Origin of the sequence: Aquimarina sp. AD10 (genome assembly GCF_003443715.1) — a bacterium.
GTDB lineage: Bacteria > Bacteroidota > Bacteroidia > Flavobacteriales > Flavobacteriaceae > Aquimarina > Aquimarina aggregata.
Map to the genome: position 1 here is coordinate 2,420,829 of NZ_CP031965.1, position 57,671 is coordinate 2,478,499.

At 34.5% G+C, this 57,671-nt stretch carries 37 protein-coding genes and 6 tRNA genes (2 of these 43 cut by a window edge); 14 read left to right on the forward strand and 29 right to left on the reverse strand.

Annotated features, from left to right (window positions below):
* From D1816_RS09970 to D1816_RS09980, 3 genes are all read left to right on the forward strand, one after another.
* Nucleotides 1-1,780, forward strand: the 3' portion of a protein-coding gene (locus tag D1816_RS09970; RefSeq protein WP_118502614.1) for an outer membrane beta-barrel family protein. The gene continues 542 nt to the left of window position 1, outside the view; 1,780 of the gene's 2,322 nt are visible here — the last part of the coding sequence; the start codon falls outside the window, past its left edge; it ends in the stop codon at nucleotides 1,778-1,780.
* A 143-nt stretch (nucleotides 1,781-1,923) separates the two neighbouring features.
* Nucleotides 1,924-3,582: a serine hydrolase gene (locus tag D1816_RS09975; RefSeq protein WP_118502616.1), complete on the forward strand. Its 1,659-nt coding sequence runs from the start codon at nucleotides 1,924-1,926 to the stop codon at nucleotides 3,580-3,582.
* Nucleotides 3,583-3,734: 152 nt separating this feature from the next.
* Nucleotides 3,735-4,577 carry a DUF6503 family protein gene (locus tag D1816_RS09980; RefSeq protein WP_118502618.1) on the forward strand — a complete coding sequence of 281 codons (843 nt, stop codon included), beginning with the start codon at nucleotides 3,735-3,737 and terminating at the stop codon, nucleotides 4,575-4,577.
* 76 nt (nucleotides 4,578-4,653) lie between these two features.
* On the opposite strand, the gene D1816_RS09985 is transcribed toward D1816_RS09980, so the two are convergent.
* Nucleotides 4,654-5,700, reverse strand: coding sequence for a M12 family metallopeptidase (locus D1816_RS09985; protein ID WP_233565227.1), 1,047 nt, complete (start codon nucleotides 5,698-5,700; stop codon nucleotides 4,654-4,656).
* A gap of 249 nt (nucleotides 5,701-5,949) precedes the next feature.
* Here D1816_RS09985 and D1816_RS09990 point away from each other — a divergent pair, with 249 nt between their 5' ends.
* The 3 genes from D1816_RS09990 to D1816_RS10000 are packed head-to-tail and all read left to right on the forward strand — an operon-like array spanning nucleotide 5,950 to nucleotide 7,384.
* On the forward strand, nucleotides 5,950-6,411 hold the full coding sequence (locus tag D1816_RS09990; RefSeq protein ID WP_066319059.1) for a hypothetical protein: 462 nt from the start codon (nucleotides 5,950-5,952) through the stop codon (nucleotides 6,409-6,411).
* On the forward strand, nucleotides 6,411-6,758 hold the full coding sequence (locus tag D1816_RS09995; RefSeq protein ID WP_066319056.1) for a MauE/DoxX family redox-associated membrane protein: 348 nt from the start codon (nucleotides 6,411-6,413) through the stop codon (nucleotides 6,756-6,758). The genes D1816_RS09990 and D1816_RS09995 overlap by 1 nt, the downstream gene beginning before the upstream one ends.
* 14 nt (nucleotides 6,759-6,772) lie before the next feature.
* Entirely contained in the window at nucleotides 6,773-7,384 is a 612-nt protein-coding gene (locus D1816_RS10000) for an alpha-ketoglutarate-dependent dioxygenase AlkB (protein WP_118502620.1), read from the forward strand.
* 84 nt (nucleotides 7,385-7,468) lie between these two features.
* On the opposite strand, the gene D1816_RS10005 is transcribed toward D1816_RS10000, so the two are convergent.
* Nucleotides 7,469-7,885, reverse strand: coding sequence for a MauE/DoxX family redox-associated membrane protein (locus D1816_RS10005; RefSeq protein ID WP_066319053.1), 417 nt, complete (start codon nucleotides 7,883-7,885; stop codon nucleotides 7,469-7,471).
* Between the two features lie 217 nt (nucleotides 7,886-8,102).
* Here D1816_RS10005 and D1816_RS10010 point away from each other — a divergent pair, with 217 nt between their 5' ends.
* Entirely contained in the window at nucleotides 8,103-8,966 is an 864-nt protein-coding gene (locus D1816_RS10010; RefSeq protein WP_066319051.1) for an AraC family transcriptional regulator, read from the forward strand.
* Nucleotides 8,967-8,969: 3 nt separating this feature from the next.
* Here the strand turns inward: D1816_RS10010 and D1816_RS10015 are convergent, their stop codons facing one another.
* Nucleotides 8,970-9,752 (reverse strand): S1/P1 nuclease, encoded by a 783-nt coding sequence (locus D1816_RS10015; protein WP_118502624.1) that lies wholly within the window; start codon nucleotides 9,750-9,752, stop codon nucleotides 8,970-8,972.
* Nucleotides 9,753-9,959: 207 nt separating this feature from the next.
* On the opposite strand from D1816_RS10015, the gene D1816_RS10020 reads away from it, so the two are divergent.
* The 6 genes from D1816_RS10020 to D1816_RS10050 all read left to right on the forward strand — a co-directional run bounded on the left by D1816_RS10020 (nucleotide 9,960) and on the right by D1816_RS10050 (nucleotide 18,609).
* The gene (locus D1816_RS10020; RefSeq protein ID WP_066319049.1) at nucleotides 9,960-10,892 is read left to right on the forward strand and encodes an alpha/beta hydrolase; all 933 of its coding nucleotides are present in this window, start codon (nucleotides 9,960-9,962) and stop codon (nucleotides 10,890-10,892) included.
* Between the two features lie 42 nt (nucleotides 10,893-10,934).
* Nucleotides 10,935-11,741, forward strand: coding sequence for a Cof-type HAD-IIB family hydrolase (locus tag D1816_RS10025; RefSeq protein WP_118502627.1), 807 nt, complete (start codon nucleotides 10,935-10,937; stop codon nucleotides 11,739-11,741).
* Between the two features lie 8 nt (nucleotides 11,742-11,749).
* Nucleotides 11,750-13,642, forward strand: coding sequence for a peptidase M61 (locus D1816_RS10035; protein WP_147405024.1), 1,893 nt, complete (start codon nucleotides 11,750-11,752; stop codon nucleotides 13,640-13,642).
* Nucleotides 13,643-13,755: 113 nt separating this feature from the next.
* Complete coding sequence (locus tag D1816_RS10040; protein ID WP_066319043.1) at nucleotides 13,756-15,060, forward strand: DUF819 domain-containing protein; 1,305 nt, start codon at nucleotides 13,756-13,758, stop codon at nucleotides 15,058-15,060.
* A 59-nt stretch (nucleotides 15,061-15,119) separates the two neighbouring features.
* Nucleotides 15,120-15,863: a DUF4369 domain-containing protein gene (locus D1816_RS10045; protein WP_118502633.1), complete on the forward strand. Its 744-nt coding sequence runs from the start codon at nucleotides 15,120-15,122 to the stop codon at nucleotides 15,861-15,863.
* Between the two features lie 37 nt (nucleotides 15,864-15,900).
* A complete protein-coding gene (locus D1816_RS10050) occupies nucleotides 15,901-18,609 on the forward strand; it encodes a DEAD/DEAH box helicase family protein (RefSeq protein WP_118502635.1) in 2,709 nt (902 codons plus the stop codon).
* Nucleotides 18,610-18,647: 38 nt separating this feature from the next.
* Here the strand turns inward: D1816_RS10050 and D1816_RS10055 are convergent.
* From D1816_RS10055 to D1816_RS10090, 8 genes are all read right to left on the reverse strand, one after another.
* Nucleotides 18,648-18,721 (reverse strand) — tRNA-Thr (locus D1816_RS10055).
* A 57-nt stretch (nucleotides 18,722-18,778) separates the two neighbouring features.
* The gene (locus tag D1816_RS10060) at nucleotides 18,779-19,045 is read right to left on the reverse strand and encodes a hypothetical protein (RefSeq protein WP_066319040.1); all 267 of its coding nucleotides are present in this window, start codon (nucleotides 19,043-19,045) and stop codon (nucleotides 18,779-18,781) included.
* Between the two features lie 51 nt (nucleotides 19,046-19,096).
* The gene (locus tag D1816_RS10065; protein ID WP_066319037.1) at nucleotides 19,097-19,555 is read right to left on the reverse strand and encodes a peroxiredoxin; all 459 of its coding nucleotides are present in this window, start codon (nucleotides 19,553-19,555) and stop codon (nucleotides 19,097-19,099) included.
* Nucleotides 19,555-19,965 (reverse strand): 6-carboxytetrahydropterin synthase, encoded by a 411-nt coding sequence (locus D1816_RS10070; RefSeq protein WP_066319035.1) that lies wholly within the window; start codon nucleotides 19,963-19,965, stop codon nucleotides 19,555-19,557. The genes D1816_RS10065 and D1816_RS10070 overlap by 1 nt, the downstream gene beginning before the upstream one ends.
* Nucleotides 19,962-20,480 (reverse strand): isopentenyl-diphosphate Delta-isomerase, encoded by a 519-nt coding sequence (idi, locus tag D1816_RS10075; RefSeq protein WP_066319032.1) that lies wholly within the window; start codon nucleotides 20,478-20,480, stop codon nucleotides 19,962-19,964. Before idi ends, D1816_RS10070 begins: the two co-directional genes overlap by 4 nt.
* Before the next feature lie 164 nt (nucleotides 20,481-20,644).
* A complete protein-coding gene (locus tag D1816_RS10080) occupies nucleotides 20,645-22,609 on the reverse strand; it encodes an OmpA family protein (protein WP_118502637.1) in 1,965 nt (654 codons plus the stop codon).
* Between the two features lie 38 nt (nucleotides 22,610-22,647).
* Entirely contained in the window at nucleotides 22,648-23,604 is a 957-nt protein-coding gene (locus D1816_RS10085) for a type IX secretion system membrane protein PorP/SprF (RefSeq protein ID WP_082832587.1), read from the reverse strand.
* A gap of 52 nt (nucleotides 23,605-23,656) precedes the next feature.
* The gene (locus D1816_RS10090) at nucleotides 23,657-40,291 is read right to left on the reverse strand and encodes a gliding motility-associated C-terminal domain-containing protein (RefSeq protein ID WP_118502639.1); all 16,635 of its coding nucleotides are present in this window, start codon (nucleotides 40,289-40,291) and stop codon (nucleotides 23,657-23,659) included.
* A gap of 582 nt (nucleotides 40,292-40,873) precedes the next feature.
* Between D1816_RS10090 and D1816_RS10095 the strand changes: the two genes are divergently transcribed.
* Nucleotides 40,874-42,460 (forward strand): peptide chain release factor 3, encoded by a 1,587-nt coding sequence (locus D1816_RS10095; RefSeq protein ID WP_118502641.1) that lies wholly within the window; start codon nucleotides 40,874-40,876, stop codon nucleotides 42,458-42,460.
* A gap of 194 nt (nucleotides 42,461-42,654) precedes the next feature.
* Here the strand turns inward: D1816_RS10095 and D1816_RS10100 are convergent, their stop codons facing one another.
* The 18 genes from D1816_RS10100 to D1816_RS10185 form a co-directional block, all read right to left on the reverse strand.
* Nucleotides 42,655-42,975: a DUF962 domain-containing protein gene (locus D1816_RS10100; RefSeq protein WP_118502643.1), complete on the reverse strand. Its 321-nt coding sequence runs from the start codon at nucleotides 42,973-42,975 to the stop codon at nucleotides 42,655-42,657.
* A 159-nt stretch (nucleotides 42,976-43,134) separates the two neighbouring features.
* Nucleotides 43,135-43,449: a DUF3467 domain-containing protein gene (locus D1816_RS10105; RefSeq protein WP_118502645.1), complete on the reverse strand. Its 315-nt coding sequence runs from the start codon at nucleotides 43,447-43,449 to the stop codon at nucleotides 43,135-43,137.
* 145 nt (nucleotides 43,450-43,594) lie between these two features.
* The gene (gene rpoC / locus D1816_RS10110; RefSeq protein ID WP_066312441.1) at nucleotides 43,595-47,896 is read right to left on the reverse strand and encodes a DNA-directed RNA polymerase subunit beta'; all 4,302 of its coding nucleotides are present in this window, start codon (nucleotides 47,894-47,896) and stop codon (nucleotides 43,595-43,597) included.
* A gap of 104 nt (nucleotides 47,897-48,000) precedes the next feature.
* Nucleotides 48,001-51,810 carry a DNA-directed RNA polymerase subunit beta gene (rpoB, locus tag D1816_RS10115; RefSeq protein ID WP_066312443.1) on the reverse strand — a complete coding sequence of 1,270 codons (3,810 nt, stop codon included), beginning with the start codon at nucleotides 51,808-51,810 and terminating at the stop codon, nucleotides 48,001-48,003.
* A 241-nt stretch (nucleotides 51,811-52,051) separates the two neighbouring features.
* Nucleotides 52,052-52,429: a 50S ribosomal protein L7/L12 gene (gene rplL, locus D1816_RS10120; protein ID WP_066312445.1), complete on the reverse strand. Its 378-nt coding sequence runs from the start codon at nucleotides 52,427-52,429 to the stop codon at nucleotides 52,052-52,054.
* A gap of 69 nt (nucleotides 52,430-52,498) precedes the next feature.
* Nucleotides 52,499-53,020, reverse strand: coding sequence for a 50S ribosomal protein L10 (gene rplJ, locus D1816_RS10125; protein WP_066312448.1), 522 nt, complete (start codon nucleotides 53,018-53,020; stop codon nucleotides 52,499-52,501).
* Nucleotides 53,021-53,035: 15 nt separating this feature from the next.
* On the reverse strand, nucleotides 53,036-53,731 hold the full coding sequence (rplA, locus tag D1816_RS10130) for a 50S ribosomal protein L1 (RefSeq protein WP_066312454.1): 696 nt from the start codon (nucleotides 53,729-53,731) through the stop codon (nucleotides 53,036-53,038).
* An 18-nt stretch (nucleotides 53,732-53,749) separates the two neighbouring features.
* Nucleotides 53,750-54,187, reverse strand: coding sequence for a 50S ribosomal protein L11 (gene rplK, locus D1816_RS10135; protein ID WP_066312455.1), 438 nt, complete (start codon nucleotides 54,185-54,187; stop codon nucleotides 53,750-53,752).
* 76 nt (nucleotides 54,188-54,263) lie between these two features.
* Nucleotides 54,264-54,818, reverse strand: a complete 555-nt coding sequence (gene nusG / locus D1816_RS10140; protein WP_066312456.1) for a transcription termination/antitermination protein NusG — start codon at nucleotides 54,816-54,818, stop codon at nucleotides 54,264-54,266.
* A 9-nt stretch (nucleotides 54,819-54,827) separates the two neighbouring features.
* Complete coding sequence (secE, locus tag D1816_RS10145) at nucleotides 54,828-55,025, reverse strand: preprotein translocase subunit SecE (protein ID WP_066312461.1); 198 nt, start codon at nucleotides 55,023-55,025, stop codon at nucleotides 54,828-54,830.
* Between the two features lie 101 nt (nucleotides 55,026-55,126).
* Nucleotides 55,127-55,199: transfer RNA gene (locus D1816_RS10150), tRNA-Trp, on the reverse strand.
* Between the two features lie 62 nt (nucleotides 55,200-55,261).
* Entirely contained in the window at nucleotides 55,262-56,449 is a 1,188-nt protein-coding gene (gene tuf, locus D1816_RS10155; RefSeq protein ID WP_118502647.1) for an elongation factor Tu, read from the reverse strand.
* A gap of 58 nt (nucleotides 56,450-56,507) precedes the next feature.
* Nucleotides 56,508-56,579: transfer RNA gene (locus D1816_RS10160), tRNA-Thr, on the reverse strand.
* 126 nt (nucleotides 56,580-56,705) lie between these two features.
* Nucleotides 56,706-56,778, reverse strand: a tRNA-Gly gene (locus tag D1816_RS10165).
* A 135-nt stretch (nucleotides 56,779-56,913) separates the two neighbouring features.
* Nucleotides 56,914-56,995: transfer RNA gene (locus tag D1816_RS10170), tRNA-Tyr, on the reverse strand.
* A 124-nt stretch (nucleotides 56,996-57,119) separates the two neighbouring features.
* Nucleotides 57,120-57,193, reverse strand: a tRNA-Thr gene (locus tag D1816_RS10175).
* 101 nt (nucleotides 57,194-57,294) lie between these two features.
* Nucleotides 57,295-57,597, reverse strand: a complete 303-nt coding sequence (gene hpf, locus D1816_RS10180; RefSeq protein ID WP_066312466.1) for a ribosome hibernation-promoting factor, HPF/YfiA family — start codon at nucleotides 57,595-57,597, stop codon at nucleotides 57,295-57,297.
* 70 nt (nucleotides 57,598-57,667) lie between these two features.
* Nucleotides 57,668-57,671: the 3' end of a tyrosine-type recombinase/integrase gene (locus D1816_RS10185; protein WP_118502649.1), read on the reverse strand. The gene runs 887 nt beyond the window's last position; only the last 4 of its 891 coding nucleotides appear in the window; its start codon lies beyond the right edge, outside the window; it ends in the stop codon at nucleotides 57,668-57,670.

Consider the following 57,671-nt stretch of genomic DNA (forward strand, 5'->3'; position numbering starts at 1 on the left):
ATTAAAGGCATTAGCTGTTGATGATATTAAGGATATTGAAATTATAGATAACCCTTCTGCTAAATACGAAGCAGAAGGTAGAAGTTTAATACTTATTACACGAAAACGAGATATTTTAGACGGTTATAAAGTTCAACTTTCTGAGACGGCTTCTTTTAAAAGAAGGTTCGATAATTATGCAGGTCTAAACAGTACTTTTAAGAAAAAACAATTAGAATTGAGAGCTAACTTTAACTACAATCAAATTGGTTTTTGGGAGGCTGTAGATTCAAAACTTGACATCCCAGATGAAAATATTAAATCACAAATCAGTGTAAATTCGATTGGTCCTAGACCTCAGTTTGTTATGGGTAGCGGAGTATTCTATTCTTTAAATAAAAATGATTATATATCTGGGCAAGTAAATTTTAGAACTCAAACTGATCGGTTTCCCATTTTAGCGAGTACATTTTTACAACAAGATCTACAAGAGGATTTTATCTTAACCGAAACTAAAAATGATGAAGAAAGAAGCTTTTTTAGTAGTAATATCAACTTAAACAAAAAAATCACCAATACGAGTAATTTGTTTTTTGGAATTCAATATTCAAGTTATGTAAGGCACCTAAAGAGTAACATTTTTAATAACTTAAATCAAATGGGATTTGTAGCATCTCAAAATCGAGATCAAAAATATCAAATAGAAGCCTTAGCCACCAGAATAGATCTTGAAAAAGAATTTGATAAAAATGTCAAATTAGAAATCGGCGGAAGTATATCCCATGCAAATGCATTGGCAACATCTGATTTTAATTTTTTACGTCCCATAAGCAAAAGGACATCAAAATATGACTATCAAGAAGATATTTATGCATCTTACGCTGAGTTATCTGCTAAAAAAAATAAATATAATTTTTCTTTAGGAATAAGATCCGAAACTAATGTTGTTAAAGGAAGTTTCAGAAAAGAGTCTAATCCATTGATTGATCGCAAAAAAACACGTTTATTTCCAAAAGTCAAATTTACCATCCCCATAGACAGTACTAAAAGTTTACATCTAAATTATAATACGACAATCAGTCGGCCAAGTTTTCTTAATGCAAGTTCTATAAGTACTTTTATTAGTCCTTTTTCTGAATTTTCACGAAATGTAAATTTAAAACCCACTATAACCACAGAAATATCTGCAAATATCCAACTAAAAAAACATTCGCTTTACCTAAACTATTATACCGAAAAAGATCCCATATTTTATGCTGTGCGCTATACTCCTTCAGAAAACAGAACCATATCCTCTCCTCAAAACTTTAGCGAGGAATCTGGTTATCAGATCAGATATACAAATACCACAACCTATAAACTGTGGAGCACAACAAATTCTCTTTCTGTACTTAATAGTAAAATTAAAGACGATCTTGCTATACTTAACAAAGTAAAACCATATCTATATTATTACTCGAACAACGAATTTAAACTGCCTCATGAAACAACTTTAGGTTTAAATTTTTGGGGATTTACAAAACGATATCAAGGTGTTTTTAAGAGAAACGCTATGTTTGTCTTGGGAGCTTCGTTTACCAAAATATTTTTTAAAGACCTTACTGTAGCCATAAACGTAAATGATGTTTTTAGAAACATGAATTTTATTGATGTATCCACCATCAATAGTATTAATACTGAAAATATATATTATGTAAATGCTCAAGAATTATCAATTTCGATCAAGTACTTCTTTGGAAAAGTAAAAAAAACATCTTTTAAAAATAAGGATATCGACGAAAACATCAATAGATTGCGGTAGCCTTGATATACCAGTATTAAACTAACCCACTTGCTCTTAAAGAAAAATAAGCGCACATCTACTTTTTTAAAATTTAAATCTTTTCTGTAACTAGAAATACGAACAGACCGTCATACAGAGATATCAATCAAAAAACAGATACCATGACGTTTAAAAATCAACTACTCCCCTTCAATTATATTTTGTTGGTGTTATTTTTTGTAGTGCCACTTTTTTCTTTTGCACAAAATTTAGAAGGAAAATTTGACACTCTTTTACGAGAAAAATACAAGTCTGATGGATCAGGCGCCACAATATTAGTTGCCAAAAGAGGAGATATTATATATCATAAAGCATTTGGGCTAGCCAATATTGAACTCGATGTACCAATGAGACCCAACCATGTTTTTGAAATAGGTTCTATTACAAAACAATTCACTTCGATAGCGATATTAATGTTAATGGAACAAGGAAAATTATCTATTGAGGATGAAATAACCAAATTTATACCTGATTATCCTACTCATGGAAAAAAGATAACCATACATCATCTTTTAAATCATACTTCAGGAATAAAAAGTTATACTTCGATGAATTTATCAAAAATTGCCCGAAATGATATGACTCCTACAGAAATGATTGATTATTTTAAAAATGAGCCTTTGGATTTTGATCCTGGAGATAAATGGAGTTATAGCAATTCTGGTTATTTTATTTTAGGATATATTATTGAAAAAATTTCTAAGCAAACCTATGAAGATTTTGTAGAACTGCATATTTTTAAAAAGTTACAAATGAACAGCTCTAGATATGGTCATAAAAGTGAAATTATCAAAAATAGAGCTTCAGGGTATCAAACCAAAAATGGTTATATAAATTCTAATTATTTAAGCATGACATTGCCCTATGCTGCAGGTTCTTTAATGAGTACCGTAGAGGATCTATTTAAATGGCAAACAGCGCTTAATAAAAACAGCTTAGTAAAAAAAGAAACACTACAAAAAGCCTATACTAATTACTCATTAAATAATGGAGACCCTACCAATTATGGATATGGTTGGTTGACGTATGATGTTAATGATGTACCAGCTATTCAGCATGGTGGCGGAATTTTTGGGTATACCTCTTATGAAATCTATGTTCTTAAAGAAGATGTATATGTTGTCATACTTACTAATTGTAATTGTAATAGTCCAGCTAACCTAGCTAAAAAAATTGCAGCCATGGCAATAGGTAAACCTTACCATACTGCCAAAACTGCAATTAATATACCTAATCAAGAATTAAAGAAATTCATCGGAGTATATGAATTTGAAGATAAAGCAATTCGAATCATTACTTTAAAAGAAAATCAATTATATAGTAAAAGAGAAGGAAGTACAGAATTTAAAATTTTTCCTAAAAACCAGTCTTCGTTTTTCTTTGAAGATAACTTCTCTGAATATAAATTTGATGTTTCGCAAGACCCTATCAAAGTAATATTTACCGATCGTAATTCAAACATCATTTCAAAAGGGATAAAAACCAACAAGCCAATCCCTTTGGAAAAAAAGATTATCAAAGTTCCTATAAATATTTTAAAACAATATGTTGGTATTTATGAAATCAAACCCGGTTTTGATATTACTATCAAGTTAGAAAATGACAAGTTAATATCTCAAGCTACAGGACAGGAATCTTTTGAGATACACGCTGAAACCAAGACCAAATTCTTTATCAAAGAGTTTCCTGCAACTATAGAATTTATAATGAAAAATAATAAAACTATTTATGCCATCTTACATCAGGCAAACAATAAAATTTCTGCAAAAAGAAAAAAATAACTGTATCATTTCGATAGTATAACTCAAAGTTAAATTTTATAATTTAAGCATTACCTTATTAGCACCAATCATCTGTTACAGTTTTCATAAATACTATGTTTCAAGTATTGGTTTTAGTAATTTTAACACTTATAACATAAACTCTATACACAATGAAATATTTCTTGATTTTATTCCTAGCTATGACAACGATTAGTTGCAATCAGGATAAAAAAGAAAAAACTGAAGATAAAAAAAATGAAATGATACCGGTAGAACCTGATGGAGGTATTGGTGATGGCGCACTTTCTATTATTGACAATTATATTGCAAGTATCGAAAAGGCACATAAGAAAGAAGCTTTTTTAAAACATAAAGCAGTAAGTTTTAATATTAATATTCTTTTTGGAGGTAAACCCCACTTAGATGGTAAGGTTACGATGCTTACTAATTCTACAAAAATAAGAATTGATAAAAAAGATGAAAGTAAACTAATATATGATGGACAAAAAGTGTTTTTATGTCCAGAGGACGCTAACGAAAAAGGTGCTCGTTTTGATATGTTTACTTGGACTTATTTTTTTGCAATGCCATATAAATTAAATGACCCTGGTACAAAATGGGAACTTGGCAACAATAGAGCTCTTGATAATGTTGATCACCAAACTGCAAAACTAACTTTTGAAAAAGGAACCGGTGATGCTCCTGATGATTGGTATGTAATTTATACGGATGTTAATGAAAGTACTTTAAAATCTGCTGCCTATATAGTATCTTTTGGAAGTGGCGGAGATACTTCTAAAGCAGAAGAAGACCCACATGCGGTTCATTATAAAGATTTCCAAATGATAGATGGTATTCCATTTGCTACTAAATGGGATTTCTATGGTTGGAATGAAGAAAAAGGAATTTATGGTGATACAATTGGTGAGGTAACGATCTCTGACATTACTTTTTTAGATTCAGAAAGCAACTTATTTGAAACTCCCGAAAACGCTAAGGAAATAAAACTTTAATTCTTTACTAAACCAGAACTCCCCTTTAAAATCAATTTTAAAGGGGAGTTCTTTTTTAATATATCTAAATACTGTACTATTTTGCTACATCATTAAGATCCGATATTTCTGCAGATTTAGATGATCTAGAAGTTCCACATCTTCCTAATCTATTCCATCTTGTTCTTTCTCTTTCATATAAATACCCTCTATAAGTTACACGATCTCCTACTCTGTAGCTTTGCGAACTAGAATAAGGTGCTACACCATCACAGATGTCAGTACCACCACCTCCGGTACCTGGATACATGACATTTATACCTGCAATATCTCCTGCAGACAGACCATTTCTTTGCGCATTATAAGTAGATCCATTTTTTCTAACAATAGTAGGCTGACCATTAGCCGAAAAAGCAAAAGAACCATAAAGCATTATAGAACCAAAATCAAGAGCATTAGTATATTCTGCTCCATCTGTACCTTGTTGACTATATGTCTGAAAGTTAAATGTTGCGTTAGACTGTATGTTCTGAAAATTGATAGTGATGTATTGATCTCTATCTCTTCTACTTTGCTCATGCCATAATCCGACAGCATGTCCTATTTCATGTATTGTATTACCTGTAGAACAACCATTGGCAAGGTTAATATTTTGTCTTCCTCCAGTACGACCTACAGAAGAAGAACAACCACTACCTGTTCTAAAATAAATGTAAGCAGACTGATTAGTTCGTCTTACAAACTTAAGGCTTGTATTTGCCTCCCAATGTGCAATTGCATCTGTAACTCTTCTTTGATTAGCCAAACTACTTTGTATATCGTAGTATACAGTATTATTTGGCCATCTTCTACCAGTACGTCCAGTACTTTTGGCATCATCGCTATCAGGAAAAACAATCATATCTCCACCAAAAATATACTGACCGTCTATTTTTTCTACTTTAACAGATTGACCATTAAGCTTGATAGTTTCAATACTTCCATTTTGTTCAGGAAAAGCCATTTCTTGAGTGAAGCCTTTGTCTAATTGTTCTAGATTTTCATTTAAAGAAGTTTCTGATTGATCATTCTCACAAGAAACGAATACACCGCACATAGCGAGTGCCAAAGCACCTAGCGCGATGCTTTTAAAAGAATTTTTCATAATTAATAAGTTTGAGTTTGTATTGTGCAAACTACAAAATAACTGTCTTATTGCATCCGACTTGCTATATTTTTACGTTTTAATGTTAAATATTAAATTTTTCGCATCAGATTTTAATTATACGCTATAAAATTGCGAATTCTACTGTATTTTATTAAACATATTGTTTTATGAATTCTAGCTATTATAGTAAATATCATCTACATTTTTTGTATCTTTAGAAAGCACATTTTCTAAAAATTCACAATCATGACTCCGCTTTTTAAAAAATTACAGCTTCCTCCTGAGTTAGACGAGGTTTTGATACTTAATGAGCCCAAGGGCTTTTGTAAAGAATTAGATTGCCTTAAAGATGTAGATGTAAAAGAATCTTTGATACAGGTATCTGAGGTAGATTTTGCCATAGTTTTTGTTACTGAGAAAAAACAAATCGAAAATCGTATTGAGACATTGTATCCTAAATTTGTAGGAGATGGCATTTTATGGTTTGCTTACCCTAAGAAAAGTTCTAAGAATTACACATCAGAAATTACAAGAGATTATGGATGGGGGGTTCTTGGTGATTATAATTTAGAACCTGTAAGACAAGTCTCTATTGATGATGATTGGACTGCACTACGCTTTAGAAAAGTGAGCTTTATTAGAAAAATGACTCGTAGTAAAGATTTTGCACTTAGTGAATCTGGTAAACAAAAAACTACTGGCGTTTAATGAGTTGGCATTTATATATTTTATCTTCTATTTTTATCATTGCAGGAATTTTTCATTTTGTTCGTCCAAAGGCGTTTATGAGGGTTATGCCATTGTACATACCTTATCATAAATTAATTGTCTATTTAAGTGGTCTTGCAGAACTTAGTGCCGGTATAGGATTATTGTTTACAACTTCGAGAGTATTTTCCCTTTGGGCAATTGTAATTATGCTAATTCTATTTTTTCCAGTACACATTCATATGCTGGTTCATAAAAAAGCAAGCCTTAATCTTCCCAAATCAATACTGGTTTTTAGATTGTTTTTACAGTTTGGTATCATATATTGGGCATATCAGTATATATAGATTAGATTTTTATCATGAGTTTACCATTATTTGATTTGCAAGGTGATTATATACAACTAGATATGATCGATGCAGATGTACGTTACTATCCTCATTTTTTTAGTAAAAACATGGCGGAAAAGCTATTTAAAACTTTAAAAAATACTATTAAATGGCAACAAGATGACATTACCGTTTTTGGAAAAACATATCCGCAACCCCGACTTACTGCTTTATATGCAAATAATGACAATGCCTACACATATTCCAATATAACTATGAAACCTAACCCTTTTACAAAAGAGCTTTTATTGATTAAAAAAGAGTTAGAAAAAGTCTGTACAATATCTTTTACAAGTTGCTTACTAAATTTATATAGAGATGGCCAGGATAGTAATGGATGGCATTCGGATAATGAAAAAGAATTAGGACATAATCCAATTATTGCTTCATGCAGTTTTGGTCAAGCACGTTGGTTTCATTTTAAACATAAAAACAACAAAAACTTAAAGCAAAAGATATTATTGCAGCCTGGCAGTCTACTACTTATGCAAGGAAAAACACAAGAATGCTGGTTACATCAAATCCCAAAAACACAAAAAAAAGTGGAACCAAGAATCAATCTCACCTTTAGATTAATTGCATAAGAATACCCTTACACTATTTGCAAGGGTATCTACAATCAAACAAAAAATCAATTCACAAAATCCTTTTAAAGGGAAAAATCAAAACTATTGTATCATACGAAATGAATCTGCAGAATTTCTGTCTGCATACAAATCATATTTATCTTTCTTTAATAATATTATCGCCGTTACACAAAATATTGCATATATAAATGCACAACTAATTTGATTTACATCAAGCAAGAAAAGTGTAAAAAAACCGAATAATGGAATCGAGGCAATTAAAACCTTCCTCTTAAAAATATTGAGTACTAAAAAAATTCCTATTACAAATTCTTCAAAAGGTACTAATGGAGCCAAAGCTTCAATAAAACCAATATCAAATATTGAAGCCTGATCAAAGTAATGATCAAGTCTATCTAAAAACCTACGATATTTAATGACATTATATACACTATATAAAACCAACGACATCCCCATTATTATTCTTATAACTGGATATATATAAATTCTAAATTTCATAAAAACTCTATTAAAAACAACTGTGCTACTCTATGCTACAAATATACGTCGTAAAAAAACCTCAAAACTTGTATAATTATACCTTAAACTTGTAAAAAAAAGACACAACTAACTACATATCAACAACATCTAACGATTTCGTTGATTATTACATGTAAAAAACAATTCCTGTTTATTGATTTTATTTTTGTAACTTTAAGAATGTTAAAAAATGTTTATGAATCGTTACACTTTGCATGAGACCTTTGTTGTGCATCAATATGCTATTGATGAATGGGAAGCGGAGCCTCATAACCACAATTATTTTGAAATTATCTTCGTTGAGAAAGGAAGCGGTTATCATACTATTAACGGTGTTAGATTTGCGTACTCAGAGAATAATATCTTTTTACTAGCACCTGAAGACACACACCACTTCGAAATAGAAAAACATTCTAAATTTACTTATTTTAAATTCACTGAACTTTTATTTTCCAGTAAGGTGAACTTACCCGATAGGAAATACTGGTTACAAAGAATTGAACAACTATTGCATCATCCTAACATCATTCCTGGTGATGTTATTTGTCACGAAGAAGATCGAAATATTATTTGGGATATTCACAACGTAGTTTTAGATGAGTTTAAAAATGAAAAGAACTATTATCAAGAAATTATTTCGAATGCTATAAGTACTATTTTGAGTATTATAATGAGAAATATTTCTGAAAAATATACTTCTAATCAAAGAGAAATACTTGTTGGTAATACAAAGATCGATCAAATCTTAGGACATATTAGGCAAAATGTATATGATAATGATCTTACTAAAATTAATTTTTTAGCAAATAAGTTTAACATGTCTCAAAGCTCTATTAGCACCTACTTTAAAAGAAAAACAGGTGAATCGATACATCAGTATGTTACTAAATATAAAATGAAACTTGTAGAATATAGATTACAACATACAGAATTTACTATTGCTGAGATTGCATATCAATTAGGGTACACCGATGAAAGTCATCTTACTAAAACCTTTAAAAAACACTTTGCAATGTCTCCAAAACAATATAGAAAAGAAATGACTATTGAGGCCGGTTAATCCTTATCCAAATATCTCATTTAATATTTTAGCTAACCGCACACCTCCCTTTTGTAATTGTGATCGTACAATAGGAAAATAATCATACATATATTTATATCCTAGTTTCTCTCCAACATTGGCAGAATCATAAACTTTCTTTGCCAGTTGTTGTGATTCATGAACCCAATCTACAATAGTACCTGTTTCTATATTTTCAATCTCGGATCTTGATAACTCTGCTGTATTTATAGATAATTCTGAATAACTCATACCGTAGTAATCAATCATATCACTATCCCATACTCTGTGTAGATTCGATCCATCTCTAAACCACTGTACTTGTATATCATTACCACCTTTATCTTCTCCTCTTCCAGTATGTAAAGGCTGATGAAGGTCTCCCAAAAAATGCACTAACATTTTAAGATGAAATGTTTTATCGAGGTCAGAGGATTTTTCATCTTTAAGTACCGAAATACATTTTTCGATACCCTGAATCAAATCTCCATATTCACTAGGTGTTTCTTCACCATATTTCTTATCAAAAGAAAAATTCACATAATGCCATGGACTAAATCCTTTGTATTTTTTATCGCTTTTAATTTCATCAGCATAGGTCGATACCAATGCTAAACTTTCTCCATTCAAAATACTCGATACTGCTCTTTTAGCTTTTTTTGTTAAATAGGTTTCTGCAATTTCTCCTGTTGCTCTATGACCAGTCTTACCCCAATCATAATTTGTTGAAAATGCTGTAAATGAGATTAGAAATACAACCAGTACGGTTGTTGTGCGAATATTCATTATCTTTTATTTTGAAGCAAAGATAAAAAAGGCTATGTTAGTGATTAGTTAAAAATTATAAGAAATAATTAATTCTTATTTTGGAAATCAAAATATGGCTAGGTTTTCATCGTTTTGTATAGTACTATTTATTGTATTTACCCTTAATTGTTTTTATGATAAGAGTTCAATACTAATTAACTTTATAAATTAATCTAATCCCCAAATATGAGATTTATATATTCTTTATTTTTTCTTATTATTTCAACCTTATGTTTTGCCCAAGAAAAAGAATATAATTCTGCAATAGTAAAAATCAACAGGTATGTAGAAGGTTCGCTAGTAACTCCTTACACTGACGAAGAAGAGGTACCTCTTATAATATTAATAATGGATGCCGGAGCAATCAACAGAGATGGTAATGATCGAATGTCTAAGAATGATACTTTTAAAAAACTGTCATATGACCTAGCTAAACAAGGAATAGCAACGTACAGATATGATAAAAGGCTTTTTAAAATGGAAGGACTAGGCATACGCGAAGATGAAATTTCTTTTGATCATTACATTACAGATGTAAAATCTATTATTGCGTATTTCAAACGAAACAAAACATATACTAAGATTATTGTAGCGGGTCATGGTCAAGGATCATTAATTGGCATGTTAGCAGCAAAAGATTCTACAGTAAATGGTTTTATTTCAATAGCGGGAAACGCCCAATCAATTGATGAAGTAATTATAGAACAAATTTCGAAACAAGCTCCTGGTTTAGATAAAAGTGCGATTGTAGCATTTAGAGAATTAAGAGATAACGGGCGCGCTACAAATTATGAACCTGCTTTGGCTTCAATATTTAGATCAGAATTACAACCTTTTATGCGATCATGGGTAAAATATACCCCTACCGACGAAATATCTCAACTAGAAACACCTGTATTAATTATTCATGGTGAAAAAGACATCCAAGTAGCGCTATCTCAAGCAGAAAAATTAAAAGAATCTGCTCCCCAATCCGAATACGTAATTGTACCTAACATGAACCATATTCTTAAAGAAATCAAAGGAGATCGATTAGAAAATCATAAATCGTATAATGAATCCTGGCGAAAAATTATGCCAGAAGTTATTACTAGTATTGTTAACTTTGTAAATAAGTAGTAAATTTTAATAGATATACTAACCTAAATCTAAAATTGTATAATGCAGCATCGCATTGTTTTCTCTGATATTGATGGTACTTTATTAAATTCTGAAAGAGAACTTTCAGAATTTACTATATCAGAAATTAACAGAATTAAAGATACTATTCCTGTCGTTTTGATATCATCTAGAATGCCTAGTGCAATGAGACATTTACAAGAAGAGTTGCAGATTAAAGATCAACCTCTTATTTGTTATAATGGTGGTTTAGTCTTAATCAATCAAAAAATAGTGCATTCAACCTTTATCCCTACAAAAATTATTGAAGAGCTTCGAGACTTTAATAAGGATAAAAAAGTACATCTAAGTCTATATCATAACGATGATTGGTTTGTTCCTGAAATGGACTTTTGGGCTAATCGAGAAGCTCAAAACACAAAAGTAAATCCTGTCGTTAAACCAATAGAAGATGTAATAAAGGAATGGAAAACAACACATATCGGAGCCCATAAGATCATGTGTATGGGTGAAGAATCTGCTATTGACAAAATGTATAATTTTTTAGATTATAATTTTAAACAGAAATTACACTTATATCGTTCAAAACCTACGTATATTGAGGTAGCTCATAAAAGTATCTCAAAATTAACAGCAATAGAGATGTTATTAAATACCCATTTTAATATCCCGCTTAAAGATGCAGTAGCATTTGGTGATAATTTTAATGATATCGAAATGATTGATGCCGTAGGAATGGGAGTCGCTGTAGCAAATGCAAAACCAGAAACACTAAATGTTGCCAATGTAGTAACACGTTCTGGAAAAGAAGATGGCGTTGCCATTTATATTAAAAATAATATCAAATAAAAATTGTCTTGAAAATAATTAAAATCTTAATTAACCTAGTACTTGCAATATCCATATCTAATGCAGTAGCTTCCTGCAAACCGTCAATTTCGACAGTAATACCAAAAAAACCAACGGTTATGGCTACATTAGATTTGTTTAATGTAATTGAAGATAAGGTTAAAGTAGAAATTAAGGTTACCAATTTAGACTCTGATACTATAAGTTATTATTTACCAAAAATTGTTCCGGGCACCTATCAAAATAATAATTATGGAAAGTATGTTGAAGATTTTCAAGCGTTAGACAAAGAAGGCAATGTATTATATACTCAAAAATTTGGTGATAACCGATGGAAAATAAATAACGTACAAAAATTAGACAGAATCACTTATTTAGTTAATGACACCTTTGATACCGAAAATAGTCATAGCATTTTTTCTCCAACAGGTTCGAACATTTTAAAAAACAAAAGTTTTGTATTAAATCTTTATGCCTTTGTTGGCTACTTTAGTGGACTTAAGGAAAGTAAATATAAATTATTTGTAAAGCATCCAACATCATTAGAAGCTTCAACTTCTGCAATAGAAATTATTCCAGAAAAGTCCTTAGAGAATATAAATTACGACATGGATTTTTTTGTTTTTAAAAGGTATGCTGAAGTAGCTGATTCTCCTATAATGTATTCTGCACCTGATCAAGTTACTTTTACAGTAAATGGTATTGAAATACTTCTTAGTGTCTATTCCCCAAATAAAATCCATAGAGCCGCGAGATTAATGCCTCAAATGGAACGTATGATACGTGCTCAACGTAATTTTCTAGGAGAAATAAACGCTACTAAAAAGTACAGCATATTACTATATCTATCTTCTACAAAAAAAGAAGATGCGCATGGTTTTGGAGCTTTAGAACACAATGCCTCTACAGTTGTAGTTTTACCAGAGTCCCTTTCTCATAAAAAGCTAAACGAAGCACTTACCGACATAGTATCACATGAGTTTTTTCACATTGTAACGCCGCTTACTATTCACTCTGAAGAAATTCACGATTTTGATTATAACAATCCAAAAATGTCAGAACATATTTGGTTGTATGAAGGCACTACCGAATATTTCTCTCTACTATTTCAAATCTCGCAAGGACTAATTACCAAAGAAGATTTTTTTGAAAGGTTACATGATAAAATCAAAGTATCTAAAACTTTTGACGATACTGTTTCATTTACTGAAATGAGTAAAAACATACTTGTAGACCCTTATTTAAAGGATTACCGAAATGTTTATGAAAAAGGTGCCTTAATATCCATGTGCCTAGATATTATAATGCGTGAAAAAAGTGATGGTGCCTATGGGATATTAGATCTTATCAAAAACTTATCTGCCGAGTTTGGTATAGACACTCCGTTTAAAGACAACGAGTTATTCAAAACCATACAAGAACTTTCTTACAAAGAGATAAATGATTTCTTAGAAAATCATGTGATCCAAGGGCAACCTATTAATTATGAGTTTTATTTTGATAAAGTAGGTGTAAAATATGGTGTTCTAAACGAAAAGTCATCTTATTTTTTACATGAACAAGAACCTTTTGTAAAAGGTTCTGAAAATACCAAAGAAATTCAATTTGAATCCAATGGTAATTTTAATAGTTTTCTAAATAACATCGGAATAAAAGCCGGTGACATTTTATTAAACATAAATAACAAAGCATACAACATTAAAAATATCTATGACCTTTTTGGAGATTCAAATGAATGGAAAATAGGAGATGATATTACATTTCGCATCAAACGTGATGGTCAAGAAATGACACTTAAGTCTAATGTTGTAGAGCCAACCGTTGAAAAAAGTATCTTAGAACAAAACACTAGTGCAACTTTACAACAAAAAAAGTTATTCAAGAGTTGGATTAATGACTAGCCCACAATAAATTTATATCGTAATATTCTCTTGCCTTTTTAAAATAATGTATTTTGCAATACTATTTTCTTAGAGTACACCCTTAACTCTACTCTATAATTAAAAACTCAACGATGCAGAATATCCCTTATTTTACTGACGATACGATCGTTTTTGGTATTTTAATACTTTGCTTAGGATTAGTTTTTTATACTGAATCCAGTTCTAAAAAATTTTGGAAAACGTTTTATAAAATTGTTCCAGGGGTCTTGTTATGTTATCTCTTACCTTCTATATTTAATTCGTTAGGAATCATTTCTCCAGAATGGCAAGAAATGAACGCCGACGGAATCTTAGAAAAACAATCTTCAAAAGTATATTTTATTGCCAGCAGATATCTTTTACCTGCTTCATTAGTTTTAATGACATTAAGTATTGACCTAAAAGGTATTTTTAATTTAGGTCCCAAAGCTTTGATCATTTTTCTTACCGGGACTATCGGTATTATTATTGGTGGACCTTTGGCCATTTTGTTAATCTCTGCGTTCTCTCCAGAAACTGTAGGTGGAGCGGGATTTGATGCTGTATGGAGAGGGTTATCTACTCTTGCTGGCAGTTGGATTGGAGGAGGTGCAAATCAAGCTGCAATGTTAGAAATTTATGAATATAATCCTGACAAATATGGCGGAATGGTACTTGTTGACATTGTAGTTGCAAACTTATGGATGGCTATATTACTCATAGGTATTGGCAAAAGCAAAAAAATTGACAAATGGCTAAATGCAGATACTAGTGCTATAGAATCTCTAAAAGAAAAAGTCTCTACTTATGCCAATAGTATAACTAGAAATCCAACGTTATCAGATTATATAATCATGCTATCTATTGCATTCTTAACCGTCGGTATAGCGCATTGGGGAGCTGGAGGTATTTCTAATCTGTTATCAGAGAATTTTGAAATATTTAATGATAAAAGTTCAGCACTATCATCATTTACTTCTAAATTTTTCTGGATGATCACGATTGCCACTGCAATAGGCATACTGTTATCTTATACTAAAGCAAAACAATATGAAGGTGCAGGTGCTAGTAAAATAGGAAGTATTTTTATCTATATATTAATTGCCACTATTGGTATGAAAATGGATATCGCTCGTATTTTTGAAAACCCTGGTTTAATAGCAATTGGTATAGTATGGATGTCTATTCATGCTTTATTACTTATAGCTGTAGCAAAGCTAATAAAAGCACCTTATTTTTTCTTGGCTGTCGGTAGTCAGGCTAATGTTGGTGGTGCAGCATCAGCGCCCGTAGTTGCAGCTGCTTTTCACCCATCACTAACTACAGTAGGAGTGCTTTTAGCAGTGTTTGGTTACGTTGTTGGAACTTATGGTGCAATTTTATGTACAATATTAATGCAAATCGCCTCTGGGAGTTAGTATTTAAAGCTAAATTATAGCATATTTGTAACCACATTTATGAAAACAAAATACCATCAATGAAACAATTATCAATCGTACTAATATTACTTATTTTTTTTACAAATTGTAGCACTCCTCCAAAAGCTGGTAATGTTACCGTATCTGGTAACATTAAAGGTCTAAAAAAAGGAATGTTATATCTTCAAAAGATTCAAGATACTGTACTTATAAATGTTGATTCTGTCTACATAGAAGGGCAGTCAGATTTTTTAATGAAATCACAAGTTTCTGAGCCAGAGATTCATTATTTGTATTTAGATAAAAATGATGGAGCACGTTATAATGACCGTATAGACTTTTTTGCAGAACCTGGAACTATTACCATCAATACTACACTAGGAGATTTTGAAAAAGACGCTAAAGTTGTTGGAGGAAAAAATGAAGCTAAGTTTCAGGAATACAAAAAAATGCTTGAACGCTTTAATGCTAGAAACTTAAGGTTAATTAAAGAAAATTTTGAAGCCAGTAAACAAAAAGATGATGAGAAATTAATTGAGAATGACGAGGCGTATAAAAAACTACTAAAGCAAAAATATTTGTATACGATAAACTTTGCCATGTATAATAAAAAGCTTGAAGTTGCTCCTTATATCACGCTAAGTGAAGTGTTTGATGCTAATATCAAATATCTAGACACAGTAGCCAAATCTTTAAGTCCTAAAGTGAAAAAATCTTTATATGGCAAACAACTAATAACGTATATTAAAGAACGTAAAGATAAGGAAGCTGCCATTAAAAAAAATGATTCTATCATTCCATAGTTTGTTTTGCCATTATTTATTTTGAAACTATACTAATTTGAAGCAATTTCCGACTGATATAAAATTCAAGTACCCTTGGAGAAGTTATCAGCAACGTGTACTTCAAGAATTAGAATCTCACCTTAATGACAACCATCTTCATATAATAGCTCCTCCTGGATCGGGAAAAACTATTCTAGGGATTGAGGTTGCTTTACGCCTTAACAAACCTACTCTTATATTAGCTCCTACTATTGCTATTAGAAATCAATGGATTCAAAGGTTTTGTGAGTTATTTCTTCGAACTAAATCAACCCCAAATTGGATTTCTATAAACATTAAAGAACCTAAGTTTCTAACAGTATCTACTTATCAAGGCTTGCATGCAGCATGTTCTGGAAAAACAATAGAAAATAAAGATTATAAAATTGCAGAAGAATCTAGTGATGATGACTTACAATTTTCAAATACGGCAGCAAAAACAATAATAGAAGGACTTAAAAAAGAAAAAATTTCAACTATTGTAGTTGATGAAGCACACCATCTTAAAAATGCATGGTGGAAATCTTTAACCGAAGTTAAGAAAAACTTAGAACCTACGATAGTTGGCTTAACAGCTACTCCACCCTATGATGTTAGCTATAATGAATGGCAACGGTATATTGAGCTCAATGGTCCTGTAGATGCAGAAATATCTGTTCCTGAATTAGTTTTAGAAAATGATTTATGCCCTCATCAAGATTACATCATGTTTTCTTACCCTACTCCTGAAGAAGGTTCGAAGATCAAAGAATATAATAACAACACACAACAACTTTTTACCCAAATAAAAGCTGACACAATATTAAAATCCAAACTATTAGCCCTAAGATGTTACATCCAACCTCTACAAGAACTAGAATGGATTTATTCTAATATAGAAAATTACGCTGCAATACTTATCTATCTTAATGCAGTTGGTGTTGAAATAAGTCCATTACACCTTGATGTGATCGGAGATAAAAATTTTAAAATTCCCGAATTAAATTATGAATGGATAGAAACACTACTAACCTTTTATATTTACCATACAGATGAAGATAAGGAGTATCGAGAATTATTATTAAATAAACTCAAGAGAAACGGTGTTGTAAATCGGAAAAAAATAAGCTTTGCACAACACCAAAAACGAAATAAACTTCTTAGTTCGAGCATAAGTAAACTAGAGAGTATAAAAGAAATAGTCGACTTTGAATCGTTATCTCTAGGTAATGATCTTAGAATGGTTATTCTTACCGATTATATCAGAAAAGAACTACTTGTAAGTACACCAAAAAACACTTTACCTCTTACTTCTATTGGTGTCATTCCTATTTTTGAAAAACTTAGGAGAACTAAAAATTTATCCTCTAAAATTGGTGTCCTTACGGGAAATATTATTATCATACCCTTTACTGCTTTAAATCAACTAGATTATTATTGTAAGTTATATAAAATAGATACTATTGCTACTACTCCTTTATCCTATGATCCAAATTTTCTAGTCATAAAAACATCAGAAAGGCTTAAACAAAATATAGTTCATATTATCACACAATTATTTCAAGAAGGCCATATTGAAATTTTAATTGGAACTAAATCTTTACTTGGCGAAGGTTGGGATGCTCCGGCTATAAACGCACTAATACTAGCAAGTTTTGTAGGTTCTTATGTCTTATCAAATCAAATGAGAGGAAGAGCAATTAGGACTCAGAAATCAAACCCTTTAAAAACAGGAAATATATGGCATTTGGTTTGCGTGGATGTATTAGATAATGATGGTGGAGTAGATTATTCCTTATTAAAAAGACGTTTTAAAGCATTTGTAGGAGTATCTCTTGATAGTAATCCCAGAATAGAGAATGGTATAGATAGATTACATCTTCCCACAAATTTTACTACTGCAAAACAAATCTTTGATGTTAATCAAAAAATGTTTGCATGTGCTCATAACAGGAATCAATTAGAGTTAAGCTGGAAAAAAGCTCTAGAAGAAGGAATCACTCTTATTGAAGAAATAAAAGTACCTTTTCCATCACAACAAAACTATAAACAAGTTACATCTTTATACTTCAATAAGACCATAGCTAATTTAAGCGCTTTTCTAGTATCGGGAATTGCCACTTTTGGGGAGACTATTCTTGAAATTGCATTACGAAATATAAATCGTATTAAGACTCTTGAACATCTTTTATCATTTGTAACTGTAGCAGGAATTGCAGGAATTGCTATATTTGGAAGATTACTGTACAGAACTAGTCGTTTATATCTAAAACATAGAGATATTTCTAAAGATATCAAAAGTATTGGTGAAGCATTACTTGCATCACTTATTAATAACCATGTTATAAAAACTCCTAGAGAAAAATTAGTTGTTCTAACTAGTCAAGATGAATATGGTGCTGTATTTTGTCATCTTGAAGGGGCAAGTACTTTTGAAAAATCAGTTTTTATCACTTCCTTATCAGAAATAATTGATACTATAGATAATCCTAGATATATTATTATTAGAAAAGCTACTCTTTTTAACCTTATTGATCAAAAAGATTTTCATGCTGTACCAGAACTTTTGGGTAAACAAAAGTCGCTAGCTACTAATTTTGAATCCAATTGGAAATCTTATGTTGGAAAATGTAAATTGGTTTTTACCAGAAATATTGAAGGACGTAAGATCTTATTAAAGTCCAGAATACACTCTCTAGCTGCTTCATTTCAAGACAAATCAGAAAGGGTAAATACTTGGAAATAAAAAAAGCCCTGAATTTAAAATTCAAGACCTTTATAAAGAGCCGATGGAGGGACTCGAACCCACGACCTGCTGATTACAAATCAGCTGCTCTAGCCAGCTGAGCTACATCGGCAAAACGGTTGCAAATATAATTTCTTGAATTAAATCTGCAAACATTTTTTTAAAAAAATTATAAGGAATTTACTTTCTCTACTAAAGCTGTTGCCGTTTTTTCTAAATCCTCACGAATAGCTTTAAAATGCTTTGACGGATTTTCTAACTTGCGCTGGTTAGCTCTGGCCATAAAACTATCGAAAGACGATATTGCTTCATCAATAATTGCCTCTCCTGACTTATTATCCTTTCCTGGATTGTTTAACTCCCATACATAAACTTCTTCTATGATATCTCCTAATACATAGTTGATATCTTTCTTAAGGTCTCTCTTGTTTGCCATTTTAAATATATTTTATGCAAAATTAGTGTTTTCAGAAATATTAACTAGCTATTATTTTATTAATTCCTTTATCTTAATTAATGCTTTACTCATATGTTTGGCAGCATTAATACTATTAAATTTTAATTGTATAATTCCTTCTTGATCTATCACATAAGTTTCTCTTCCTGGTAACAAACCCAATAAACCTGCCTTAACCCCAAAAAGCTTTCTAATTTTACCTTGCGCATCAGACAAAAATATAAAGGGTAATTTATATCTATTTTTAAATTTTGTATGAGATTTAACACTGTCTGAACTTATCCCAATAACCTCTGCTCCCAATTCTTTAAAATCTGTATAGCTATCTCTAAAATCACAAGCCTCTTTGGTACAACCCGGTGTAAAATTTTTAGGATAAAAATAAATCACTGCTGGTTTCTTACCAATTACTTCGATACTATTAAAATCTTGGCCTTCATCATTTGTAGCCTTAAACTCTGGGACTTTATCTCCTATTTCTAATGCCATTACTCTCCTGTATACGTTACAAAATTACGAGGTGTTTCATACAAAGTTACTTCAATATCAAATTTAGATTCGATTTTGTTTCTTAATCGATTCCAAATTACTACTGCGATATTTTCTGCTGTTGGATTAAGGTCTGCAAACTCTGCAACTTCTTCATTCAGGTTTTTATGATCCATATAATCTTCAACTTCAGATTTGATATAATCTTTTAAGATTTTAAGGTCTATTAAAAACCCTGTTTCTGGATCAATTTCTCCAATAACACTTACGATAAGCTCATAATTATGTCCATGATATTTCGGGTTACTACATTTCCCAAATACTTGAGCGTTTTTTTCATCACTCCAATCTTTTCGATATAATCGATGTGCAGCATTAAAATGGGCTTTTCTACAGGCTTTAATCCTCATAAGGTAATATGTGAGTAAAATTTATTAAAAATGATTTTAAACCACTCTGTATAGGTTTCTGGGTGTGTTTCAATGTCTTTTTTCACATCTTCAATATCCATCCATTTCCAATCAGCCGCCTCTTCAGGGTTTATAATTGGATCTTTTTCATATGTTCCAATTAGCACATGATCATATTCATGTTCTGTTAATCCATTATCAAAAGGGGCTTTATAAATAAATGACACAGAATCTTTCAACGATGTTGTGAATCCCATTTCTTCCTGTAATCTTCGAGTTCCTGCTTCTATATTACTTTCACCATCTCTTTGATGGCTACAGCAGGTATTGGTCCATAAACCAGGTGAGTGATACTTATGATGCGCTCTTTGTTGAAGCATTAATTGGTTTTTATCATTAATAATAAATACCGAAAAGGCACGATGTAAAACTGCCTTTTCATGTGCTTCTAATTTGGGCATAAGCCCTATTTGCTCATCATTTTCGTTAACTAAAATGACTTTTTCTTCTTCCATTCTTTTTTATTATGTCAAAATTACAAAATCATACTTGTACTACCAATTCATAATTTAGAACCAAATTTAAGCTAGTATAGTATGCAAAAGCTGTGAAAATAAAAAACACCTTAATGATTAAGGTGTTTTTTATACGTTTTTAGTTTATATAGAACTGTTATAAATTATTTGACAATTATAAATTCACTACGCCTATTTAATTGATACTCATCTTTTGTACAGTTGGTATCATTACCACAATCATTAACTGGCTGAGTTTCTCCGTATCCTTTGCCTGTTAAACGTTCTACAGAAATTCCATTCTTAATCATATACGCTACAGTCGCTTTGGCTCTTTGTTCTGATAACCACAAGTTATAGTTATCGTCTCCATGACTATCTGTATGTGATCCAACTTCAATTTTCATTTCTGGATATTGTTTCATCACTTCAATTACTTTAGCTAATTCTACACTAGCATCGGTACGGATATAGAATGCATCAAAATCAAAATATATTTTGTTCAATGATAACAGCTTCGCTAGATCATCTCCTATTTCTGCTGATTTAATTTTCTTTTCTAGGAGAAGTGGTACTTGTAAAGTCTCTGTTTCATTTGGAGTATCCTTTAATTCTTCTACAGTAACATATTCATCTTTTTCTGCTCTAACAAAGTATTTAGTGTTACATTCTATCTTTTTAGTAGAAGTATATGCTCCATCATCTCCAACTACAACTGTTTCTATTATAGTGTTATTGCTATCTAATATTGTGACTTTTGCTCCCGAGATAAATTCATTAGTATCTTTATCTTTAACTGTACCTGCTATCGTAATTTCGCAGAAGTTTCGAAGTTCTTCTAATTCTACAAAACCATAAATATCATCTCCTCCTTTTCCTCCTTCTCTATTAGAAGAGAAAAAACCCTTTTTAGTTTTATAATCAATAATAAATGCAAAATCATCTTTGGTTCCGTTTACCGGTTTACCAACATTTATAATATCTCCTTCTTGTTTAGTTTTAGGTTCTAAATGTGTAACATATACATCTAATCCACCTAATCCTATCTGACCGTTAGATGAAAAATAAAGTTCATTGTTATCGCTTATAAAGGGAAATGTTTCTTTTCCTTCTGTATTAATTCTTTCTCCTAAGTTTTCGGGTTCACCAAAAGTTCCATCAGTATTTATTGCCACTTTGTAGATATCTGACAATCCTCTACCTCCTGGCATATCTGAAGCAAAGTACAATGTCTGTTGATCTACACTTAAAGTGGGGTGCGCAGTAGAGTATTCATCACTATTAAATGGTAACCCTTCTGGAGAAGACCAAGTGCCATCGTCGGCTTTAACTGATCGATAAATTTTAAGTTTATTCGTACCTCGTTTATCTTTTCCTAATTTCTTATCGATATAATTATTTCTTGTAAAATAAATCGTCTTTCCATCTTTAGTAAATGTAGGGGTTGACTCATGAAATTTTGAATTTATGCGTTTACCAAATTTTTCGATCTCTGACAATTCTCCATTTACAGAATCATATTCGGCTTTAAATAATTGCAAAAATGCTTCATTATTCCACTGATGTATACTCTTTGTAAAAATTAGTGTATCCCTAGAAGAACTAAATACTATATTATCTCCATAAAATGCCGTTCCAAAATCTGTAAAAGATGAATTTATTTCTAAATTTTCAATTTCGTATCTACCTGACTGAAAATCTATTCGTTGCAAATAGTTAGGGTCTCTTTTATACATCTTTGCCCTTTGATCATCTGCATTTACGTCGGCAAATTTATTTAAATAGATATCTGCTTCTTTATAATTATCATTTGCTTTTAAGGTTTGTGCATAGCGAAAGTAGTATTCTGGAGCAATATCCTCAGGATATGAATTGATGAGTTCTTTATACCATTTTGACGCTTCATTTAATTGCCCGTTAAAATAATAACTATCTCCTAGATTTCTAAAAAGATCTGCACTTCTATATCCTTTTTCGGCAACCTTAAGATAAGTTTCTTGAGCATTAATATACTCATACCTATCATACTGTGTTTTAGCTTTTTCTAATCTCTTTTCTTGAGAAAACACTGTTCCTAGAGATAAAAAGGCAATAACAAACAACAATGATTTAAGTAAACGTTTCCCCATATCTGTATATCTGTGTATTAATTTTCTATAAATTGTAATTAAAAGAATCTTGGTGTAAGCATTCTATTGTATTTCTTAAATAATTCAAAGCGTAATAGAACTTCATAACTACCATCATTAAATTGTGATCTTCCTAACTCGGTTGTTTCTCTATCATAAGCAAAACCTATCATCATAGAGTCAGATATTTGAAAACCTACTACTCCACTTACTGCAGCACTCCAACGATATGCAGCACCTAAGGTTAATCGGTCATACAACAAAAAGTTAGCTGACACGTCTACTTGTAATGGTGCTCCAAATACTACTTTACTTAATACTGCTGGTTTAAACTTTACATCCGGGCTTATATCAAATACATGCCCTGCTATCAAATAATAATTAATTCGCTCTTCTGCAAGAAAACTTACTGCATCACTATCACTGCTTGTAGTACTCTCGTCAAAATGATCTGTTTCTAATAAATTAGGCGCACTTAATCCAAAATAAAACTTATTGGTGTGATAATATACTCCAACTCCTACATTAGGGCTAAATTTATTATCAATATTAGTTTCGAATAGATTATCATTTTGATTAAACTGGGTTAATTGCTGAAAATCGATATTTAACAAATGTGCTCCTGCTTTTAAACCAAAACTTAACTTACCTTCTTCTGAAACAGGTATTGTATATGAAAAATCAATATCAATATATGTTTCATCTGTTGGACCGATTTCGTCATTAACAATAGACAAACCTAAGCCTAAACGTTCATTATCTCCAATCGGAGTATTAAGTGTTAACGTTTGCGTACGTGGCGCTCCTTCTAGGCCTACCCATTGACTGCGATGCAATCCCATTACACTTAATACCCCTCGGCTTCCTGCATACGCTGGATTAACACTAATTGTATTATACATATATTGTGTATACTGGGCATCTTGCTGGGCGTTAATAGATGTTGTAGTAAGGCCAAAAACTACTAGCATAAATAGAAATAATAGTTTATTCATAAGTATTTTAATTCGATTAGGGAATAACAAATATATATTATTCTTAAACATTTTATTTATTTATATATAAGTAACCTGCTCTTGATTTACGTACACCAGCTGTATTTTCATAGTCTAACACATAATAATACGTACCTACTGGTAGTTCTTCTTTCTTACTTATAGTCACTCTACCTGAACTAATTCCTGCAAAAGATTTCGCACCAGGTTGTTCATATCCATCTTCTTCAAATACTAGAACTCCCCAACGGTTATAGATTCGTAAAACATTATTTGGGAAATTGTTTAGTCCTACTATTCTAAACTCGTCATTAATACCATCACCATTAGGACTAATACCCGTATAGATAACAATATCATCGTCTAAATCAAATATATCTCCAATTTCTGTAATAGTTTCATCTTCAAAGTCTCCATCACCATCTGTATCAACATCAGTATCATTTAGGGGATCATCTGATACATCTATAACATCTATTCCATTTGGATCCTGACCTGTCACAGTTGCCTGATTAGTTACACTTCCAGAAAGTAAATCTTCTTCTGTTAAAACATAAACAGCTGTAAAACTTGAATCATCCGTTTCACCTGCGACAAGATCAATTGGACCTCCCTCAATTACAATTCCGGGTAAAGGATCAGTTAATACAATATTAGTAATATCGACATTACCCGTGTTTTGTACTCTAAATGTATATCGTATTTCATCTCCCGCATTAGGAACTCTATCATTATTTGTATCTGTATATACTCCTATTTTACTTAATGCAAGGTTTGGCAATTGTTGTATCACGGTTATCGTTGGGTCATTAGTTGGGTCATTATCTCCATCATCATCAACAGTTTCGTCTCCATTATCAGAAACATCCATTATATCATTCCCCATAGCATCTTGACCAATAACTGTTGCACTATTCATAACTTCACCAAGATTAATATCAGTCTGTGTAATAGCATATGTTGCTGTAGCAGAACCTTCTTCTCCTGGTGCTAATGTAGAAGGTGTTATTGATAAATCTACGCTACCTGTAAGTGGATCATCAACCATTATATTATTAATAGTCACATTTCCAGTATTACGAACCGTAAATGTATATGTGATAATATCATCAACTTGTGCACCACTTGCGACTGCTGTTTTAGTAAGTGTTAACTGCGATGTATCATCATCATCAATAATCGTACCCGTAGCTGTATCGGTTGTAGTTCCTACTGTACCTGAATCAACACTACTAATCCCAACAGTAAAGGTTTCGTCTCCTTCATCAATTGTATCTGCTGTAGTAGGTACTACAACTGTACCTGTAGTATCTCCTGCTAAAATAGTAATCTGAACATCGGTAGTTGTATAATCACCATCCTCTGCTGTACCGTTCGTAAAACTAAAGGTTAATGTAATATCCTCACTACTTGGATTACTTAAAGTTATTGGGAAACTTACATCTCCTCCCTCTGTAGCACTAGCATCTCCTATACTAATATCTGGAGCATTATCATCATCGATAATTGTTCCTATAGCTGTATCGGTTGTAGTTCCTACTGTACCTGTATCAACACTACTAATTCCAACAGTAAAGGTTTCGTCTCCTTCATCAATTGTATCTGCTGTAGTAGGTACTACAACTGTACCTGTAGTATCTCCTGCCAAAATAGTAATCTGAACATCAATAGTTGTATAATCACCATCCTCTGCCGTACCGTTCGTAAAACTAAAGGTTAATGTAATATCCTCACTACTTGGATTACTTAAAGTTATTGGGAAGCTTATATCTCCTCCCTCTGTAGCACTAGCATCTCCTATACTAACATCTGGAGCATTGTCATCATCGGTAATTGTTCCTGTACCATTGACTCCGCCAACAGTTAAGACATAGTTCTCATTAGACTCATCTATAGTATCTTCTGTACTGGAGATCGATACCGTAAAGCTCGTTACTCCTGCTGGAATATCAAACTCATCATCTACTGCATCATAGGTAACTCCATTACTAAACGTAGCATTGGCTAAGTCATTATCATAATCACCATTACCTGCCGTACCATTTGCAACACTCGCTCCGATACTGATTGCACTACTACTACCATTACTCAACGTAATTGTATGAACTAAAGCATCGCCTTCTTCTTCCGTTGGACTACTTACTGTACTTACTGTAGGGGCATTGTCATTATCTTCTATCGTTCCTAATCCACTAGCTGTAGTATTACTACTATTGGTAATACCTGTAACATTAAGATTTAAGGTCTCATCGGATTCATCTATCGTATCATTTGTAGTAGGAACTCTAAAGGTAACACTGGTCTCTCCTGCAGGAATCGTAATACTTCCTCCTGTATAATCTACAAAAGCACCACTACCAATCTGTACCTGTAACGGAGTACCCGTATCGGTTCCTATAGTCGCTGGATTAACTCCTGTACCCGCTAAAGCTGGTGTAAATTCTATAGCACTTGAACTCGCATTACTTAAGCTGATCGCAAAGTCTAAATTAGAACCTTCTGTAACCGTAGGGCTACTCACACTTACTGTAGGGGCATTATCATCATCGGTAATTGTTCCTGTACCATTGACTCCGCCAACAGTTAAGACATAGTTCTCATTAGCCTCGTCTATAGTATCTTCTGTACTGGAGATCAATACCGTAAAGCTCGTTACTCCTGCTGGAATATCAAACTCATCATCTACTGCATCATAGGTAACTCCATTACTAAACGTAGCATTGGCTAAGTCATTATCATAATCACCATTACCTGCCGTACCATTTGCAACACTCGCTCCGATACTGATTGCACTACTACTACCATTACTCAACGTAACGGTATGTACTAAAGCATCGCCTTCTTCTTCCGTTGGGCTACTTACTGTACTTACTGTAGGAGCATTATCATCATCGGTAATTGTTCCTGTACCATTGACTCCGCCAACAGTTAAGACATAGTTCTCATTAGCCTCATCTATAGTATCTTCTGTACTGGAGATCGATACCGTAAAGCTCGTTACTCCTGCTGGAATATCAAACTCATCATCTACTGCATCATAGGTAACTCCATTACTAAACGTAGCATTGGCTAAGTCATTATCATAATCACCATTACCTGCTGTACCATTTGCAACACTCGCTCCGATACTGATTGCACTACTACTACCATTACTCAACGTAACTGTATGAACTAAAGCATCGCCTTCTTCTTCCGTTGGACTACTTACTGTACTTACTGTAGGGGCATTATCATCATCGGTAATTGTTCCTGTACCATTGACTCCACCAACAGTTAAGACATAGTTCTCATTAGCCTCGTCTATAGTATCTTCTGTACTGGAGATCGATACCGTAAAGCTCGTTACTCCTGCTGGAATATCAAACTCATCATCTACTGCATCATAGGTAACTCCATTACTAAACGTAGCATTGGCTAAGTCATTATCATAATCACCATTACCTGCCGTACCATTTGCAACACTCGCTCCGATACTGATTGCACTACTACTACCATTACTCAACGTAACTGTATGAACTAAAGCATCGCCTTCTTCTTCCGTTGGGCTACTTACTGTACTTACTGTAGGGGCATTATCATCATCGGTAATTGTTCCTGTACCATTGACTCCGCCAACAGTTAAGACATAGTTCTCATTAGCCTCATCTATAGTATCTTCTGTACTGGAGATCGATACCGTAAAGCTCGTTACTCCTGCTGGAATATCAAACTCATCATCTACTGCATCATAGGTAACTCCATTACTAAACGTAGCATTGGCTAAGTCATTATCATAATCACCATTACCTGCTGTACCATTTGCAACACTCGCTCCGATACTGATTGCACTACTACTACCATTACTCAACGTAACTGTATGAACTAAAGCATCGCCTTCTTCTTCCGTTGGACTACTTACTGTACTTACTGTAGGGGCATTATCATCATCGGTAATTGTTCCTGTACCATTGACTCCGCCAACAGTTAAGACATAGTTCTCATTAGCCTCGTCTATAGTATCTTCTGTACTGGAGATCGATACCGTAAAGCTCGTTACTCCTGCTGGAATATCAAACTCATCATCTACTGCATCATAGGTAACTCCATTACTAAACGTAGCATTGGCTAAGTCATTATCATAATCACCATTACCTGCCGTACCATTTGCAACACTCGCTCCGATACTGATTGCACTACTACTACCATTACTCAACGTAACTGTATGAACTAAAGCATCGCCTTCTTCTTCCGTTGGACTACTTACTGTACTTACTGTAGGGGCATTATCATCATCGGTAATTGTTCCTGTACCATTGACTCCGCCAACAGTTAAGACATAGTTCTCATTAGACTCGTCTATAGTATCTTCTGTACTGGAGATCGATACCGTAAAGCTCGTTACTCCTGCTGGAATATCAAACTCATCATCTACTGCATCATAGGTAACTCCATTACTAAACGTAGCATTGGCTAAGTCATTATCATAATCACCATTACCTGCCGTACCATTTGCAACACTCGCTCCGATACTGATTGCACTACTACTACCATTACTCAACGTAACTGTATGAACTAAAGCATCGCCTTCTTCTTCCGTTGGACTACTTACTGTACTTACTGTAGGAGCATTATCATCATCGGTAATTGTTCCTGTACCATTGACTCCGCCAACAGTTAAGACATAGTTCTCATTAGACTCATCTATAGTATCTTCTGTACTGGAGATCGATACCGTAAAGCTCGTTACTCCTGCTGGAATATCAAACTCATCATCTACTGCATCATAGGTAACTCCATTACTAAACGTAGCATTGGCTAAGTCATTATCATAATCACCATTACCTGCCGTACCATTTGCAACACTCGCTCCGATACTGATTGCACTACTACTACCATTACTCAACGTAACTGTATGAACTAAAGCATCGCCTTCTTCTTCCGTTGGACTACTTACTGTACTTACTGTAGGGGCATTATCATCATCGGTAATTGTTCCTGTACCATTGACTCCGCCAACAGTTAAGACATAGTTCTCATTAGACTCGTCTATAGTATCTTCTGTACTGGAGATCGATACCGTAAAGCTCGTTACTCCTGCTGGAATATCAAACTCATCATCTACTGCATCATAGGTAACTCCATTACTAAACGTAGCATTGGCTAAGTCATTATCATAATCACCATTACCTGCCGTACCATTTGCAACACTCGCTCCGATACTGATTGCACTACTACTACCATTACTCAACGTAACTGTATGAACTAAAGCATCGCCTTCTTCTTCCGTTGGACTACTTACTGTACTTACTGTAGGAGCATTATCATCATCGGTAATTGTTCCTGTACCATTGACTCCGCCAACAGTTAAGACATAGTTCTCATTAGCCTCATCTATAGTATCTTCTGTACTGGAGATCGATACCGTAAAGCTCGTTACTCCTGCTGGAATATCAAACTCATCATCTACTGCATCATAGGTAACTCCATTACTAAACGTAGCATTGGCTAAGTCATTATCATAATCACCATTACCTGCTGTACCATTTGCAACACTCGCTCCGATACTGATTGCACTACTACTACCATTACTCAACGTAACTGTATGAACTAAAGCATCGCCTTCTTCTTCCGTTGGACTACTTACTGTACTTACTGTAGGGGCATTATCATCATCGGTAATTGTTCCTGTACCATTGACTCCGCCAACAGTTAAGACATAGTTCTCATTAGCCTCATCTATAGTATCTTCTGTACTGGAGATCGATACCGTAAAGCTCGTTACTCCTGCTGGAATATCAAACTCATCATCTACTGCATCATAGGTAACTCCATTACTAAACGTAGCATTGGCTAAGTCATTATCATAATCACCATTACCTGCCGTACCATTTGCAACACTCGCTCCGATACTGATTGCACTACTACTACCATTACTCAACGTAACTGTATGAACTAAAGCATCGCCTTCTTCTTCCGTTGGACTACTTACTGTACTTACTGTAGGAGCATTATCATCATCGGTAATTGTTCCTGTACCATTGACTCCGCCAACAGTTAAGACATAGTTCTCATTAGCCTCATCTATAGTATCTTCTGTACTGGAGATCGATACCGTAAAGCTCGTTACTCCTGCTGGAATATCAAACTCATCATCTACTGCATCATAGGTAACTCCATTACTAAACGTAGCATTGGCTAAGTCATTATCATAATCACCATTACCTGCTGTACCATTTGCAACACTCGCTCCGATACTGATTGCACTACTACTACCATTACTCAACGTAACTGTATGAACTAAAGCATCGCCTTCTTCTTCCGTTGGACTACTTACTGTACTTACTGTAGGAGCATTATCATCATCGGTAATTGTTCCTGTACCATTGACTCCGCCAACAGTTAAGACATAGTTCTCATTAGCCTCGTCTATAGTATCTTCTGTACTGGAGATCGATACCGTAAAGCTCGTTACTCCTGCTGGAATATCAAACTCATCATCTACTGCATCATAGGTAACTCCATTACTAAACGTAGCATTGGCTAAGTCATTATCATAATCACCATTACCTGCTGTACCATTTGCAACACTCGCTCCGATACTGATTGCACTACTACTACCATTACTCAACGTAACGGTATGAACTAAAGCATCGCCTTCTTCTTCCGTTGGGCTACTTACTGTACTTACTGTAGGGGCATTATCATCATCGGTAATTGTTCCTGTACCATTGACTCCGCCAACAGTTAAGACATAGTTCTCATTAGACTCATCTATAGTATCTTCTGTACTGGAGATCGATACCGTAAAGCTCGTTACTCCTGCTGGAATATCAAACTCATCATCTACTGCATCATAGGTAACTCCATTACTAAACGTAGCATTGGCTAAGTCATTATCATAATCACCATTACCTGCTGTACCATTTGCAACACTCGCTCCGATACTGATTGCACTACTACTACCATTACTCAACGTAACGGTATGTACTAAAGCATCGCCTTCTTCTTCCGTTGGACTACTTACTGTACTTACTGTAGGGGCATTATCATCATCGGTAATTGTTCCTGTACCATTGACTCCGCCAACAGTTAAGACATAGTTCTCATTAGCCTCGTCTATAGTATCTTCTGTACTGGAGATCGATACCGTAAAGCTCGTTACTCCTGCTGGAATATCAAACTCATCATCTACTGCATCATAGGTAACTCCATTACTAAACGTAGCATTGGCTAAGTCATTATCATAATCACCATTACCTGCCGTACCATTTGCAACACTCGCTCCGATACTGATTGCACTACTACTACCATTACTCAACGTAACTGTATGAACCAAAGCATCGCCTTCTTCTTCCGTTGGACTACTTACTGTACTTACTGTAGGGGCATTATCATCATCGGTAATTGTTCCTGTACCATTGACTCCGCCAACAGTTAAGACATAGTTCTCATTAGCCTCGTCTATAGTATCTTCTGTACTGGAGATCGATACCGTAAAGCTCGTTACTCCTGCTGGAATATCAAACTCATCATCTACTGCATCATAGGTAACTCCATTACTAAACGTAGCATTGGCTAGGTCATTATCATAATCACCATTACCTGCCGTACCATTTGCAACACTCGCTCCGATACTGATTGCACTACTACTACCATTACTCAACGTAACTGTATGAACTAAAGCATCGCCTTCTTCTTCCGTTGGGCTACTTACTGTACTTACTGTAGGGGCATTATCATCATCGGTAATTGTTCCTGTACCATTGACTCCGCCAACAGTTAAGACATAGTTCTCATTAGCCTCGTCTATAGTATCTTCTGTACTGGAGATCGATACCGTAAAGCTCGTTACTCCTGCTGGAATATCAAACTCATCATCTACTGCATCATAGGTAACTCCATTACTAAACGTAGCATTGGCTAAGTCATTATCATAATCACCATTACCTGCCGTACCATTTGCAACACTCGCTCCGATACTGATTGCACTACTACTACCATTACTCAACGTAACTGTATGAACTAAAGCATCGCCTTCTTCTTCCGTTGGACTACTTACTGTACTTACTGTAGGGGCATTATCATCATCGGTAATTGTTCCTGTACCATTGACTCCGCCAACAGTTAAGACATAGTTCTCATTAGACTCGTCTATAGTATCTTCTGTACTGGAGATCGATACCGTAAAGCTCGTTACTCCTGCTGGAATATCAAACTCATCATCTACTGCATCATAGGTAACTCCATTACTAAACGTAGCATTGGCTAAGTCATTATCATAATCACCATTACCTGCCGTACCATTTGCAACACTCGCTCCGATACTGATTGCACTACTACTACCATTACTCAACGTAACTGTATGAACTAAAGCATCGCCTTCTTCTTCCGTTGGACTACTTACTGTACTTACTGTAGGGGCATTATCATCATCGGTAATTGTTCCTGTACCATTGACTCCGCCAACAGTTAAGACATAGTTCTCATTAGCCTCGTCTATAGTATCTTCTGTACTGGAGATCGATACCGTAAAGCTCGTTACTCCTGCTGGAATATCAAACTCATCATCTACTGCATCATAGGTAACTCCATTACTAAACGTAGCATTGGCTAAGTCATTATCATAATCACCATTACCTGCTGTACCATTTGCAACACTCGCTCCGATACTGATTGCACTACTACTACCATTACTCAACGTAACGGTATGAACTAAAGCATCGCCTTCTTCTTCCGTTGGACTACTTACTGTACTTACTGTAGGGGCATTATCATCATCGGTAATTGTTCCTGTACCATTGACTCCACCAACAGTTAAGACATAGTTCTCATTAGCCTCATCTATAGTATCTTCTGTACTGGAGATCGATACCGTAAAGCTCGTTACTCCTGCTGGAATATCAAACTCATCATCTACTGCATCATAGGTAACTCCATTACTAAACGTAGCATTGGCTAAGTCATTATCATAATCACCATTACCTGCTGTACCATTTGCAACACTCGCTCCGATACTGATTGCACTACTACTACCATTACTCAACGTAACTGTATGAACTAAAGCATCGCCTTCTTCTTCCGTTGGACTACTTACTGTACTTACTGTAGGAGCATTATCATCATCGGTAATTGTTCCTGTACCATTGACTCCGCCAACAGTTAAGACATAGTTCTCATTAGACTCATCTATAGTATCTTCTGTACTGGAGATCGATACCGTAAAGCTCGTTACTCCTGCTGGAATATCAAACTCATCATCTACTGCATCATAGGTAACTCCATTACTAAACGTAGCATTGGCTAAGTCATTATCATAATCACCATTACCTGCCGTACCATTTGCAACACTCGCTCCGATACTGATTGCACTACTACTACCATTACTCAATGTAACTGTATGAACTAAAGCATCGCCTTCTTCTTCCGTTGGACTACTTACTGTACTTACTGTAGGGGCATTATCATCATCGGTAATTGTTCCTGTACCATTGACTCCGCCAACAGTTAAGACATAGTTCTCATTAGACTCATCTATAGTATCTTCTGTACTGGAGATCGATACCGTAAAGCTCGTTACTCCTGCTGGAATATCAAACTCATCATCTACTGCATCATAGGTAACTCCATTACTAAACGTAGCATTGGCTAAGTCATTATCATAATCACCATTACCTGCCGTACCATTTGCAACACTCGCTCCGATACTGATTGCACTACTACTACCATTACTCAACGTAACTGTATGAACTAAAGCATCGCCTTCTTCTTCCGTTGGACTACTTACTGTACTTACTGTAGGGGCATTATCATCATCGGTAATTGTTCCTGTACCATTGACTCCGCCAACAGTTAAGACATAGTTCTCATTAGCCTCGTCTATAGTATCTTCTGTACTGGAGATCGATACCGTAAAGCTCGTTACTCCTGCTGGAATATCAAACTCATCATCTACTGCATCATAGGTAACTCCATTACTAAACGTAGCATTGGCTAAGTCATTATCATAATCACCATTACCTGCCGTACCATTTGCAACACTCGCTCCGATACTGATTGCACTACTACTACCATTACTCAACGTAACTGTATGAACTAAAGCATCGCCTTCTTCTTCCGTTGGACTACTTACTGTACTTACTGTAGGAGCATTATCATCATCGGTAATTGTTCCTGTACCATTGACTCCGCCAACAGTTAAGACATAGTTCTCATTAGCCTCGTCTATAGTATCTTCTGTACTGGAGATCGATACCGTAAAGCTCGTTACTCCTGCTGGAATATCAAACTCATCATCTACTGCATCATAGGTAACTCCATTACTAAACGTAGCATTGGCTAGGTCATTATCATAATCACCATTACCTGCTGTACCATTTGCAACACTCGCTCCGATACTGATTGCACTACTACTACCATTACTCAACGTAACTGTATGAACTAAAGCATCGCCTTCTTCTTCCGTTGGACTACTTACTGTACTTACTGTAGGGGCATTATCATCATCGGTAATTGTTCCTGTACCATTGACTCCACCAACAGTTAAGACATAGTTCTCATTAGCCTCGTCTATAGTATCTTCTGTACTGGAGATCGATACCGTAAAGCTCGTTACTCCTGCTGGAATATCAAACTCATCATCTACTGCATCATAGGTAACTCCATTACTAAACGTAGCATTGGCTAAGTCATTATCATAATCACCATTACCTGCCGTACCATTTGCAACACTCGCTCCGATACTGATTGCACTACTACTACCATTACTCAACGTAACTGTATGAACTAAAGCATCGCCTTCTTCTTCCGTTGGGCTACTTACTGTACTTACTGTAGGGGCATTATCATCATCGGTAATTGTTCCTGTACCATTGACTCCGCCAACAGTTAAGACATAGTTCTCATTAGCCTCGTCTATAGTATCTTCTGTACTGGAGATCGATACCGTAAAGCTCGTTACTCCTGCTGGAATATCAAACTCATCATCTACTGCATCATAGGTAACTCCATTACTAAACGTAGCATTGGCTAAGTCATTATCATAATCACCATTACCTGCCGTACCATTTGCAACACTCGCTCCGATACTGATTGCACTACTACTACCATTACTCAACGTAACTGTATGAACTAAAGCATCGCCTTCTTCTTCCGTTGGGCTACTTACTGTACTTACTGTAGGAGCATTATCATCATCGGTAATTGTTCCTGTACCATTGACTCCGCCAACAGTTAAGACATAGTTCTCATTAGACTCATCTATAGTATCTTCTGTACTGGAGATCAATACCGTAAAGCTCGTTACTCCTGCTGGAATATCAAACTCATCATCTACTGCATCATAGGTAACTCCATTACTAAACGTAGCATTGGCTAAGTCATTATCATAATCACCATTACCTGCCGTACCATTTGCAACACTCGCTCCGATACTGATTGCACTACTACTACCATTACTCAACGTAACTGTATGAACTAAAGCATCGCCTTCTTCTTCCGTTGGGCTACTTACTGTACTTACTGTAGGAGCATTATCATCATCGGTAATTGTTCCTGTACCATTGACTCCACCAACAGTTAAGACATAGTTCTCATTAGCCTCATCTATAGTATCTTCTGTACTGGAGATCGATACCGTAAAGCTCGTTACTCCTGCTGGAATATCAAACTCATCATCTACTGCATCATAGGTAACTCCATTACTAAACGTAGCATTGGCTAAGTCATTATCATAATCACCATTACCTGCTGTACCATTTGCAACACTCGCTCCGATACTGATTGCACTACTACTACCATTACTCAACGTAACTGTATGAACTAAAGCATCGCCTTCTTCTTCCGTTGGACTACTTACTGTACTTACTGTAGGAGCATTATCATCATCGGTAATTGTTCCTGTACCATTGACTCCGCCAACAGTTAAGACATAGTTCTCATTAGACTCATCTATAGTATCTTCTGTACTGGAGATCGATACCGTAAAGCTCGTTACTCCTGCTGGAATATCAAACTCATCATCTACTGCATCATAGGTAACTCCATTACTAAACGTAGCATTGGCTAAGTCATTATCATAATCACCATTACCTGCCGTACCATTTGCAACACTCGCTCCGATACTGATTGCACTACTACTACCATTACTCAATGTAACTGTATGAACTAAAGCATCGCCTTCTTCTTCCGTTGGACTACTTACTGTACTTACTGTAGGGGCATTATCATCATCGGTAATTGTTCCGGTGCCACTAGCTGTAGTATTACTACTATTAGTAATACCTGTAACATTAAGGTTTAAGGTCTCATTTGGCTCATCTATCGTATCATTGGTAGTAGGAACTCTAAAGGTAACACTGGTCTCACCTGCAGGAATCGTAATACTTCCTCCTGTATAATCTACAAAAGCACCACTACCAATCTGTACCTGTAACGGAGTACCCGTATCGGTTCCTATAGTCGCTGGATTAACTCCTGTACCCGCTAAAGCTGGTGTAAATTCTATAGCATTCGTACTCGCATTACTTAAGCTGATCGCAAAGTCTAAATTAGAACCTTCTGTAACCGTAGGGCTACTAATACTTAATGTAGGAGGGAACTCAGTACAAAATCGTGTATTCCCAAAACCAATTCCTCGAGATTCTAAAGGAGCACAGCCTGCACAATTATTCCATACAATACTTATGCTCGTAATTCCATCAGTATCTAAAAAGTTAACTCCTAGCTGACTATCTTCTACATTACTAGTTCCATTATTAGCATTAACAACACCGGTAGCACCATCTACTGTGAAATTAGGTGTAGCACCTGTTGTAAACGTCGGGAATATTGTATTTCCTAAACCATCTATTGCTGTAATTGTTACTCTATCTCCACTACTTTCTAAAGAAGAAAAATCTATATCAAACAGATCAAAACCTATAGAATAAATATTAGTGGCACCGCTACCATCCGAAAATGTTATCGTTTGTATAATCCCAGCACTACCTGTAGCCAATCCGTCAGTATGTATTTGTAATACTTCTTGCGTATTTACTGTTGCATTAAATCCAATATTTGGAGAAAGTGTTGAACCAGGCCAAGCTGATAAGGTACCTGTCTCTCCTGTAAAAGTATGTGTTATATTAATTCCTGAACTATTAACATCATTAAATGTATTTGTTAAAGCCCCATCTGGTGCCCAATCAAATTCATTATCTGCTGTAGCTTCAGGTACTGTATCCCAATTAAGGCTATACAACGTGCCATCACAAGCAGGAGTTGTATGAAGCACATTTGGAGGAGGAAGTACAAATCCGTCTATTCCCCCATCATTTGATACATTGACTGTTACTGAATGACTGCTAGGATCTGTTCCTAGTGTTTGCGTAAAAGTAGTTCCATAATCTGGATCTATAATATCAACAGTTGCTGTTCCAGGAGCTAAAGATGTCGCTGTCCAGATACCATTAAAATTTGTTGTTACAACTTGGACATTATTAAGAGCATCAGTAACTCTAACATCAACATTTCTTGCTTTAGGTTCAGCCCCTTCAAAAATTCCATTTCCGTTAACATCTATAAAAATTTGTCCGGATAGTACTGTACAAATATTAATTGTATCGTCAGTCACCCCTGCATTTAATGTCAAACCATAATCTACTCCAGGAGCATCTACGAGACCATTTGCCGGGTTTATATTCGCAGGAGTACCATCTCCAAATTGGCCTCCATCTGTACCATCTGCATCTGTATCATTATAAGCTTCATCAGCATCACTACACCCATCATCATCACTATCTAACTCTAAACAATCAGGTATTGAGTCACCATCTGAATCTCTAAATACTTCTACAAGAGGTTCTGCAGGGCTATTAAAAGTAAACGTTAAACCTCCTATAAAACCTAAATTCATGAATCTTATTTCTACTTCTGCTCCTGCTGTAATTGGAATAGACGCTGCAACTCCACTACCCGGTCTTGGGTCAGGTGCTCCTCCGCTAGGGAAATAAGCATATTCTCTAACCCCATCAACAAAAACTTCAATAACATCATCTACGATTTCATTAGCCCCACTTCCAAAAGAAAGTGTTCCTGCAGTTGGAAAAGTTCTTCTAAAATCAATTTCATAATACGGATTCCCTGAAGAAGCCCATGTAGTACCTATATAATTATCTGGACGTAAAGGAATTGTTGGTGTTTCCATTTGACTCCACCTATCATTTATTGCCGAACCTCCAGACGAATATGTTGCTGAATTACTATTAACACCAAAAAATGACTCCCCTCTAAAAGTTCTTGAACCTGGATTTCCTGATCCGTCTCTTTCTACGGTAAAACTAGATGCAGCCACTGCCTGATGTCCTTCATAATATGAAGCTGCCCAATACCCGGTTGGAAAACTGGAATCTTCTGTACCGTCTATATTTAAGGTTAGTGAATTACAACCTTCTGTTATATCTGAAATACCATCATTATCATTATCTAAATCACAACCATCAGGAACTAAATCTCCATCGGTATCTACTGAATCATCAAAATTAGGACATACATCACTGACATTAACAACTCCGTCATTATCATCATCACACTGTGCTCCTGTTGTAGTGTTATCTGTACTACTTACATCGCTTTGACCAGAACCAGCAGTGTTTGGAACTCCTGTTCCCGTATTTACTCCTCCTGTAATTTCTCCAGTACTATTATTTACCTGAGTTGCCAAAATCCCCCCGTTACCTTCAAAAGCATCAAAACAACTATCATTATCACTATCTGTATCTAAATAATTTGGTATATTATCTCCATCTGTATCATCTAATGAACAGTACTCAAAATTTGAAAACAAAAATGTTACATTACCATTATTAGTTACATCACCATCTTGCCTTTGTTTTCTTGTAATAACATTAAAAGAAGTTACTTGCCCATTTATTGTTACTTCTGTGTAATTAAGTGCAGTATTTACAACACCATCAGAATATGCCGTTATCGTTGGAGACAAACTGTTATTATTCTCTATAATATGAGAATTACCATTAGACGTAGCCAAGTAGTCTGCATTAGGAAATGATGATGGATCCATCAAATTACCCATATATACAGATTCGACATTAGGTCCAGTTGCATTTACAGTAACTCTATCCCCTTGATCAATACCTGACCACCTAAACTTAACACCAGAAACCGTCTGATTAAACGTAAATGTATACGTTACTGTTTCTCCTATACCATCATCTATTTGCTGTCCCTGTATTCTTAAAGAAGTTGTATTTTCTACTAATAACTGGGACAATGAACCTCCATCTATTGTATTTGCTACGGCAGTCACATCTACATTAACCCCATCAAAATCATAAATATCGTTAATTGCTCCAACCCCATTTTGATTTCCAGAAGGAGCTGTTCCAACGTTGATCACACCAGATGCACAATTTAATCCTTCGTTTATATCAGTAATACCATCATTATCATCATCTAAATCTGTGCTATCATCGACTCCATCACCATCATTATCTCTTAATACAACATTTAATTGATAATCCTCAACTTCACCATTGCTAACATTACCAGACGCATCACTAGCGGTTAACGTTTCTGTAGATAACCTAAACCTAGCAAAAGTAGAAGATTCTACACTATTGGGTCCTGAACTATTAATATTATTCCATGTAAGCGTAACTATACCATTAGTTGTACCATCAGGTACACTAGCTGTGGCGTACTCATCAATATCAAAAATACCATTATTATCAAAATCAATCCATCCTGCAAGATTAGCAGTTACTCCTTCATTATTATTTACTGTAACATCTACACTATATGAAGATGTATTGGTAGTAAGAAGATCAAATACAGGAACTCCTTCATCCCTATCAGCTGTTGCAGTAGCATTTGTTCTATCTGCGATAACACCATCACTATCTGGCATTGTTGTACCTAAAAACAAATTAGTTGTTGGTGTAAACTGACCCGAAAAAGTATGTATTGCTTCTGCATACCCAGGTGCATCCCCATAATCGGTATGTACAAATACACCTATTGCTATACCCGTACCTCCTGCTGTCCTAATCAACTCTGCATTAATATCTAATGGATTAGCTAAAGCAGCTTGTTCTGTATACATTATTGGTGTACCATAACCACTTGGACCTGGAACCGCTCCTGCTCCAAAAAAAGAATATGTCTGTGTACCTACTCCTGAATCAGAGAAGAGAGTAGGATTAATTTCATCTATTTTAGCCCAATTTGTTCCCGTACTACTATTAATGGTCAATACAAAATCTTCACCAGTTCCAGATGCCTCACCATCTGCCATGACAATTCCAATTGGATACGGGTTACCATTTAATGTAGCTGATACAATAACTTTAATAGTCGCATCTGAGCTAACATTCCTATTCCTTAACGTTCTTTCTAAAACTGAAGTATATAAAGGAGTAATCGCTCTAGGTGCGCCAGCAACTTGTGATTGCACACCAGAAGAAATTTCTTGAACTGTAACACTTAATACTATACCTCCAGGTACATTAAAAACGGTAGGACCAAAAGTTTCTCCAGATACATCATTATCAGGAATCATACTTGAGAAATCTAACCAGTATATTTCATCCAAATACAATCCAGATCCTGCTGTAGAAAATTGAGCAGAAATACTAGTGCTAAAAAGGAAAATAAGAGTTAAAAAAGAAATACTTCTTTTTAAACCCCTTAAGACTTGGGTAATTTTTTTCATATAACAATGTGTTTACAAATATATCTACGAAAACATGTTAGGGTCGGTTTTCATAAATTATAACAAAACACCTTTAAAATACATTTAAGGCGTACAAAAATTATGGTTTTACCGTAGTTCCTGATTCAAAATTAAGAAAATAAAGTTAAATTACTAGGCGCCAACCTCATTATTTAGTTAAATATATCGACTAAATACACACTTAACACGATAAAAAACAGATTCCTTTAGTAGATACTACTTGCACTTTTATAAAAAACACTAGTTCTCATAGTATATTAAGGAATAATTTAATCGACTCTTTTTTTAATTTTAATAGCAACTAAAGCTCGAGCATTAAATACACTAATCATATCTAACATGCTCAATAACATCAAATTTCATATAAATTTATAAAGATTAAAGTTTAAGTTTATGGAAAACCTCAAGGAAATCGATGTAATAATTTTTTTAACGATAAAATACATTACAAATAAAATTTATTCCTATAATCCTACGCGCGCTCTTATAATATTGTCTTAGTATTCTCCCCTACATATATTCTATTTAATATTATATTTGCATCCTTACTATAAAGATTTTATGAAATTTATTGAAGAAATAGGGAGACGAAGAACCTTTGGAATTATATCTCACCCAGATGCAGGAAAAACTACTTTAACTGAAAAATTATTACTTTTTGGTGGTGCCATACAAGAAGCTGGGGCTGTAAAATCTAATAAAATAAAAAAAGGAGCGACTAGTGACTTTATGGAAATCGAACGACAGCGTGGGATTTCGGTAGCTACATCGGTTCTAGCTTTTGAATATAAAAACATCAAAGTTAATATATTAGATACCCCTGGACACAAGGATTTTGCCGAAGATACTTTTAGAACACTTACCGCTGTTGATAGTGTCATCGTTGTTATAGATGTAGCAAAAGGTGTTGAGGAACAAACAGAAAAACTAGTTTCTGTATGTAGAATGCGAAATATCCCAATGATTGTTTTCATTAATAAATTAGACAGAGAGGGTAAAGATGCATTTGAATTACTAGATGAAATAGAACAAAAACTTGGTTTAACTGTTACACCTCTAAGTTTTCCTATTGGGATGGGTTATGACTTTAAAGGAATTTATAACATTTGGGAAAAAAACATTAATCTTTTTAGTGGTGATAATCGTAAAAACATTGAAGAAACTATTGAGATTTCTGACTTATCATCTAAAGAACTTAATACTACCATTGGTGACAGTACAGCCGAAACTTTAAGAGAAGAACTCGAATTAGTAGAAGGGATTTATCCTAAATTTGAGAAAGATGCCTATCAAAATGGAACATTGCAACCTGTATTTTTTGGTTCTGCTTTAAACAATTTTGGTGTTAGAGAATTATTAGATTGTTTTATCTCTATTGCTCCTAAGCCAAGGCCAAAAGAAAGTGATACCCGTGTCGTAAATCCAGAAGAAAAAGACTTTACTGGATTTGTATTTAAGATTCATGCAAATATGGATCCTAAACATAGAGATCGCTTAGCTTTTATAAAAATTGTTTCTGGGGTATTCGAAAGAAATGTACCCTACTTGCACACAAGACACAATAAAAAATTAAAATTTTCTAGCCCAAATGCCTTTTTTGCAGAGAAAAAAGAAATAGTAGATACCTCATACCCTGGAGATATTGTGGGATTACATGATACCGGAAACTTTAAAATTGGTGATACCCTTACTCAAGGCGAGATCTTACATTATAAAGGAATACCAAGTTTTTCTCCAGAACACTTTAGATATATCAATAATGCTGACCCAATGAAATCAAAACAATTGGCCAAAGGGATTGATCAATTAATGGATGAAGGAGTAGCCCAGCTTTTTACACTTGAACTGAATGGAAGAAAAGTTATTGGTACAGTTGGAGCACTTCAGTATGAAGTAATACAATACCGATTAGAGCATGAATATGGAGCTAAATGTACTTATGAAAATTTAAATGTACATAAAGCATGTTGGGTAGATATTAAAGATGCAGATGAAAATGAGTTTAAGGATTTTAAACGAGTAAAAAGTAAATTTCTGGCAAAAGATAAGCAGGGTCAATTAGTGTTTTTTGCAGATTCATCATTTAGCTTACAAATGACACAACAAAAATATCCTTCTATTGTTTTTCATTTCACATCCGAATTTTAAAACAACTCAGACCAATATATAGATAACTATCCTTAAAAAGATTTTAAAGCTATTTAAGGACAAATAATAGATCAAAACAGACATATATACTATTATAAAACAAAACGGCTTGCAATCGATTTATTGCAAGCCGTTTTTATATTTATATTTTTAAAACTAATGACTATTACTACTTATATAGATTTTTTTTATTATTAATCTTTACCACTATCTAACGAACGTTGACCGAACAGGATCTCAAAAAACAATTTAAAATCCGAAATCAAACTCCAAAAGGGATATTTAAATGTAGCTGGTTTATTTTTCTCAAAAAAAGCATGACCAACCCATGCAAAACCATAACCTATAATAGGTACGATAAACCATTTCCAGGTCCAATTAAAATAGATGGCAATACCTATACATATAAAAACTAAAAATGTTCCTATAAAATGTAACGTGCGGCTTGTTTTATTTTGGTGTTCTGTTAAATAAAATTTATAAAACTCCTTAAATGTTTTGATTCTATCAGGCATTACATATCTAATTTATATGTTTATCTCAAATATACTAAAAACATAGCTTTTAAAAATTAGTCTTTATTTATCATCAAAAAAAGCATTTTCTATACGTTTACTATATAATAGAGTAACTTAATGTGTATAAAAATTAGATCTCTAACAAAGTAGTTAGCACTAAGCCTCACCAGTTGGTCCAAAATTCATAGGGATAGGTGGTTGTTCATAATCTTTAATTTCACCATGAGCAGCTTCGAATCTATTTACATTATCAATAAGAGCTTTAGATAGTCTTTTTGCATGTTGTGGTGTTAAGATAATTCTACTTTTTACTTTACTTTTAGGTCTTCCCGGCATTATATTCACAAAATCAACTACAAATTCTGATACAGAGTGATTAATAATTGCAAGATTACTGTATATGCCATCCGCGATTGACTCATCTAATTCTATATTTAATTGATTCTGCTTTGGGTTTTTATTCTCTGCCATGTCACTTTTTTTTGTAACCCGTTTGGGTTGCCATTATTTTTTTGGTTTTTTAGAAAAGAAAAACCGAATGTATAGTACTTCCGGTTTTATGTTTACTTTTCTATTTAAAAAAGAAAGCCTGCCTAAAAAGGCAGGCTATTATAATTTAGTTATAATTTACTTCTTGTCGCTGTTCCATTCGCTCTTCAAATTCTTCATTTGATCCTACGATGATGCTTTCATAATCTCTCATACCTGTACCTGCTGGAATTCTGTGACCAACAATTACATTTTCTTTAAGACCTTCTAGCGTATCAACTTTTCCGCTTACTGCAGCTTCGTTTAATACTTTGGTAGTTTCCTGGAATGACGCAGCAGATATAAACGATTTCGTCTGTAGCGATGCTCTTGTAATACCTTGTAGTATTGGAGTTGCAGTCGCTGGCGATACGTCTCTTGCAGTAACAAGATTCTTATCATCTCTACGCAATACAGAATTTTCATCTCTTAAATCACGAGGGGAAATAATTTGTCCTGCTTTAAGGTTAGCACTATCTCCAGCATCTTCAACTACTTTCATTCCGAAAATCTCATCGTTTTCTTCGATAAAATCTGATTTATGAACTAGTTGATTTTCTAAGAAAATAGTATCTCCCGGATCTTGAATTCTAACTTTACGCATCATTTGACGTACTACTACCTCAAAATGCTTATCGTTAATTTTCACCCCTTGTAATCTATATACTTCTTGTACTTCGTTTACAAGGTATTGTTGTACCGCAGATGGGCCTTTAATCTTAAGAATATCTTCTGGTGTAGTTGAACCATCAGACAACGGCATTCCTGCACGTACATAATCATTTTCCTGAACAAGAATCTGATTAGAAAGCTTAACCAAGTACTTCTTGATCTCACCTATTCTTGATTCTACTATGATCTCACGATTACCACGTTTGATCTTACCAAAAGAAACAACACCATCAATCTCACTAACCACTGCTGGGTTAGATGGATTACGCGCTTCAAACAACTCGGTAACTCTAGGAAGACCTCCTGTAATATCACCCGCTTTTGCAGATTTACGAGGAATCTTAACTAAAATTTTACCAACTCCAATCTTATCATTATCATCCACCATTAAGTGAGCCCCTACCGGAAGGTTATAAGAACGAAGAACTTCGTCTCCTTTACCCATAATTAAAAGTGTAGGTATCTTTTTCTTATCACGAGATTCAGAAATTACTTTTTCCTGGAAACCAGTTTGTTCATCAATCTCTACTTGATATGTAATACCTTGCTCTATATTTTCATATTTTACCTTACCAGCAAATTCTGAAATAATAACACCATTATATGGATCCCACTGACAGATAACCTGATCAGCTTCTAACTTATCACCATCTTTAATGAACAACTGTGATCCATAAGGGATTAGGTTAGTACTTAATACAATTTTTGTCTTTGGATCTATAACTTTTACTTCAGAAGTACGAGAAATTACTACATCAATTTCTTTTCCATCATTATCTTCTCCTTTAACCGTCTTAAGTTCTTCTATTTCTGCTTTACCAGCAAATTTAGATTTTAATTGGTTATCTTCAGAGATGTTACCTGCAATACCTCCTACGTGGAATGTACGTAACGTAAGCTGTGTACCTGGTTCTCCAATTGACTGGGCAGCTACAACACCTACAGCTTCACCTCTTTGTACCGTTTTACCAGTAGCAAGGTTACGACCATAACATTTTACACAAATTCCTTTCTTAGCTTCACAAGTAAGTGCAGAACGTACTTCAACAGTTTCTACTGGTGAGTTTTCAATAAGTTTAGCCGTTGCATCATCTATTTCTGTTCCAGCCTCAATTAGTACCTCTTGCGTTAGTGGGTTGATCACATCTGTTAATGCTGTTCTACCTACTATTCTCGCTCCAAGGCCTTCGATAATCTCTTCGTTTTTCTTTAACGGAGCAACTTCAACACCTCTAAGCGTGCCACAATCTTCGATATTAACAATAACATCTTGAGCAACATCTACTAAACGACGAGTTAAGTACCCTGCATCTGCCGTTTTAAGAGCCGTATCCGCAAGACCTTTACGTGCACCGTGAGTAGAGATAAAGTATTCTAAAATTGAAAGACCTTCTTTAAAGTTAGAAAGAATTGGATTCTCAATAATTTCTCCACCTGCAGAATTCGATTTCTTAGGCTTAGCCATTAATCCACGCATTCCGGTTAACTGACGAATCTGTTCTTTAGATCCCCTTGCTCCAGAATCAAGCATCATATATACAGAGTTAAATCCTTGTTGATCTTCTCTAATACGTTTCATTGACAATTCTGTCAATTCTGCATTCGTAGAAGTCCATATATCAATAACCTGATTGTAACGTTCATTATTCGTAATAAGTCCCATGTTATAATTCGCAACAATATTATCTACTTGCGAATTTGCATCAGCAATCATGGTGTGTTTTTCTTTAGGAATAATAATATCTCCTAAACTAAATGATAAACCACCTCTAAATGCAAAATTATACCCTAGAGTTTTTATTTCATCCAAGAAAGCAGCCGTTTCAGGAACACTAGTTACTTTAAGAATTCCACCAATAATATCTCTAAGAGATTTTTTAGTTAAAACTTCATTAATATAACCTGCTTTTTCAGGAACTTTATCATTAAATAGAACTCTACCTGTTGTAGTTTCTATAATCTTAGTTACTATTTCTCCTTCTTCATTAATATCCTTTGTACGTACTTTAATATTAGCATTAATATCAAGTCTTTTTTCGTTATATGCAATAACTACTTCTTCTGGAGAATAGAACGTAAGATCTTCACCTTTTATCTCTAATTCTGGCGTAGATCTACGAGATTTTGTCATATAGTATAGACCAAGTACCATATCCTGTGAAGGAACGGTTACCGGTGAACCATTCGCTGGATTCAAGATATTATGAGATGCCAGCATTAATAACTGAGCTTCTAATATTGCCTCTGGTCCTAATGGTAAATGCACCGCCATCTGATCTCCATCAAAATCGGCGTTAAATGCAGTACATACTAATGGGTGTAACTGTATTGCTTTACCTTCGATAAGTTTAGGCTGGAATGCCTGAATACCCAGACGGTGAAGCGTAGGAGCACGGTTTAATAATACAGGATGTCCTTTTAAGACATTCTCTAAAATATCCCATACTACAGGCTCTTTTCTATCTATAATCTTTTTAGCAGATTTAACTGTTTTTACAATACCACGCTCAATCAGTTTTCTGATAACAAATGGCTTGTATAATTCTGCTGCCATATTTTTTGGAAGACCACACTCAAATAATTTTAATTCTGGTCCTACAACAATTACAGAACGTGCTGAATAATCTACACGTTTACCAAGTAAGTTTTGACGGAAACGTCCTTGCTTACCTTTTAATGAATCTGATAAAGATTTTAATGGCCTATTAGAGTCTGTCTTAACAGCAGATGCTTTACGCGTATTATCAAATAATGAATCTACTGATTCCTGAAGCATACGTTTTTCATTACGTAAAATTACCTCCGGAGCTTTAATTTCCATCAAACGTTTTAAACGATTATTACGAATAATTACACGTCGATATAAATCATTAAGATCCGATGTCGCAAAACGACCACCATCTAAAGGCACTAACGGACGTAATTCTGGTGGAATTACGGGAACCACTTTTAAGATCATCCATTCTGGACGATTCTCTCTATTTTTATTTGCATCACGTAACGACTCTACAACTTGAAGTCTTTTTAATGCTTCAGTTTTACGTTGTTTAGAAGTTTCGTTATTTGCTTTATGTCTTAACTCATAAGAAAGTCCATCAAGATCAATTCTTCTTAAAATCTCAATAAGACATTCTGCACCCATTTTAGCGATAAACTTATTTGGGTCTGTATCGTCAAGGTAAAGGTTTTCTTGAGGAAGACTATCTAGGATGTTAAGGTACTCTTCTTCTGTAAGGAAATCCATTTTTTGTACTGGTTCTCCTTCTTCATTTTTTGCAATACCTGGTTGAATTACTACATAACGTTCGTAGTAAATGATCATATCTAATTTCTTAGATGGCAACCCAAGTAAATATCCTATTTTATTTGGTAAAGAACGGAAATACCAAATATGAGCCACAGGAACCACTAAGTTAATGTGACCAACACGATCTCTACGTACTTTCTTTTCTGTTACTTCTACTCCACATCGATCACATACGATCCCTTTGTAACGAATCCTTTTATATTTACCACAAGCACATTCAAAGTCCTTTACAGGTCCAAAAATACGCTCACAGAATAAACCATCACGCTCTGGTTTATGAGTACGATAATTGATAGTTTCAGGTTTAAGTACTTCTCCTTGAGAAACTGCCAAAATAGATTCTGGAGAAGCTAAACCAATAGAGATTTTGTTAAATCTCTTTACTGTATTCTTATCATTATTTCTTGCCATAATATATGGTTGCTAAAGAATTATTGTAATTTAAAATTGAATAACATATGATATCAAACTGTTTCCTTCGACAAGCTCAGGAAAACAGTTTGATTGTTTTTATATTATTCTTCTAATCTGATATCCAGACCAAGACCTTTTAATTCATGCATTAATACATTAAAAGATTCTGGTAATCCTGGTTCTGGCATAGGCTCACCTTTAACGATACTTTCGTATGTTTTGGCTCTTCCTATAACATCATCAGACTTAACTGTCAGTATCTCACGCAGCGTGGCAGAAGCACCATATGCTTCAAGAGCCCAAACTTCCATTTCTCCAAAACGTTGACCTCCAAACTGAGCCTTACCACCAAGTGGTTGCTGAGTAATCAATGAGTATGGACCAATAGAACGTGCGTGCATCTTATCGTCTACCATATGCCCTAGCTTAAGCATATAAATCACACCTACTGTTGCAGGTTGATCAAAACGATCACCAGTACCTCCATCAAATAGATATGTATGTCCAAATCTTGGAATTCCAGCCTCGTCTGTAAATCCGTTAATTTGATCTAAAGATGCTCCATCAAAAATAGGTGTAGCAAATTTTCTATTTAATTTTTGTCCTGCCCATCCTAATACAGTCTCATATATCTGTCCGATATTCATACGAGATGGTACCCCAAGTGGATTTAATACAATATCAACTGGTGTTCCATCTTCTAAGAAAGGCATATCCTCTTCTCTTACAATACGTGCTACGATACCTTTGTTACCGTGACGTCCTGCCATTTTATCTCCTACTTTCAGTTTACGCTTTTTAGCAATATAAACCTTAGCAAGTTTTATTATTCCGGCTGGTAATTCATCTCCTACAGAGATTGTAAATTTCTCTCTTCTTAAATTACCTTGTAAATCATTCTCTTTAATCTTATAGTTATGGATAAGATCCGCAACCATAGAATTTAAGTCATCGTCAGTAGTCCAAGTCCCTTTAGTAAGGTGAGCATAATCATCAACACTGTTAAGCATTTTTTGAGTATACTTCTTACCTTTTGGAAGTACTTCTTCTCCTAGATCATTCATTACTCCCTGAGAAGTTTTTCCTCCTACGATGATAAATAATTTATCTATTAATTCGGATTTTAACAACTCAAATTTAGTATCATAAGATCTTTCTAGAATATCGATATCTTCTTTATCCTGAGAACGTTTTCTCTTATCTTTTACTGCTCTTGCAAATAATTTCTTATCAATTACAACACCATGTAATGAAGGTGAAGCTTTTAAAGACGCATCTTTAACATCTCCTGCTTTATCTCCAAAAATTGCTCTTAATAATTTTTCTTCTGGTGTAGGATCACTTTCTCCTTTTGGAGTAATCTTACCGATAAGAATATCTCCTGGCTTGATTTCGGCACCAACTCGAATCATTCCGTTTTCATCCAAGTCTTTAGTAGCCTCTTCTGAAACATTAGGAATATCATTTGTTAATTCTTCATTACCAAGTTTTGTGTCTCTTACTTCCAGAGAATATTCGTCGATATGGATCGATGTAAAAATATCATCTCTTACTACTTTTTCAGAAATTACGATTGCATCCTCAAAATTATACCCTTTCCAAGGCATAAAGGCTACTTTCATATTTCTACCTAAAGCAAGCTCTCCATTTTCTGTAGCATATCCTTGACATAATACTTGACCTTTATTTACTCTATCCCCAACTCTTACGATTGGTTTAAGGTTAATACTTGTACCTTGATTAGTCTTACGGAATTTTATCAGATTATAAGTTTTAGAATCAGTATCAAAACTTACCATTCTTTGCTCATCGGTTCTATCGTACTTAATAGTGATCTTTTGTGCATCTACGTACTCAACTTCACCTGAACCTTCTGCATTAATCAATACTCTTGAATCAGAAGCCACTTGACGCTCTAAACCTGTTCCAACAATAGGAGCGTCAACTCTTAATAATGGTACTGCCTGACGCATCATATTTGATCCCATCAATGCACGGTTTGCATCATCATGTTCTAAGAAAGGAATTAAAGATGCTGAAATAGAAGCAATCTGATTAGGCGCAACATCCGCATAATTCACATTTGTAGGATCAATCACTGGGAAATCCCCTTCCATACGTGCAATTACTTTCTCAGAGGTAATACTACCTTCTTCTGTCATAGGAATATTAGCTTGCGCTATTAATTTCTCTTCTTCTTCTTCTGCACTAAGATATCTAAACTCATTGATATCAACCTTGCCATCAGTTACTTTACGATACGGTGTTTCAAGGAATCCCATAGAATTCACTTTAGCAAATACCGCTAGTGAAGATATTAATCCAATGTTTGGTCCTTCAGGAGTTTCAATTGGACATAAACGACCATAATGAGTATAGTGTACATCTCGAACCTCAAATCCAGCACGTTCACGAGATAAACCACCAGGCCCAAGAGCAGACAGTCTACGCTTATGAGTAATCTCTGCTAATGGATTTGTTTGATCCATAAATTGAGATAACTGATTTGTTCCAAAAAATGAATTAATTACAGAAGATAATGTCTTTGCATTAATAAGGTCAATCGGCGTAAAAACTTCATTATCCCTTACATTCATACGCTCACGAATAGTACGTGCCATACGAGCCAAACCAACACCAAACTGTTGAGATAATTGTTCTCCTACAGTTCTAACACGACGATTAGAAAGGTGATCAATATCATCGATCTCTGCCTTAGAGTTAATTAATTCAATTAAATATTTAATAATGGTAATAATATCTTCTTTGGTAAGCACTTGCTTATCCATAGCAATATCAAGACCTAATTTTTTATTCATTCTATAACGTCCAACCTCTCCAAGGTTATAACGTTGATCTGAGAAGAACAATTTGTCAATAATACCTCTTGCAGTCTCTTCATCAGGCGGCTCTGCATTACGTAGTTGACGGTATATATGTTCTACCGCTTCTTTTTCAGAATTGGTAGGATCTTTTTGCAATGTATTGTGAATAATTGCGTAATCTCCTTTTTGATTATCCTCTTTATGAAGTAAAATCGTTTTTGCTCCAGATTCGATAATTTCTTCTAAATGATCTTTATCTAGAATTGTATCACGATCCAAGACAATTTCATTACGCTCAATGGATACTACCTCTCCAGTATCTTCATCAACAAAATCCTCGTGCCATGTATTCAAAACACGTGCCGCCAATTTACGGCCTAATACTTTCTTTAATCCGGATTTAGAAACTTTTATTTCTTCTGCAAGATCAAAAATCTCTAATATATCTTTATCACGTTCAAAACCAATTGCACGGAAAAGTGTAGTTACCGGTAATTTTTTCTTTCTATCGATATAAGCATACATTACGCTATTAATATCGGTAGCAAATTCTATCCAAGATCCTTTAAAAGGAATTACTCTTGCAGAATATAATTTTGTTCCATTTGCATGGAAAGATTGTCCAAAGAACACACCTGGAGAACGGTGTAATTGAGAAACTACTACACGTTCTGCACCGTTGATACAAAAAGTACCACTTGGTGTCATATAAGGAATTGTTCCTAAATACACATCCTGTACAATTGTTTCAAAATCTTCATGCTCTGGATCTGTACAAAACAGTTTAAGTCGTGCTTTTAAAGGCACACTATAGGTAAGTCCTCTCTCTATACACTCCTGAAGGTCATATCTTGGAGGATCAACGAAATAATCTATAAATTCTAATACAAATTGATTACGTGTATCTGTAATCGGGAAGTTTTCCATGAAGGTATTGTATAGACCTTCGTTTCCTCTTTCTTCAGATTTTGTTTCTAATTGAAAGAAATCCTGAAAGGATTTGATCTGAATATCTAGAAAATCAGGATAATCAGGTCTATTCTTTACAGAAGAGAAATTCAATCTTTCAGTTTGCGTTGCTAACATCAATGGACGGAATTAAATTAAAATTTTAAAAAAGGGTTGTGTAATCTACAATTCAATATAACTTATACTTAAAATTACTAAATTAAAATGAAGGTTTTATCTAATGTTTCAAAATAAAAATACTTCATTTTTTTATATTTCTATGTATCGTAAAAATTATATACTATTTATATACACAAAATGGTTTAGACCTCAGAGAAAATTCTCTGGGTCTAAACCTAAGTGTTAATCTATGGTAAGCTTACTTAAGCTCAACCTCTGCTCCAGCCTCTTCTAATTGAGCTTTAAGAGCTTCTGCTTCGTCTTTAGCAATTCCTTCTTTGATTGCTTTAGGAGCCTCATCAACTAATCCTTTAGCATCTTTAAGACCTAAACCAGTAAGTTCTTTTACTAATTTAACAACCGCTAGTTTAGAAGCACCAGCTGACTTAAGGATTACATCAAACTCTGATTTCTCCTCAGCAGCGTCTCCACCAGCAGCACCTCCACCAGCAGCTACAGCTACAGCAGCAGCAGCAGGCTCTATACCATATTCTTCTTTTAATATATCTGCTAACTCATTAACTTCTTTTACCGTTAAGTTAACTAATTGTTCTGCGAAATCTTTTAAATCTGCCATTTTCTATCGTTTTAAATAATTTTTTTTAATTGAAATATAATTGTTAAAAAGTGCGTACACTACTATTGATTATCCTTCTTTTTCGGATAATGTTTTAAGGATACCAGCTATAGTACCTCCACCTGACTTTAATGCTGAAATAACATTCTTAGCAGGAGACTGTAATAAGCCAATAATTTCACCGATAACTTCTTCTTTAGACTTGATATTAACTAAGGTGTCTAAGTTTTCGTCACCAATAAAAATTGCTTCCTCAACAAAAGCTCCTTTTAATAAGGGCTTTTCTGATTTCTTACGAAACTCTTTAATTACCTTTGCAGGTGCATTACCAGTTTCTGCAAACATTAATGAAGTATTACCTTTTAAAACGTTTGGTAATTCTCCAAAATCCTTATCAGAGTTCTCCATTGCCTTTGCAAGGAGTGTGTTCTTAATTACTTTTAATGATACATTAGCTTTAAAACAAGCTCTACGTAAATTTGAAGTCGTACCTGCATCTAATCCCGAAATATCGGCTAAATAGATATTAGCATTTTCAGCTAACTGAGCAGTCAAGTCTTCAATTACTAGTGATTTTTCTTCTCTTGTCATAATCGTTTTTCTTAATTACCCAGCAAAGTTTTTACTATCTATTTCGATACCTGAGCTCATTGTTGAAGACATATATATTGATTTAATATAAATACCTTTAGCAGCCTGTGGTTTCAACTTTACCAATGTTGTTATTAATTCTTTAGCATTACCGGCTATTTTTTCTGCATCGAAAGAAGACTTTCCAATAGCTGCGTGAACGATACCAGTTTTATCAACTTTAAAATCAATTTTACCAGCTTTAACATCAGAAACAGCTTTTGCTACATCCATTGTTACTGTTCCTGTTTTTGGGTTAGGCATTAATCCACGAGGTCCTAATACTCTACCAAGTGGTCCTAATTTCCCCATAACACTAGGCATTGTGATGATCACATCAACATCTGTCCATCCGCCTTTGATTTTATCCAAGTATTCATCAAGACCAACGAAATCAGCTCCAGCTTCTTTAGCCTCTGCTTCTTTATCTGGTGTTACTAATGCTAATACTTTTACATCTTTTCCTGTTCCATGTGGTAATGTTACCACACCACGTACCATTTGATTTGCTTTACGCGGATCTACGTTCAAACGAACAGCAAGATCTACAGAAGCATCAAAATTAACGGTTGTTATCTCTTTTACTAAAGCTGAAGCTTCTTCTACTGAATATGCTTTGTTGCTATCAACCTTAGCACTTACTTCTTTTTGCTTTTTAGTTACTTTTGCCATTTTGTAAACGTTTTTGGATTAAAAAGGAGCCTGTCCTTTTACAGTTACACCCATAGAACGAGCGGTACCAGCAATCATTTTCATAGCTGACTCAACAGTAAATGCATTTAAATCTGCCATTTTATCTTCTGCTATTGTACGAACTTGATCCCAAGTAACACTTGCTACTTTTTTACGATTAGGCTCTCCAGAACCTTTCTTTTGTTTTGCTGCTTCCAGTATTTGAACAGCTGCAGGTGGAGTTTTAATAACAAAGTCAAAAGACTTGTCTTTGTACACATTAATAACTACTGGTAATACTTTACCAGCTTTATCCTGTGTTCTACCATTGAATTGCTTACAGAATTCCATGATATTTACTCCGGCAGCACCTAAAGCAGGTCCAACTGGTGGGGACGGGTTCGCCGCGCCTCCACGTACTTGTAATTTTACAACCTTACTTAACTCTTTAGCCATTTTTCTAAGTTTAAATTTAGTCTTGTTCTATAAGTGGAAGCAAAAGAACAATCCTGGATATATAATGTAACAATTATTATACTTTTTCTACTTGCATATAACTTAGCTCTAATGGTGTTTTTCTTCCGAAAATCTTAACCATCACCTCTAGTTTACGCTTTTCTTCATTTACTTTTTCTACAGTACCATTAAATCCGTTAAACGGCCCATCAATAACTTTAACAGTCTCACCAACCGTGTATGGTATCGCTACATTATCTGTTTTCACAGCTAATTCATCAACTTTACCTAACATTCTATTGATCTCAGCTTTTCTCAAAGGCACAGGATCTCCTCCTTTTACCTCTCCTAGAAAGCCTATAACACCATTTATTGACTTTATGATATGTGGTATTTCTCCAGAAAGGTTTGCCTCTATCATGACATACCCTGGAAAATACACTCTTTCCTTATTAATTTTCTTTCCATTACGGATTTGAATCACTTTCTCTGTAGGAACTAGAATTTGAGCCACATAATCTTCAAGACCCATATGAGCAATCTCTCGCTCTATATAATCTTTGATCTTATTTTCTTGACCACTAACCGCTCTAACAACGTACCACTTCTTTGTATTATCCACCTCGGCCATTCTAACTAATTAAGATTTAATTTTAGCAAAATAAAACTCTATCAAATTACTAAAGACAGTGTCTATCCCCCAGATTGCAAGAGAGAAGATAATTGAAAAAACAATCACAACAACTGTAAGTCTTTGAGCTTCTGCCCAAGGAGTCCATGTTACATGATTTTTCAATTCGTTATATGATTCTGATATATAATCTACTAATCCAGCCATCTTATCTATTTTTTAACACGGAATATAAATCTTAAAAAGAAATATAGTCACGTTAATTTTTCATTTCAAAATTGCCTACATAACAACAAACAATTTCTAAGCACGGGTTGAGAGGCTCGAACTCCCGACACCTGGTTTTGGAGACCAGTGCTCTACCAACTGAGCTAAACCCGTATATACATAAGTCAAGGTATTCGCCGAGACGAATACCTCACTTATCTATAATATATACTAAATTAGTCTAAAATTTCGGTTACCTGACCAGCACCTACTGTTCTACCTCCTTCACGGATAGCAAAACGAAGACCAACATTCATTGCAATTGTTTGAATTAACTCAACTGTTATTGTTAAGTTATCTCCAGGCATAACCATCTCAACTCCATCAGGAAGTGCAATATTTCCAGTTACATCAGTAGTACGTACGTAGAACTGAGGACGGTAGTTATTATGGAATGGAGTGTGACGTCCACCTTCTTCTTTTTTAAGGATATAAACCTCAGCTTTGAACTTCTTATGTGGAGTTACAGAACCTGGCTTAGTAATTACCATACCTCTAGAGATTTGAGTTTTCTCAATACCTCTTAATAAGATACCTGCATTATCTCCAGCCTCACCTCTATCAAGGATCTGACGGAACATTTCAATACCTGTTATAGTAGAAGTTAATTTCTCAGCTCCCATACCGATGATCTCTACAGGATCTCCAGTGTTAGCAATACCAGTTTCTATACGACCAGTTGCTACTGTACCACGTCCAGTAATAGAGAATACATCTTCAATAGGCATTAAGAAATCTTTATCGATTTCACGTAATGGTTCTTCAATCCATGCATCAACTGCCTCCATTAATTCCATTACTGTATCAACCCACTTTTGCTCACCATTAAGTGCTCCTAAAGCAGAACCAGCAATTACAGGTCCATTATCTCCATCATACTCATAGAAAGATAATAAATCTCTAATTTCCATTTCTACTAATTCAAGTAATTCCTCATCATCAACCATATCCACTTTATTCATGAATACAACAATTCTTGGAATACCAACCTGACGTCCTAAAAGGATGTGCTCACGAGTTTGTGGCATTGGACCATCTGTCGCAGCAACCACTAAGATCGCACCATCCATTTGAGCAGCACCAGTAACCATGTTCTTTACGTAATCGGCGTGACCAGGACAGTCAACGTGAGCGTAATGACGATTTTTTGTTTGATACTCTACGTGAGATGTGTTAATAGTAATACCTCTTTCTTTTTCTTCAGGAGCATTATCGATTTGATCGAAATCTCTTGCCTCAGAAAGACCTGCATCAGCTAAAACCTTAGTAATAGCGGCAGTTAAAGTCGTTTTACCGTGATCAACGTGTCCAATAGTACCAATATTTAAGTGCGGTTTGGAACGATCAAAAGTTTCCTTTGCCATAATTAATTTATTTAATCTTAGTTATATATTAGTGTTCAATTTAAAATCCTGAACATAGAGCCAATGACGAGATTTGAACTCGTGACCTCTTCCTTACCAAGGAAACGCTCTACCCCTGAGCTACACCGGCTTTTTAATGAGTATAATGATAAACCAGAACACCTTCTCTAAATCTTAGAAAGAAATCTGACAAATCATTATATCTATTTTAAAAATCCAATATTAATTTGTGATTATTAAAATTAGCTCTATTTAGAGCGGGAGACCGGGTTCGAACCGGCGACATTCAGCTTGGAAGGCTGACGCTCTACCAACTGAGCTACTCCCGCATTTGAAATTTCAAATCACTTATATAAAAGCAATTTGAAACATATGATATTTCACAAATAGATCAAATAAAAAAATTGATCTTGATCGATTATAAATCAATCATTTTTTGAAACAAATTATATTTCAAAAAATTGTGGGGAGAGCAGGATTCGAACCTGCGAAGACATAGTCAGCAGATTTACAGTCTGCCCTCGTTGGCCGCTTGAGTATCTCCCCTAATATCATTTCAATATTTTATAATGAACTTATAAATTTCGAGCGCAAAAGTAATCAAATATTTTACAATTCAAAATTTCATTTCAAAAGCTTCTATTTTTTTTCAAAATTTTAGCTTTTTAAGAGCCGATGGAGGGACTCGAACCCACGACCTGCTGATTACAAATCAGCTGCTCTAGCCAGCTGAGCTACATCGGCTTTTTAATGCTTTTTAAGGCATAAAAAAGTCCGCTATTTCTAACGGACTGCAAATGTATATAAATTATTTATTACACAAAACTATTTTTCAAAAAAAATAATCAAACATGTGCATTTAATTTTTCTTTACGTTTTCTCAATTGCCTTTCTAAAGAACTAACACACTCATCTACACCTCCTTCAAACGATTTGTTGATTTTTTTAATTATAAACTCATCTCCAGGCACACTCAATAAAATTTCTGTTATTTTATTTTCTTTACTACTTGTATTCATAACTTTCAAAAATACATCAGCATGAATTATTCGATTAAAATGCGTTTCTAGTTTATCTAATTTATTTTGGGTAAAATCAACCAACTTTTGATCTACATTAAAATTTACGGACTGCAAGTTTACTTTCATAAGCGCTAGTTTAATTGGTTTAAAAAATATTTTAAGCCTAAAAGAAGAACAAACTAGGGGGCTTGTTTTTTTAC

What these genes read in the sequence shown, in the direction of transcription:
- D1816_RS10005 (WP_066319053.1), bottom strand. Translation starts at nt 7,885, where the DNA reads ATGAAATTTAGAATTTATATATATCCAGTTATAAGAATAATAATGGGG.
- D1816_RS10060 (WP_066319040.1), bottom strand. Translation starts at nt 19,045, where the DNA reads ATGGCAAACAAGAGAGACCTTAAGAAAGATATCAACTATGTATTAGGA.
- D1816_RS10065 (WP_066319037.1), bottom strand. Translation starts at nt 19,555, where the DNA reads ATGGCATTAGAAATAGGAGATAAAGTCCCAGAGTTTAAGGCTACAAAT.
- D1816_RS09995 (WP_066319056.1), top strand. Translation starts at nt 6,411, where the DNA reads ATGAGTTGGCATTTATATATTTTATCTTCTATTTTTATCATTGCAGGA.
- rpoC (WP_066312441.1), bottom strand. Translation starts at nt 47,896, where the DNA reads ATGGCAAGAAATAATGATAAGAATACAGTAAAGAGATTTAACAAAATC.
- rplL (WP_066312445.1), bottom strand. Translation starts at nt 52,429, where the DNA reads ATGGCAGATTTAAAAGATTTCGCAGAACAATTAGTTAACTTAACGGTA.
- idi (WP_066319032.1), bottom strand. Translation starts at nt 20,480, where the DNA reads ATGGAAGAAGAAAAAGTCATTTTAGTTAACGAAAATGATGAGCAAATA.
- D1816_RS10045 (WP_118502633.1), top strand. Translation starts at nt 15,120, where the DNA reads ATGAAACAATTATCAATCGTACTAATATTACTTATTTTTTTTACAAAT.
- D1816_RS09975 (WP_118502616.1), top strand. Translation starts at nt 1,924, where the DNA reads ATGACGTTTAAAAATCAACTACTCCCCTTCAATTATATTTTGTTGGTG.
- D1816_RS10085 (WP_082832587.1), bottom strand. Translation starts at nt 23,604, where the DNA reads ATGAATAAACTATTATTTCTATTTATGCTAGTAGTTTTTGGCCTTACT.
- D1816_RS09990 (WP_066319059.1), top strand. Translation starts at nt 5,950, where the DNA reads ATGACTCCGCTTTTTAAAAAATTACAGCTTCCTCCTGAGTTAGACGAG.
- D1816_RS10100 (WP_118502643.1), bottom strand. Translation starts at nt 42,975, where the DNA reads ATGCCTGATAGAATCAAAACATTTAAGGAGTTTTATAAATTTTATTTA.
- rplK (WP_066312455.1), bottom strand. Translation starts at nt 54,187, where the DNA reads ATGGCTAAAGAGTTAAGTAAGGTTGTAAAATTACAAGTACGTGGAGGC.
- secE (WP_066312461.1), bottom strand. Translation starts at nt 55,025, where the DNA reads ATGGCTGGATTAGTAGATTATATATCAGAATCATATAACGAATTGAAA.
- D1816_RS10015 (WP_118502624.1), bottom strand. Translation starts at nt 9,752, where the DNA reads ATGAATATTCGCACAACAACCGTACTGGTTGTATTTCTAATCTCATTT.
- rplA (WP_066312454.1), bottom strand. Translation starts at nt 53,731, where the DNA reads ATGGCAAAAGTAACTAAAAAGCAAAAAGAAGTAAGTGCTAAGGTTGAT.
- D1816_RS10080 (WP_118502637.1), bottom strand. Translation starts at nt 22,609, where the DNA reads ATGGGGAAACGTTTACTTAAATCATTGTTGTTTGTTATTGCCTTTTTA.
- D1816_RS09980 (WP_118502618.1), top strand. Translation starts at nt 3,735, where the DNA reads ATGAAATATTTCTTGATTTTATTCCTAGCTATGACAACGATTAGTTGC.
- hpf (WP_066312466.1), bottom strand. Translation starts at nt 57,597, where the DNA reads ATGAAAGTAAACTTGCAGTCCGTAAATTTTAATGTAGATCAAAAGTTG.
- rpoB (WP_066312443.1), bottom strand. Translation starts at nt 51,810, where the DNA reads ATGTTAGCAACGCAAACTGAAAGATTGAATTTCTCTTCTGTAAAGAAT.
- D1816_RS10020 (WP_066319049.1), top strand. Translation starts at nt 9,960, where the DNA reads ATGAGATTTATATATTCTTTATTTTTTCTTATTATTTCAACCTTATGT.
- D1816_RS10025 (WP_118502627.1), top strand. Translation starts at nt 10,935, where the DNA reads ATGCAGCATCGCATTGTTTTCTCTGATATTGATGGTACTTTATTAAAT.
- rplJ (WP_066312448.1), bottom strand. Translation starts at nt 53,020, where the DNA reads ATGACAAGAGAAGAAAAATCACTAGTAATTGAAGACTTGACTGCTCAG.
- D1816_RS10000 (WP_118502620.1), top strand. Translation starts at nt 6,773, where the DNA reads ATGAGTTTACCATTATTTGATTTGCAAGGTGATTATATACAACTAGAT.
- D1816_RS10010 (WP_066319051.1), top strand. Translation starts at nt 8,103, where the DNA reads ATGAATCGTTACACTTTGCATGAGACCTTTGTTGTGCATCAATATGCT.
- nusG (WP_066312456.1), bottom strand. Translation starts at nt 54,818, where the DNA reads ATGGCCGAGGTGGATAATACAAAGAAGTGGTACGTTGTTAGAGCGGTT.
- D1816_RS10095 (WP_118502641.1), top strand. Translation starts at nt 40,874, where the DNA reads ATGAAATTTATTGAAGAAATAGGGAGACGAAGAACCTTTGGAATTATA.
- D1816_RS10040 (WP_066319043.1), top strand. Translation starts at nt 13,756, where the DNA reads ATGCAGAATATCCCTTATTTTACTGACGATACGATCGTTTTTGGTATT.
- D1816_RS10070 (WP_066319035.1), bottom strand. Translation starts at nt 19,965, where the DNA reads ATGAGGATTAAAGCCTGTAGAAAAGCCCATTTTAATGCTGCACATCGA.
- tuf (WP_118502647.1), bottom strand. Translation starts at nt 56,449, where the DNA reads ATGGCAAAGGAAACTTTTGATCGTTCCAAACCGCACTTAAATATTGGT.
- D1816_RS10090 (WP_118502639.1), bottom strand. Translation starts at nt 40,291, where the DNA reads ATGAAAAAAATTACCCAAGTCTTAAGGGGTTTAAAAAGAAGTATTTCT.
- D1816_RS09985 (WP_233565227.1), bottom strand. Translation starts at nt 5,700, where the DNA reads ATGAAAAATTCTTTTAAAAGCATCGCGCTAGGTGCTTTGGCACTCGCT.
- D1816_RS10105 (WP_118502645.1), bottom strand. Translation starts at nt 43,449, where the DNA reads ATGGCAGAGAATAAAAACCCAAAGCAGAATCAATTAAATATAGAATTA.